We start from the raw sequence: 57,671 nt of genomic DNA on the forward strand, positions 1-57,671 counted from the left end.
ATCGGTCAGGCCGATGTCGCGATAGACCCGGCAGGCTTCGAGATCGAGACCCTCGCTGATCCAGGCGCCGGTGATGCGGACGCCCTTCTCGTGCGGCCTGCAGCCTTCCTCGCCGCCGAGCATCAGGAAGCGCAGGAAACGCGCCCGGACGATGCGCGCCGGATCGGCCGATTCCGGACGCGTCCCATCGCCGAGGCGGTCGAAATTGCCGCTGAGTAGTTGAGCAACGACTTCTTCTTCCGCGGGCAGGAGCGGCCGGAATTCTTCGAGACGCGCCGTTGCGGTCGGCCCCTGGCTACGCTCGGAGCCGGCGCCCCAGTCCATTCTCATGGGGTTGTCGCGGCTGCCGCCTCGTTGCTCGCGTGGGCCGCCAGCGCGTCGCGCAAGGCCGTTTCCTTGGTCTCGTCGAAGGAGGTGCTGATCAGCGTGCCGCCGACACCCTTGAGGTCGGCGAGAACCTTGTCCGTCGTCATCTTGCGGATCAGCAGGAAAAGTCCCGCGGTGTTGGGCTTCAAGGCGCTGGCAGCATCGGTCATGAACTTGTCGTTGATGCCGACGTCGCTGAGCTTGCCGCCGAGGGCGCCGGACGCGGCGCCAATCGCCGTGCCGACCAGCGGCGACAGAAAGATGAAGCCGATCAGCGTTCCCCAGAGCGCGCCGGAGGCCGCGCCCGCCGCGGTCAGGTTCATCAACTGGTTGAGTTTTACGTGGCCCTTCGCGTCCTTGACGACGACGACGGCGTCGCCGAGCTCGATCAGATATTCCCGCTGGAGGCTCAGAACCCGCTGACGAACCTCCTCTGCCTTCTCTTCGCTCGGGAAGCCGATGAAAACCAGATCACTCATGGGTATCTCCGTTGCTGGGCTAGGGTGGGAACCGGGTGGGTACGCCGGCATGGCGTTCGCCGAGCGTGAACATGATCTCCGGCTAGGACGGTGACGGGCGGCGTCCCGGCGGATCGGCGAAGGCCGCATTGGCCCCGGTGGCCGCAGCAGGCGGGAGCGGCCGGACGATCTGCCCGATATGCAAAGCCTGGATGCCGCCGGTGACGATGATCTCGCCCGGCTCCAGCCCCTGCGAGACGACGACTTCACCGGGGTCGAAGCGCAGTACGTCGACACTGCGCAGCGAGACGGCCGAACTTTGCGGATCGACCACCCAGACGGCCGGCGAGATCCCCTGCTGCGTCAGGGCGCTGGCCGGAATCTGGATGATCGAGCGGGAAGTCAGCTCGAGCGTCCCGACGACGGTCGCGCCGAGCCGCATGGCTTCCGGGGGACTTTCCAGGCCGATCTTCACCTCGAAGGTCCGGGTGACCGGGTCCGCCTGTGGTGCAACCTCGCGGACGCGGCCGAAGGCTACGACTGCGGGATCGTCGGCCAGCGCGACACGGATCGGCGTGTCGCCGACCTGCGTCTCCAGCAGATTGGCCGGCACGTTGAAGACCGCGTCGTGGCTCTCGTCGCGGGCGATCTGGACGACGACCTGACCCGGCTGAACCACTTCGCCGGGCTCGACGCTCCGGGCGGTCACGATGCCGGCGACACCTGCGTTGAGTTCCGTGAAGCCGAGCCGGTCCTGCGCCATCTCGACCTGCGCCTCGGCATTCTCCAGCTGCGCCTGAGCAGCCTCCTGTGCCTGCAGCGCCTGGTCGAAAATCGGCCTTGTGGTGAAGCCCTGATCCATCAGCCGCTCCTGGCGGGCAAAGGCGCTGCGCGTCGTGTCGACCTCGCCGCGGGCAGCTGCCAGCGCGGCCTCGGCGGCGGCCAGCGCATTCTGTTCCAGCGTCGGGGAAAGCCGGGCGACGACCTGCCCTGCCTCGACCCGATCGCCGACATTGACCAGCCGCTCGGCCACGCGGCCGCCGATCCGGAAGGCGAGCCCGACCGTCTGTTCGGCCTGGATCTCCCCGCTCAGCTCGATCGTCTCGGCGAGCTGGCCGGCTTCGACGGTCACCACGCTGACGGGCCGCCCCTCTGCCATGACGGGATCTTCGTCCTGGCAGGCAGTGAGCGTGAGGAGCAGTGCCGCAACACCAACCCACCGGACAAGCGCGATGCCGGAGTCGAGGGATTGCGTCGTCCTGACGTATCGCATCACGCCGAAACTCCCTCTGGGCTCGTGGCAGGTACTGCCGCCGGCCTGGGCTCGGACGAGCTGCGGCCGAGCACCGTGACGTAGAGAACCGGCAACAGCACCAGCGTCAGGATCGTCGCGGCGAGCAGTCCGCCCATGATGGCGAACGCCATCGGTCCCCAGAACACGGTCGGCGCGATCGGGATCATGCCGAGCACCGTCGAGACGGCGGTGAGGACGATCGGCCGGAAGCGCGTGCCGGCGGCGTCGAGCGCCGCCTCGACGACGCCCTTGCCCATGGCCCGCTCGGCCTCGATCTGGCCGACCAGGATCACGGCGTTCTTGGTGATGATGCCGATCAGCGCCAGGATGCCGAGAAGCGCGACGAAGCCGAGCGGCTTGCCCGAGACGAGCAGCGCGCCGACGACGCCGATCAGGCCGAGCGGCGCGATGGTGAGGACGATGGCCAGCAGTCTAAAGCTGCGCAGCTCGGCCATCAGGACGGTCAACATGATCAGCAGCATCACCGGCACGACGGCGATAACCGAAGCCTGCGACTTGGCACTCTCCTCGACCGTGCCGCCGGTCGCGATGGCATAGTCCGGCGGCAGCGTCGCATTCAGCGCATCGATCTCCGGCTGCAGCGCCGTGACGACCGTCTCCGGTAGCGTGCCGGAGGTGACGTCGGCGGCGACGGTCAGGGTCGGCACCCGGTCGCGCCGCCAGATCAGCGGCGGGTCGAGCCCGTAGCTGAAGGTGGCGAACTGCGATAGCGGAACGGAGCGGCCGCCGGGCAGGGCGACCTGCATCGTGCGCAGCGTTTCGAGCGATACCCGGTCGGCATCCTGCGCCCGCACCACGACGTCGACGAGATAGATGTCGTCGCGCAGCTGGGTGACCACCGTACCGGAGACGACCGTGTTGAGGATCGACGCCAGCGCCTGCGAGCTGAGGCCGAGGCGGCGCGCCTCGTCCTGGTTGACACGCAGCCGCAGTTCGCGCGCCGGCTCGATCCAATCGAAATTGACCTGCTCGGCGCGCGGGTTCGCGGCAACGATCTGGGCGAGCTTCATCGCGATCGTGCGGACTTCGGCAAGGTCCGGCCCGGAAACGCGATACTGAACCGGCCAGCCAACAGGCGGTCCGAGTTCGAGCGGGTAGACGCGCGCGACGACATTGGGGAACTGGGTGGCCAACAGCGCTTCCAGCTTGACCTTCAACCGCTCGCGCGCGTCGACGTCCGTCGCGACGATCACCGCCTGGCTGAAGAAGTCGTTGGGCAGCTGCGCGTTCAGCGGCAGATAGAAGCGGATGGCGCCGCGGCCGATATAGAGGCTCCATCGCTCGACGTCGGGATCGCCCTCGAGCGCGGCGTCGAAACGGTTGCCGAGCTCCTGGCTGGCGTAGATCGAGGCGTTCTGCGGCAGCGTCAGGTCGACGAGCAGTTCCGGCCGGTCGGAGGCCGGGAAGAACTGCCGCGGTACAAGAGGCAGCGCCATGATGGAGGCGACGAACAGCGCCAGCGTCACCGCGATCGTCAGCCAGCGTGCCCTGATGGCGCCGGATAGCAGGCTGCGGAAGCCGCGCTCGACGCGTCCGGGTCCGGCATTGGCCGCGGCTGTCTTGGGGGCCTTCAGCATCGCGACGCCGAGCACCGGCGCGAAGATCAGGGCCACGAACCACGAGACGACCAGCGCGATGCTGACCACGGCAAAGAGCGTGAACGTGTATTCGCCCGCGCTGCTGGCGGCGAAACCGATCGGAACGAAGCCGGCGATGGTCACCAGGGTTCCGGCCAGCATCGCCCTCGCGTAGTTCTTGTAGGCGAAGGTCGCAGCGACGGTCTTTTCGTCGCCGGCGGCAAGGCGCGTCACCATCGCGTCGGTGGTGGTCATCGCATCGTCGACGAGGAGGGCGAGCGCGATGATCAGGGCGCCCAGCGAGATACGCTGCATGTCGATGCTGCCGACCAGCATGCCGGCGAAGACGATGGCGAGCGTCAGCGGGATCGACAGGGCGACGACGAGTCCGGGGCGCACGCCGAGGCTGATGAAGCTGACGACGAGAATGATCGCCACCGCCTGCCAGAGCGATGTCATGAAGTCTGCGATGGCATCATCCACCGTCACCGCCTGGTCGGCGACGAGCTGGGGCTCGATGCCGAGCGGCAGGTCGGCGGTGATCTCCGCCATGGCCGCGGTGATGTTCTCGCCGAGCGCCAGTATGTCGCCGCCTTCGCGCATTGCGATGCCGAGGCCGATCGCATCCTGGCCGTTGACGCGGAACATCGGCTGCGGCGGGTCGGCCATGGCGCGGCGGACCGTGGCGATGTCGGCGAGACGGACCACACGGTCGCCGACGGGGAAATTGACCTCGAGCAGGTCGGCTTCAGACTGGAACGCGCCGGAGATTCGCAGCGAGAGCTTCTCGGCGGATGTCTGGATGATCCCGGCCGGGCGCACGACGTTCTGGCTCTGCAGGGCCGAGAGCAGCGCGCCGCGGTCGATGCCGAGATTGGCCAGCTCCCGGACCGAGAATTCGACGAAGATCCGCTCATCCTGCGCCCCGATGATCTCGATCTTCGAGACGTCGGGGACGAGCAGCAGGCGCGAGCGTGCCGCCTCGACATGGTCGCGCAGCTCGCGGCTGGTGAAGCCGTCGGCGGTAAAGCCGTAGATGATGCCGAACGTGTCGCCGAACCGATCGTTGAAGAACGGGCCGAGCGTTCCCGCCGGCAACGTGTGGCGCATGTCGGCGACGAGGTTGCGGACCCGGTACCAGGTGTCCTGCACGTCGCGTGCCGGAATCGACTCCTGCAGATTGACGAAGATCGTGGTCAGTCCCGGCGTCGTATAGCTGCGGACGGTGTCGAGGCCGGGCGTCTCCTCGAGCTGGCGTTCGAGCCGCTCGGTGACCTGGGTGAGCGTGTCTTCCATGGTCGCGCCCGGCCAGGCCGCGGAGACCACCATCGACTTGATGACGAAGGACGGGTCCTCGTTGCGACCCAGTCGGAGAAAGGCGAAGACGCCGGCCAGGACGGCGATGAGCATCAGGTAGAAAACGACCGAGCGGTTCTTGAGCGCCCACTCCGAGAGGTTGAAACTCATTGCGGCTCCATCCCCGCGAGCCGCACGACCTGGCCTTCACTCAGAAGGCTCGCACCCGCGACGACCACGATGTCGCCAAGCGCCAGGCCCTCCTGGATACGGGCCTCGGCGGGATCGGCGCCGAGCAGTGTCAGCTTGCGCATCGATACGGTGAGGGTTTCGGGATCGACGACCCAGACGCCGGTGTCCGGCCCGCGCCGGGTCACGGCGGACGACGGGACGACGACGCCGGCGGTCTCGCTGCCGCGGATCGTGCCCGAGACCGCCGTGCCGAGGCGGAAGGACGGCGGTGGATCGGACAGGCCGACCCGGACCTGGAACGTCCGCGTCACCGGGTCTGCCTGCGGCGCGACCTCGCGCACCCGGCCCGTGGCGATCACCGTCGCATTGGTGGACAGCGCCACATAGACGCGGGCGTCGGCCGGCAGCGTGCGCATCGCGTCGGCGGGCACCTCGAAGACCGCGTCGCGCCCGTCGCGCCGCGCCAGCTGCACGACCATCTGCCCGGCCGCGACGACCTCGCCCGGCTCGGCGCCGATCCGGGTGACGACCCCCGGCGCATCGGCGTGCAGTGTCGTGAAGCCAACGACATCCTCCGCCGACCGGACACGCGCGGCGGCCGCGTCGACCTGCGCCTGGGCCTCGGTGCGACCTTGCTCCGCGGCTTCGAGATCGGCCCGTGTGCTGACATTGCGCCCGAACAGGTTGGTCTGGCGCTGAAGCCGGTTGTCGGCCGTCCGCAAGGCGCCTTCGGCGGTAACGAGCGCGGCCTGCGCCGAGCGCAGCGCGTTGAGCTCGTTCTCGGGATCGAGCGTCGCGACGATGTCGCCCTCGCGCACCGACGCGCCGACGCCGACCCTGCGTTCCGCCAGCCGCCCGGCGATGCGGAAGGACAGCGACGCCTGATCCTGCGCCTCGATATGGCCTGTGAAGGCGATGTCGGCGGCAGCTCGCGGCGGTTCGACCGTGATGGTCCGCACGATGCGGACGGGTGCGGGCACCTCGACCTCGTCGCGGTCGCAGCCCGCCGCGAGGAAGAATGCGGTGAGCAGCGCGAAAACACTTGATCGCGAGAACCTAGCCGCACCCGATAAGCGAGCCCCCGCCGGCCGGGGGAGTGTTGGCTTTATCGGTCGTGCCGGCCCTTTGCTGCCGCGTGTCCCGCGGCTGCGAAATGGTCTCTCTCGCAAGCCTGGCGGGTTCATCATGCTTTCCTCAGGCAACCGTCAGGCGCGCGCCGTGTAGCCGCAGGGGAAGGCGAGATACGCCGCGCCAGACCCCATGGATGGGCCAGTCGACGCTAGCAACGGCGTCGGAGGCGGGGATCAGCTCAGAATCCCAATCCTGCGCCGGTCATCCCAATTTCAGCGCCGCGATCCCGGTCGACCGCAGTGGCGCATGGGGCCGATCAGACATTCGCGGCGGCCGGCGACGGAGACAGCCTCGGAAGGCTCAGCCCTGGCGACTAGCGGGTATGGCTGCGAAAAGCTGGGAGCCGCCAAGGCCATCGCCGCTGCCTGGTGCTGCCGCCGAACTGAAGGTCGTATTCGGCTGGGCGTCGTGCGGGGCCGGCCCGATCCGGTTTGCGGAAAGCCTTGCAATGCCCCGATCCCGGGCCTCGGTGGGGGTGTAGCCAAACTCCCGTCGGAAGGCCCGGCTAAAGGTCGAATGGTCGGTATAGCCGACCTCGCTGGCGATGATATGGATCGAGTGGCTGTGCGGAGACTCGGTGAGGCTTCGATGGGCCTCGCGCAGTCTTTCGCGATTGATGAAATGGGCAACGCCGCCCGCATTCTCGAAAAGCCGGTACAATTTGGACCGGGACATCGCCATCGACCGTGCCAGCTGGCATGGTCCGAACTCCGGGCAAGCCATGTTCCGCCGAACCACCAGCCGCGCCTGGTCGATCAACAGGGAGGCGAAGGGAACCGCAGCCGTTTCGAGCCGCTCCGGGCGCGGCACGATGCACGCCGCGACCAGCGAGCGTGTCGCTGCGGCCAGTCCGTGAAAATGGTCCGGCGAAATATGCGGGAGCTGGCGCGCCAGGTTTTCCATGAACCCCGCGAGCAGGCTTTCCAGTTCGGGATCGATGTCAGGGGCGGATCCGGGAAACTCAAACGCGTCGCGGCAAAAATCCTTCGGCAGCAATAGCGTCAGCAACTCCCCCGGATGTGGTAGACCCTCGCAAGGCGAGTCCGGCGCATGGAAAGTCAGCCTGCCTTGTTGCGCATCCTCCGGGGGAAGCGAGGTCGGAAGAGCGGACGGCGAACGCGCGAGAACGACGCGCCACCGGTCGCGCCGGTCGTGCCGAGCGGTTGCCCCATCGCCCGCCGGTGAGATCGACCGGGTGAACACGACGTCTCCGAACGTCCAGCAGGACGGACCCGCGGACGGTATCGCCGCGCCGAGATCTATGGGTGCGGCGAGCAAGGAATGCCGGTCACCACTCGGTGCGACGGAGCCCATGCGGTCGGTCGGGAAGCCTGTAAATGAATCATCTTCGACCAACAGCCCGGGACTGTTGACAATAAAAGCCTTCACGACGCTGTCCTCCCGGCAACGCGGTCATAAATACTGATTAACCCACGAATATAATGTCTTCTTATTATTTTCTTATTCAGTCTGTAACTATTGCCACGGTTTGGCAAGGACGCGTCCCGGGAAGCAAATTGTCGCATCTAGAATGAAATATGCAGTGAGTGATTAGATGTTATTCATCAGTCGGACTGGGTATTCCGTGTAATGCTCTTTTTGGATTTGTTGACTGTGTCGCCTGCAAACTAAGGGCTCAGGCGTTCTCGGTGTGTCGGTCGGCCTTTCCCGCCGCAAAGCAAACGCTCGCGCCTCGACTGGCATCAGCTTTGGGACAATTGGCGCAGGATTTGGGATTCTGTGCTGATGTCCAGCTTTCGCGGCGATTTAGTATCACGGTGAGGACGCGGGCGCTGTCCGGAGTTCGTGCTGGAAGCGTCAACTCTCCCATCGCGTTGCAGAACCTTCGGCACGAGGGCTGGTCATGACACTCGCGAGCGCTGCGCCGAAGTCGACGATGCAGAGGTTTCTCGATGGCGTCGAGAAGGTCGGGAACATGGTTCCCCACCCGGTCATCATCTTCCTCATCCTGATCGGCATCGTCATCGCATTATCGGCTGTGCTCAGCCTGTTCGGAACGGCGGTCACGTTCGAGCGGATCAACCCCGAAACGCACGAGATCGAGATCGCGAGTACCGCGATCCGCAGCCTCCTGAACGTCGAGGGCATCCGGTTCATGTATGCCTCGCTGATCCCGAATTTCATGGGTTTCACCGCGGTCGGACTGATGATCGTCGCGATGATCGGCGCGGGCGTTGCCGAGGAGTCCGGGCTGGTGACGGCGCTGATCCGCAAGCTCGTCATCGTCTCGCCGGGCTGGGCGCTGACCTACATCCTCGCCTTCGTCGGCATCCTCGCCAGCATCGCGGCCGACGCGGGCTATCTCGTCCTGATCCCGCTCGCCGGCATCGCCTATCTCGCGGTCGGGCGCCATCCACTGGCCGGCCTGGCGCTGGGCTTTGCGGCCGTCGCCGGCGCCTTCACCGTCAACATGCTGATCAAGCCGCTCGACGCGGTGCTGGTCGAGTTCACCAACGATGCGGCGCATCTGGTCGATCCGAACCGCTCGATCGGCCTTGCCTCCAACGTCTGGTTTTCCTTCGCTTCGGTGCTTTTCCTGACGGTCATCATCGCCTTCATCACCGACCGGATCGTTTCGCCGCGCCTCGGTCCATACAATCCGGCCCTTGCCGCAGAAGGCACGACGACGGAGCAGGGGGCCGTGCTGTCGTCGGAGGAATCCCGTGGCCTGCGCTATGCTGGGCTCGGGCTCTTGGCGCTGATCGCCGTGTTCAGCCTGCTGACGGTTCCGTCCTGGGCGCCGCTGCGCGACCCGACCACCGGCGACCTCATCGGCAACTCGCCGTTCATGAACGGCCTGATCGCGCTGATCATGCTGATGTTCCTGGTGACGGGCTGGGCCTACGGCATCGGCGCCGGCACGATGCGGACGCTGACCGAGGTGATCGCGGCGATCGAAAAGTCGATCAAGAACCTCGGGGGCACGATCTTCCTGTTCTTCGTGCTGAGCCAGTTCGTCGCTTATTTCACCTACACGAATATGGGCACGGTGATGGCGCTCAGCCTGTCGGGCGTGCTGCAATCGGCCAATATCGGGGCCCTGCCGCTGCTGCTCGGCTTCATCGTAGTCGTGGCGATCATCGATCTGCTGCTGACCGGCGCCATCGCCAAATGGGCGATCTTCGCCCCGGTCTTCGTGCCGCTCCTGATGAAGCTCGGTGTCGAGCCGGAAGCCGTGCTGGCGGCCTACCGCGTCGGCGACTCGCCGATGAACGCCATCACCCCGCTCAACGCCTATTTCGCGCTCGTCGTCGGCTTCGCGCAGAAATACGACAAGTCGGCGGGGGTCGGCACGGTCGTCTCGCTGATGCTCCCATACGTCTTGTGGATGTTCGTGCTGTGGACGGCGCTTTTCGCCATCTGGAAAATGCTCGGCCTGCCCTGGGGGGTCTGAGGGAACGACGTCGCGGCACGCCGCCCAGGCATACTCAACTGATCGGATGGAGACCATCTGCATGGACACCGTGAACAATGCTTCCGTTCCCCTCGACGTCGATGGCGCGATCGATCACCTGATGAACTTCCTCTCGGTCGAGGGCGTGACAGGTCACGAGGCGAAGATCGGCGCGGCGGTCGCCGACGCGCTGAAGGCAGTCGGCGTGCCGGCTTCGGCGATCCGCTACGACGACGCCAACACGCGTATTCCGCTACCGACCGAGACCGGCAATCTGATCGTCGATCTGCCCGGGACCCGGCCGGGACCGCGGCTGCTGTTTTCGACCCATCTCGACACCGTGCCGCTTTGCGCCGGCGCCAAGCCGCGCCGCGAAGGTGATCGCATTGTCTCGGACGGTACGACGGCGCTCGGAGGCGATGCCCGCACCGGCGTCGCCATGCTGGTGGTGATCGCGGAAACGCTGATCAAGCATGATTTGCCGCACCCGCCGATCACCCTGCTGTTCACCGTCCGCGAGGAGAGCGGCCTGCACGGGGCGCGGGAGCTCAATCCGGCCGATCTCGGCGGCGCGGTCATGTGCATCAATGTCGACGGCCAGCTCGCCTCGCAGCTGCTGATCGGCGCGGTCGGGCAGGAGAACTGGGAGGTCGAGATCAAGGGCAAGGCGTCGCATGCCGGCGTCGCGCCGGAAAAGGGCATCTCCGCGACACTGGTCGGCGCCATTGCTCTCGCCGAGGCCCGGCGCGCGGGCTGGTTCGGCAAGGTCGTCAAATCCGACGGCGACGGCACCAGCAATGTCGGTATCTTCGGCGGCAAGGACGGCACGGTCGCGGCCGGCGACGCGACCAACGTTGTCACCGATTACGCCTATATCAAGGGCGAGGCGCGTAGCCGCGAGGCTGCCTTCGCGACCAGGATCGCGGACGGCTACCGGCAAGCCTTCTCAATGGCCAGGGACGAAGTAAGGGATGACGAGGGCGCGACCGCGGAAGTCGCCTTCCACCAGAAGCCGTCCTATCCGCCGTTCGAACTCGCCGAGGATGCCCCGGTCGTCCAACGCGCCAGGAAGGCGCTCAAGCTGCTCGGCATTGAGCCGACCCTGCTGTTCTCCAATGGCGGGCTCGATGCAAACTGGCTCGACAAGCACGGCGTCCCGACCATCACCATCGGTGCCGGCCAGGCCGAGATCCATACCATCAAGGAATATGTGAACCTGACCGAATACGAGAAGGGCTGCCGGCTCGGCGTGCTCATGGCGACGCTCGACGACTAGCGACGGCTTGGAACCCGCAGCCGCAGCTATGTCGATGAGGGGGAGCGAAGCGTTTGAGCCCGATAGCCTATACCGGCGTCATCATCGCCGTGGCGGTCGTCCTGTTCATTTCCAACAGGGTGCCGGTTGTCGTCGTCGCCATGCTGACAGCCCTGTCTCTATGGGCGACGGGCGTGCTGACACTGCCGCAGGCCCTTGCCGGGCTCGGCGATCCCGCGGTCATCTTCATCGCCTCGCTCTTCATCGTCAGCTCCGGGCTCGAGGTCACGGGCGTCACGGCCTGGGCCGGCCAACTGCTGATCAAGGGTGCGGGCGAGGAGAGCCGGACGCGTCTCCTGCTCCTGACGATGATCCTGGTCTCGCTGCTGACCGCGCTGATCAGCCTCAACGGTGCCGTCGCCGCGCTGCTTCCGGTGGTCGTCGTCATCGCGGTCCGGCTGAAGCGCAATTCCTCGCAATTGCTGATGCCGCTGGTCTTCGCCGCCCATGCCGGGTCGCTCCTGGCCCTCACGGGATCGCCGGTCAACGTCCTCGTCTCGGAAGCCGGGCAGGATGCGGGATACGGGAGCTTCGGTTTCTTCGAGTTCACGCTGGTCGGGGTGCCGCTCTTGGCCGGCACGATGGCGATCATTATCCTGTTCGGCCAGCGGCTCCTGCCGGAGCGTAACGGCCTGACCATGCCGACGGACTTCAGCCGCCATGCCAAGACGCTGGTCGAGCAGTACGGGCTGGCGAGCGGCATCTACCAGATGCGCGTGCGGGCGAGTTCGCCCTATGTCGGCGCCGCGTCGACCGCGATCGACCTCACCGAGTTCCCCGGCTTGCGCCTCGTCGCCATCCAGGAGGCGGATACCGCGCGTCCGCTGCGGCGGCCGCTCATCGCCGAAGGCGACCATCTGCTGGTGCGGGGGGACGGCGAGAGCGCCGCCATGCTCGCGGCACGTCGACACCTTGCCTTCCGCGAAGAGACGGGCTCGGGAGAAGGCGCCGAAACGCTGTTCAACCAGCGCTCGGGTCTCGCCGAAGTGGTGATCCCGCCGCGTTCCGGCCTGATCGGCGAACGCGTCTTTCCCGGCATGGTCACAGACAGCGGCGATCTGATCGTCCTCGCGGTCCAGCGCGGCGGGGTGGAGATCGTCGGGGAGAACGCCGGCCGGGACGCCGGTGGCATCGGGCTCCAAGCTGGCGACACGATGCTCCTGCAAGGCACCTGGAAAGCCCTCGACATCCATCTCGACGATCCGGACGTGCTGGTGGTGAGTTCGCCGGAAATGGTGCGTCGCCAGGCCGTCCCGATGGGCCCTGGCGCCGTGCAGGCGGTCGTCATCCTGGCCGGAATGGTGCTGCTGCTGGCGACCGGTATCGTGCCGCCCGCGGTGGCCGGGCTGCTTGCCGCCGGTGCGATCATCATGTCCGGGATCATGAGCGTCGAGCAGGCGTACCGGGCGATCAGCTGGACCACGGTCATCCTCGTCGGTGCGATGATGCCGCTCTCGACGGCCATGATCGAGACCGGTGCGGCGACGCTGATGGCCGAGCGCCTCGTCGACATGATCGGTGATGCAGGGCCCCTGGCGCTTCTGGCGGGACTGTTCGTGCTGACGGCGATCATGGGCCAGCTGATCAGCAACACGGCGACGGCGCTCATCGTCATCCCGATCGCGGTTGCGGCAGCCACGAGCATGGGGATCTCGCCGCGCCCGGTGCTGATGAGCACCGCGGTGGCCGCAGCCGGCGCGTTTCTCACGCCGATCGCGACGCCGACCAACCTGATGGTGATGGGCCCCGGCGGCTACGTCTTCAGCGACTATTGGAAGCTTGGCTTGCCGTTGCTCGCCTGGTTCTTCGTCGTGGCAGTTTTCGTCGTGCCGCTGATCTGGCGGTTCTGAATCAGTTCGGCACGCTTGATAGCCTTGCAGGCTGCCATTGGCCACGAGCCGACGGCAGCCTCGACCAAAATACGCCGATCACGGCGATTTGGGAGAACGAGGATTGAGCGCCCGTATCCACCGTGGGTGCAGGCAAATGCGCGCTTGGTTGCGGCATTGACCCGCGAGGACTGTTCCCGTCTCGATCCGTTGGTCCGGAGCCCGGGATGACGAGAACGACCGGGGTCACGATGTCCGAAGCTCTCGTCCAGGTTCCCCTCAAGTCTCCTTGAGGACCGGAAGCCACGATCTCTTCCGAGGGAAAGCCGGTGGCGAGCGTTGATACGGACGCAACAGAAGCACTACTTCGCCTGGAACTGGAGATTGGCGGGCAATCTCACTCGGGACGCGAGATCGCGCTTGGCGCAGCCCTTTCAGGGCTCGGATCCTGCCGTTTATCAAGGCCGAACCACGAGCGGCAGGAAGCCCGGCGCGTGCACTCGAACTGAGCCGGGCTTCTTTCTCGATGAGGAGCAGCGGCCAAAGCGTAGCTTAGTCTCGCAACTTTACGGTCAGACCAGTCCAATGGGCGGCGAACGCCCATTTGTCGGCCATCTCGTCGATCATTCTCTCGATGGACTTACCCGTTCCGTGCCCGGCACTCGTTTCGACGCGCAGGATATGCGGCCTTTCGCCGATGTCGGCAGCTTGAAGAGTGGCGACGTACTTGAACGAGTGGCTCGGCACGACGCGATCGTCGGTATCTGCCGTCGTCGCGAGAATGGCGGGGTAGGGTTCGTTGCCGCTGATGTTGTGCAGGGGCGAGTACGCCATGATGTTCCGGAAGTCCGCCTCGACGGTCGGGCTACCGAACTCCTGCGCCCAAAGCGGCCCCCCGGTGAAGTGCTCGAACCGCAGCATATCCATGACGCCGACACCGGGGAGTGCCGCCGCGAAGAGATCGGGCCGTTGGTTGACGACGGCGCCGACGAGGAGACCACCATTGGATTCGCCGTGGATCGCCAAGCCGTCGGGTGCCGTGATCCCTTCGCCTTTCAGGAACTCGGCTGCCGCAATGAAGTCGTCATAGCTGTTCTGCTTGTGACGTCCCCGTCCGCCCTCATGCCATGCCTTGCCGTACTCGCCGCCGCCGCGGATGTTGGCGACCGCGTAGACCCCGCCTTGTTCGACCCAAGCCATGGCGTCGGGCGAGTAGAAGGGCACCATGGGAATGCCGAAGCCGCCATAGGCCGTCAGCATCGTTGGTGCGGGGCCTGTGAGGTCAGCCCGGCGGACGACGAAGATGGGCACCCGGGTGCCGTCCTTGGACGCGTAGAAGTGCTGGTCGACCCGGATGTTGGCGAGCTCGACCTTCGCGTCGGGCTCGGCCCAGATCGATCGAGTATTGGTCGCCACATCGTAGCGATAGATGCTCGTCGGCGCATCGTGGCTGGTGAAGACGAAGAAGGCCTCGTCATCGCCCGGTCGACCGTGGAAGGCCCCGGCGCTCCCGATCCCGGGAAGTTCGACAGCGCCGTCGGGTGTTCCGTCCAGGCGAAACCGTTCGACTTCGGTCCGGGCATCGATCGTGTAGGCGGCGACAAGCCGGTCGCCGACAAGCGTCGCGACACGAAGGACCGCGTCTTCCCGCTCGGCGATGACCTCGACGGACGCCGGTTCGGGGTCGGCGAGATCCACCGTCACGAGTCTGCCGCGCTGGGCGCCGTCCTGCGTGACCAGGTAAAGCTTCGAACCGATGTTGCCGGCAAGGGTCCACAGGCTTTCGAACGTTCCGACGACGGATCGAACGGTCCACTCCGGTGAGCCAAGATCCACGACGCTCAGCGCGTTGCCGCCCTGAAGGGCCGATGAATAGATGACCGCGTAACGGCCGTCCGGCGTGGTCTCGACGGTCTGGATCGCGGGGATCCCGGTCTGCGGGGCATGGACGACCCGATCCTCGGATTGCGGGGTTCCGAGCGTGTGGAAATAGACCGCATGGTCGGTGACGGGCGTCTCGAAGCTGGCATCCTCGGCCGGTTGGGGATTGCGCGAGTAGAAGAACCCCGAACCGTCCTTGACCCAGGCGATGTTGGTGAAGCGGGCCCAACGTATTTCGTCCTCGAGGATCGTTCCGCTCGCGACGTCGAGAACGCGGATCGTGCGCCAGTCCGCGCCGTCCTCCTGAATGGCGAAGGCGAGATGGGTTCCGTCCTCAGACGGCGACCATTCGGCCAGCGCCGTGGTGCCATCCTCCGACCATTCGTTCGGGTCGATGACGACCCGGTCCGCGCCGTTCGTTCCCTCGCGAACGGTGAGAATGGATTGGGGATCGAGACCGGAATTGCGGACGAAGAAGTAGCGCTCGCCGCGCTTTTCCGGCGTCGACAGCCGTTCGTGATCGTAGAGAGCCGTCAGCCGCTCACGGAAGACGGCGCGGCCCGGCAGATTCGCCAGATACGGCGCCGACAGGCTGTTCTGCGCGTCGACCCAGAGGGCGACTTCGGGCTCGCGCCGGATGTCCTTCTCCAGCCAGCGGTAGGGGTCCGGGATCGAGACGCCAAAGTGCTCGTCGACGATCTGGCCGCGTGTGGTTTCGGGATAATTCATGGAAACGTCCTCGTTTGCGAAGGCGGGTTCGCCGAGAAGGAGGAGGCCGACGCTAAGAACGACCGCAGTGCTCGCTCTCGTGGACGTGTGGGACCGGCCTTTACGATGCGGTATATTAATACCGTGCGGGCAGCCGGAAGCGTATCCAGAACGCTGGACCAAAATCGTGGTCATCGAAAGTCTCCGTTGTCTTTGCGGATCGCCGAACGCTTCTCGGCTGAGCTGCGGGCGACATTGCCGCCTGGTTCGGGCGTGTCCGGGTGCGTTCCCTCTTCGGGATCTTCCGCAGCCTGCGGGAACCATTCTAGGCAGGGCGATTACGGGAAGATTACGCGCCGACGAGAGGCGACAGCTAGGTCGGGGGCAAGAACGCGAGCCCTGCTCCCGCATCCGCGAGTGCGCTCCTCAGCTGCATCGGATGTGAGTCAATTGCACGCCGGATGACTATCGCGCCCACCCCGTCGAACGCGTTTGAGTGGGTGTCCGAACGAAGGGCGAGCCGTCCAAATCCAGGCGCCTTTAAAGGACACTCGGCCATCCTAGGGATCGGAATTACACGGAGCTTACGGGTTCGATCGAACGCGCGAGAAGCGCTCGATCGACTGAGCCTATGAGGCTCGGAGGGATCGCAAGCTGGGCAATGCCCCGGCTCTCCATCTCACGGCGAAGGTGATCCCTCCGGCGTCAGGCACGAGGAGTTCGATGTAACCTTTGTGGCTCTCGATGATCTCGCCCACCATGCTGAGGCCCAGCCCGGCTCCTGCGCCTTGCGGATTGACCCGGTAGAAGGGCTCGAAGATGCGGTGACGCTTTTCGGCAGGAATGCCGGGCCCCTGGTCCGTGACGAGAACCGACCCGTCCACGGCCACGCGAACCGAGATTTCGCCAGCCCCTCCGCCGTGCTGGATCGCATTGCGGATGAGATTACCGAAGGCACGTTCAAGCGCCTCCTCGTCCGCCTGCATCCAGAGCGCATGCGGATCGGCATCGAACGAGATTTCGTACCCTTCTACGATGGCCAGGGGCGCCAGATCGGCGACCACCTTGGGCACCACCCGACAGAGGTCGACGCTCACCCTCTCCCGTGGCTTCTGCCGGTAATTCTCAAGGTCGAGAAGCTGGTGGGCGATCGCCGCGAGCCGCTTGACGCTCCTCTGGAGCTGGAGCTTCTCCTCACCGGGAGGCAGTGTGTCCACGCGGATCTGAAGGACAGCGACCGGCGTTCTGAGTTCGTGCGCTGCGTTGACGAAGAAGCGCTCCGTGGTCTCGAAACCTTCGTCCAGGCGGCGCAACGCCATGTTGATGCCGTTCACGACGGGAAGGATTTCGTCCGGCAGGCTCGCGCGTTCCAGGACGCTGCCGCGCGCCGCGTAGTCCACTTGTCCGAGGCGGTCCGTCAGGACGTTCAGCGATCGGAGCGACCATCGCGTCACCCACGGCACGCCCAGAAGCGTGACGAAGGCTAGGATCAGGGCAGGCACGGCGATGCCGACATTGCCGATCCAGAACGTGATCCCGTGCTCGCTCATCGAGCTGCCGCCGGCGAAGACAGCGACTTCGCCGAACTCCGTCTCGACACGCTCGTATCGCCCCAGCCGCTCGGGGCTGTCGACATAGCCGCGCATCTCGACGCTGCGAAAGCTTCGCAGAAAGGGAGCTTGCTCGAGGATGTCGGCGGGAATCTCGCCATGCCGAATGGTCGAGCCATCGGGTAAATCTATCATGAACCAGAGCGTGGGCCACGTCGCGATAGTCTTCGCGAGCGCAGGCGAGGGGGAGAACTCCACCTCGCCGCTATCCGCGACCTGCAACGAGTCCATAAGATCCTTTCTCAGCCAGACCGAGGGGAGGCCGTCGTTCTGCGAAAGGCTCGAGATCGCGTAGAGAACGAGGCCAAACGAGACGGCAATGGCGAAGAGCTGAAGGGCGAGGAAACCGAGCGTAAAGCGCCAGCGGAGCGAATGGGCTTTCATCTCATGTGGGCTCGTGAAGAAAGTAGCCAATGCCGCGCAGGTTCTTCACGACGAGTCCGCATCCGGCCTCGGCCAGCTTTCGGCGAAGACGGGAGACGTTCGCTTCGAGCGAGTTCGACTGGATCTCGTCGTCGTAGGAGTAGACAGTTTCCTCTAGCGTTCCGCGCATGACCGTCCTCCCCCGGTTTCGAAGGAGCGCTTCTAGGATCAGAAGTTCCCGGCGCGCGAGCGGCAGCTTCTCCCCTTCGACATGGACGTCGCGTGAAATCGGATCGTAGGTCAGGTTGCCGGCGACAAGAAGCTTCTCCGGGATAAACACCGACGTGCGACGACGTACGGCCTTCAGCCTCGCGACGAGTTCGTCGACCTCGAACGGCTTGGCCAGGTAATCATCCGCTCCTTCGTTCAGCCCGGTGATCCGGTCCTTGGCCGTCCCCATGGCCGAGACGATGATGGTGCGGGGTGAAGGTTCAAGCGCTTGCACTTCGACCAAGAGCGCCTTTCCGTCGCCATCCGGCAATTGGCGATCGATCAGAAGGAAGTCGTAACTGTTGCTGGCGATCGCTTCGCGAGCGACCGCCAGGTCAGAAGCAACATCCAGGACGATATCCCGACGCGCCAGCGCGGTGCGCAAGGCGTCCGCCATCTCTGGATCGTCCTCGACGAGAAGAACCTTCATACGCTTTCCATAGTGTGGAGTAACTGAGCGGTGGCCGGTCAGTCCCGCCGCCTGTCCCTCATCTCCTGAGCGGTGCGTGCCATTTCCTGGTTCAGGTAGGCCTGTTGGGTGAACCGGAGCATCTCGTCGTCTCTCCGTTGCTGCTGCTGGAGCATGCACCGCGTGTGCGTGGGAGACCCGTAGGTGGCGCCCATGTTGGCGCAGGTGCCCTGGTCCTGAGCGAGCTGTTCCTGAGGCGAAACGCACCCTGCGAGCGTGCCAGAAACACCGAAAAAGAGAAGGGCTGCGGACACCCGCATGGTCGAACGGTTCATGAAGATGGCTCTTTGTTTGTCGCTGCGTAGCGGTTTGCAAAGCGCGACATTGCCTTCACTGCCGCGCATGGACACCATCCTGCCGTCCAGAGTTACGCCAACATTACGACGTTCACGAGTGCGATCGGAGCACTTGTCGCTCTGCGTGAATGTCTGAGTGTACTTCTCCAGCCGTCGAACAACCTGGTCGGATTGACAGTCTGAACGGCAGCTATCGGCTTCCGCCCGGGCCGAAACCGGACAGGCCGCTTACGGCCCAGGCCGGTCGAACGGCAAACGCCAGCTTCGGCGGAAATGCCCGTCGCCCAGCCCCTCGACCAGCCAGCCAAAGGAATACTCGAAATCCGCTGTCGCCTCGAGCGTCGCCGGTAGGTCGCCGGTCTCCCTCAGTCGTTCGAAATGCTCAGTGTTACCGCCGTTTCATTGCCCTGCCTCCAAATCACGCCACCGCTTACGAAATCCGAGAGCACGCGAGCTTGTTGCGGAACTTCAGCTGGTTGCGGGTACGCAGCAGTGACACCGCGACAGATGAAAGCGACGCCGTCGGCACACTCAACGCGATTGGCTCTGCCTCAGCCAAACCTGTCGCGGTCTACTGTGTCATTAGCCTGCGGGGCCCGGCTTTTTGACACATTCGGGATTGCGGACGAGGCGACCTTCAAACGTCATATTGGGGTTTAGTTCACGCAATCGATCATGAAATGATTGAGCTTCGGCAGCCCGCTCCCAGCGATGGCCTTCCGTCCAGCCCCGCTCAGCGGAGGCGATTACGAAATCAATAAATTGAAGCCCTGAGAGTTGGCAGTGTAGGCCAACAAGAGAGCCATCCGATGCTGCGCTTCGGGCTCCTTCGTTTTCGTCAATTGAGTGGACCCATTCCGCGAAAATCTCGTGCGTTATCATACTGTCGACGAAGCGACGCTCCTCAAGAACGAAGCGTGTGCGGCCGACGTCGAAGCGTCGTGCCGTGAACCAAATCCGGATAAAATGAATTGCGAGATAAATTGCAGCGCTTGCGAAAGCCGCGCGGTAAATGATCAGCAAAACAGCCAGTGCCCAGTGCTTTCGAGTATCGAGTTCGGCGGACCCTGGTAGATTAATATTGTAGACTTCCATGAGATCGAGCAAGACACCCTTGATCGCTTGGTCAATAAGAAAAATTAGGATGCCGATGAAGTCGCCGTTTGATTCGAATACGGCGGCGGGATCCCAGCTTCTCCCGGCTGCATAGATCGCAAGAGCAGCGGATGGTAGGATCAAGGCGACCAATGCAGGCCCAAGGACGCCAATTTGAAAAATGGCACGTAATTGTTCGCGCCAGTCGGACATGGGGCCGAACTTCGCCCCATCACGATTCAGTATGATCAGTGCGAGCAGTAATAATGCAGTAAATATAGCGAAGGTTAAAGAGATTGCGCCCCAGAGCATGGCCATTGCAATGGATTCCTTCTCATTAAGACGCTATGCAGAGCGAAGCGGTTCCTGTGCCAACTCGGGATCAGCCGCTGCGAGCTCCCGGTGGGGAACTCTGGCGCGCAGCGCTGCGGGCTCATGAGAAGCGGATCTGGATGCCATTGCCAAGCTCTTTGAAAGAGCTTGCGGAACGGCTGGAAATCCGAGGGATTAGTGGCGCCATCTCGCCTGCCGGGTGCCCTGTCCTTGAAGCCGCCTCCGACCTATTGGCTCGATCAAGGCTGCCACGTCGGCCGATGCGCTGGATCGAGGCTCCGGTCGACGAAATAGGCGGCGCTGATGAACGCGAGATGGGTGAGTGCCTGCGGCAGGTTGCCGAGCTGCAGCCCGCGGGCGTCGACTTCCTCCGAGAAGAGCCCCAGACGATTGGCGTAGGACAGGCCCTTCGCCAGCATCAACTGTGCCTCGTCCAGGCGCCCCGCGCGAGCAAGGCATTCCGCGTACCAGAAGGTGCAGGTCGTGAACGCGCCTTCGCCGCCCTCGAGGCCGTCGGCGTTGCGGTAGCGGTAAACGAGGCCGTCGTCGCAGAGTTGGTCGCCGATGGCGTCGAGCGTCTTCAGCCAGACGGGATCGGTGGACGAGACGAAGCGCACGAGTGGCATCATCAGAAGCGCCGCGTCGAGCTCGGTGCCACCACGCTCCTGGACGAAATACCCGTGATCAGGATGGCGGAAGTTGCTCCAGATGTCGTCCACGATGGCATCGCGGCACTGCGCCCACACCGTCAGGGGAGCGGGCAGGGAGCGCTTTCGCGCAAGACGGATGGCCCGGTCGAGCGCGACCCAGCACATCATCCGGGAGTGCAGGAAATGTCGCGGCTCCGAGCGCATCTCCCAGATACCGGCATCCGCCTCCTGCCAGTGGCGCATCACGTAGTCGACAATGCCGATCACGTGTTGCCACCCTTCATGGCTGATCGCAGAGCCGTATTTGTTGGACAGGTAGACGCTGTCCATCAGCTCTCCGAAGACGTCGAGCTGGACCTGGCTCCGTGCGTCGTTGCCGATCCGCACGGGCCGGCTGGAGGCATAGCCGGAGAGGTGCTCAAGCTCCATCTCCTCCCGCGCCTCCGACCCGTCGAGAGCGTACATGACGCGGACGGGACTGCCGTCTCCCGCAGCGACGACGTGGCGGCCCATCCAGCGCCGGAAATGCTCGGCATCCTCCACAAAGCCCAGCCGCATCAAGGCATAGACCGTGAAGGATGCATCCCGAATCCACGTCGCTCGGTAGTCCCAGTTCCGGCCAGCGCCCGCGGCCTCCGGCAGCCCGAACGTCGCCGCGGCGGCGATCGAACCCTCCTTGGCCGAAATCAGCAGCTTGAGCGCCAGCGCCGAGCGCAGCACCTGCTCACGCCAGCGCCCCTTGTAGTTCGCCCGGCTGAGCCACCTGCGCCAGGCCGAGACGGTCGACGCGATCTCGGCCTCGATCATCTCGTCGTTCGGCTCGACCAGACTGTCCTCCCCGAGGACGAACCAGGCGCTCTCTCCCGCCTTCAGGGTGAAGGTCGCGGTCGCCTTGCCCGGCCCTGCGGAGAGCGGCACGGAGGAGAACAGCTTCAGGGCAAGGTCGCGGCCGGAAAAGCGGACGCCGTTGTCCGCCACGGCCACGTCCGGAATCTCCCGCGCATAGTCGAAGCGCGGCTCGCAGATGGCCGTGAAGGTGACCCCTCCCTTCGTTGCCGATACCCGTCTGATAAGGCATCGGGCGTTCCGGTCGGGGTGCACCCGAGCCGCCGGGTGCGGCATGAGGTCAAGCACCTCCGCGCTGCCATCCTCCGCCATCCAGCGGGTGATCAGCACGTTGGTGTCCGGAACGTAGAGATGTTGGTGGCGAGCCCGATCGAGCGTCGGTTGGATCGAGAAAGCACCTCCCCGGCCATGGTCGAGGAGGTCCGCAAAGATCGTCGGACTGTCGAGAACCGGCCAACAGAGATAGTCGATCGTCCCGTCCCGGGCGACGAGCGCGGCGGTCTCGAGATCGCCGACGATGCCGTGGTCGCCGATGGAGCGGGCCGGCAGCACGCCATCCGCCTGAAGTGATTCAGCCATTCTCGCAGAACTCGGGTTAGAGGAACATGCCGCCGCCGTCGCACAGCGTCGTTCCGGTCGGCGGGAAGACACTGCCTAAGAAGGGCAGGGCATCGACGTCGCCGACTTCGGGAGCGACATGGTTCACCCGGACAAGGCGTTGCTTGGACGTCGTCATGCCGTGCTCCTCAAGCTGTCGCGGCCGATAGCACGCCAGCGGCAATGGACAGAGCTAGCGACAAGGTTGTCCGCATGAAGGCAGCTCAGTCGACTTTGGCGAGAGGCAGGAAGGTCTGGGCATGGTTTCCCGGCATGGCTTCATAGCGGCCGTTCAGTTCAGGCACGACCTGCGATGGCGAAGACCGCCATGCTCACGCCTCCGCCCCATCGTGGAAAGGCCGGGTATTGGAGAAATGCGCCGCTCATGGATCGGCCACGATTCGACTACATGAAGGTTTCGGGCTTAGCGGACACGTCCTGCCATGGGCAGGCTGTGGGATCGCCCAATTTCACCTCGTATAGGACCGGGCACCATGTCGACGACTGACTATCCTGACCTCGAAATCAACATCGACGACATCCTTGAAGAGAATCCCGAGGATAAGAAGGAAACGCCGCTCCGGCCTGGGGCCAGTACCGCTCCCGTCAGCGGCGGGTCGCGGACTGCAGCGCCGACCGAGCAGCCGTGGCGCATTGACGGCGGTCTGCACGGCATCGGCGACGATCTGGAAAATCGCGTCCGGAGTTGGAGAAACCTGGTCCGGCTTCTCAAGCAGCACCGTCCACAGCTCGAAACGGCCGCGGCAGAGCGCGAAAAGCTGATCGAGGCGCTCGGCCGCATCGTGCCTGAAGTGGTGGCGAGCGGCGCAACGCTGAAGACGGCACTGGACAAGACGCAGTCCGGCGACCTCTCCGACAATCTGGCCGGCCACTTCAGCAAGAACCTCAAGGCTCTTGAGGAGTTGGAAGAGGTTGCGGAGGCGCTCACCGGCAACCTCGTCTGGATGCGATCGGTGTGGGAGCAGTATGCGCGCACCATCGTCCAGGCGCAGACCATGCGAGAGGAAATGGAGAAGAGCGGGAACCGAAGCTAGGGCCAGCCCAGCCTAAGATGCTCGGCGTCCCGCGGCACCCGCTGCGCCGGGAAGGGCAGGCGGGTCGCGGCGATGGCGATCAGCGCGTCGCCGGTCTTGGCAAGCCGATAGCGGCTACTGCGTCGCTGCCTCGTAAATGAAGATCGTCGACTGGTCGTCGTCTGGCATGAAGTAGCCTCGCAGACCGGTCGGCGTTGCCTCCAGGAAGGTCGGGTTCTGCGTCATCGGCAGGCCGGAAGGTGCCCAAAGTTCGATCGGCACCTGCCAGATCGGACGGTTGTCTTTCAGGTCGACGACCTCGAGCCCGCCGAGCCGGAAGGGCGTGGCGTCAGGGGCAACGCGGTAGGCGTTCAACCCGGAGCAGGCCATCCGGCCGGCGCTCACGTACTTGCAGTCCTGATAGTCGATGTATTGCGCCGGATTGGCCACCCGTAGGCTGGCCGGATCAGCAGCGGCATTCGCTACCGTGCCGTCATCTTTGAGTGGCCAAGCATAGAAGCGCCGTGATCCCCAACTCACGCCGTGCAGGGTGTCGGCATCGGTATCATATACCAGACCGCCGACATGGTCGCCGAAGCGGAGCACCTCTTCTGCCTTCATGCTCTTCGGATCGACGCGATAGATGATAGAGCGACCGTCGGGCCGGTACTCCGCGACAGGCACCCAGATATGACGACCGTCGAAATCGATGCCGCCCGGATGGTAGATGGAGCCCTCGCCGAGCCTCAGGGATCCAAGGAGCCGGCCGTCGGCGTCGATGCGGAAAAGGTGGCCTCGCCCTTCGCCCTCGTCACGGTCGTAGCCACCGCGCGGGGTCTCGTAGCGCGTCGTCGGCTTGATGATCTCGACGGACGAGACGAAGAACTCGTCGCCGATCCGCACCATGCCCTGAGGATGGAAGGTGGGGAAGGGCAGCTTGATCTCATCCGTCTTCTGCCACTTTGTCCCACGGGTGAGTTGAAGGATCCGGTCACCAACCGTTCCGTCCGCCGCAAGCGACGGCGTGAGCGAGAGGGCACATACCGTGGCCACCAGAGCGGCGCGAGTTAAGATGCGTTGCATGACCAGTCCTCTCCCCCTGCCTGTCGGGTGGAGCGGATCTCAAGCAGACAATCATGACATGCGTTGAACGGACAAAGCGTCGGCAGCGGTGGGGCGGATCGCTTCTGCCAGGCTACCAGCCGGACGAGGGGAGGGCGGCAGCTTCGGCGGGCCCCTTTCCCGGATGCGGACCAATGGATTTCCATCCAACCCCGCCCATCGTGGGCCAGCCGAAGGAAGCACGGAATTGAGCGGAGTGTTTCGACCAAGATCGACCTTCCATAGGACCTGCCTCGCTTAGAAAATAGGCATGCCTTGGTGCAAGGCAGGGACACTTGACTCATCCTTGGCCCCTGCTAGGCTGACCTCACATACCGGCCCTGATCGCCGGACGGCATTCGAGCCTCGCCCGCCCGTCGATCCATCTCGACGAGCGGCGGGGCTTTTTTCATGGGATCGACGTGAAGCGACGCATCGAGATCGGCATCCTCTACTCGCGTTCCGGCAACTATCAGCTGTTGTCCGACGCCTGCCGCGCCGGCGCGATGAGCGCCATCGCGGCGGTCAATCGCGATCCGGCGGTAAGCGTCGAGTTCGTGCCGGTCGAGCGTGATCCGCAAGGGCGGGTCGAGCGCTATGCGCCGCTCTGCGAGGAGATCCTGCGGGGCAGCGAGGCGCGCCACGTCATCGGCTGCATCACCTCTTGGAGCCGCAAGGAAGTCATCCCGGTGCTCGAGAAGACCGGCGGGACGCTCTGGTATGCCTGCCCCTACGAGGGGTTCGAATCGAACGACCACGTCGTCTACATGCATGCCTGCCCGAACCAGCATCTGGTGCCGCTGCTCGGCCATGTCGTGCCGCGCTTCGGCGCCGACGCCTTCCTCGTCGGCTCGAACTACATCTGGGGCTGGGAGACCAACCGCGTCGCCCGCGACCTGATCGGCGATGCCGGTGGCCGCGTGCTCGGCGAGCGCTATCTGCCGCTCGGCGACACCGACGTCTCCCGGCTGATCGACGAGATCCGCGCGACGCGGCCGAACTTCGTCCTCAACCATTTGATCGGCCCGTCCTCCTACGCCTTCTTCGCCGCCTATGAGGAACTGGCGCGCGAGGACCCGTATTTCGCCGCCGCGTCCTGCCCGATCCTCTCCTGCAACCTGACGGAGATCGAACTGCCCGCGATCGGCGCGGCGGCCGAGGGCCACATCGCCGTCGGCCCGTATTTCCACGACCGCGCGAAGCCCTGGCCGGACCCGGCGACGGCACCGGAATTTTCCTCGCGCCCGTCCTCCTTCTTCGCCGCCGCCCACAGCGCCGTGCTGGTTCTGGCCGACCGCCTTGCCGCCGAGCCGGCGGGCGGAACGGCGGGCCGCATCCCGGACTTCGCCGGCCGGCGCTTCGCGACTCCCTTCGGCGAGATCGGCATTGATCCGCAGACCCAGCATGCAAGCCTGCCGGTGCGGATCGGCCGGGTGCGGGACGGCGGTTTCGACGTGGTCGAGGAGAGCGCCCGCCTCGTCGACCCCGATCCCTACCTGTCGCGCTACGACCCGGCGAAGGTGTTCCCGCGCCCCAGCCTGAGGGCCGTCTCGTGACGCGCCGCAGCCGCATCCCCAATCTCGGCGGGGCAAAGGCCTTCGTGCTGCATCCGCCGCATGCGACCACCGCGGCGCTGTTGCGCCAGCTGGCGGCGATCGGCCTCGACCCGGTCGAGTGCTGGCCGGACCTGCCGGCCGAGGCGCTGGTCGCCGACTTCGTCTTCTTCGACGCCGATCTCGGCTACGACGCGCAGTTTCCCTGGGCGCCGGGCGAGGCGCCGATGCCGATGATCGCGCTGATCGGCTCCGAAGCGCCGGGCCGCATCGAATGGGCGCTGTCGCACGGCGCCCATTCCCATCTCGTCAAGCCGGTGGCCAATTCCGGCATCTATTCCGCGCTCCTCATCGCCCGCCAGGGCTTCGAGGCTCGCCAAAGCCTCGCCGACGAGGTGCGCGGGCTGAAATCGCGCGTCGCCGAGCGCCAGACCATCGTGCGCGCCGTCGTCGCGCTCGGCGCCGGCGGGGTCGGCGAGGAGCGCGCCTATGCCCAGCTGCGGGCGCTGTCGATGAGCTGGCAGACGACGATCGAGGAGGCGGCGCGCCGCGTCCTGGCACTCGAGGAGGGAGGGCGCGATGAGCGGGCAAATCGTCTCTGAGCCGCTGCCCACCGTGGCGGCTCCCCTGCCGAAGCCGGCGAGCGTGCTGGTGCAGCTCTTGCGCCGGCCGCTGGCGGTGATCGGCCTCGTGATGATCCTTATCACCGTCGGCGGCGCCATCGCCGCGCCGTGGCTGACCGCCTACGGCCCCAACGACCAGCTCTTCGACGGGCTGACGCTGGAGGGCGCGCCGATGCCGCCCGGCGGCGCCTACATCCTCGGCACCGACCTGCTCGGCCGCGACCTGCTGACGCGCATCCTCTACGGCGCCCGCACCTCGCTGATCATCGGCATCGTCGCCAACGGTGTCGCGCTGATCATCGGCACGCTGGTGGGCGTCACCGCCGGCTTCTTCCGCGGCTGGATCGGCGCGATCCTGATGCGCTTCACCGATTTGATGATGGCCTTCCCGGCGCTGCTTCTGGCGATCTGCCTCGCCGCGGTGCTGTCGCCGAGCCTGTGGATCGTCGCAATGGTCATCGCGCTGGTCAACTGGGTGCAGACCGCGCGCATCGTCTTCGCCGAGACGAGCTCGCTCGCCGAGCGCGAGTTCATCGACGCCGAGCGCGCCATCGGCGCCTCGACGCCGCGCATCCTGTTCCGCCACATCCTGCCGCATCTCCTGCCGACGATCATCGTCTGGGGCACGCTCGGCATCTCGACGACGGTGCTGCTCGAGGCGACGCTGTCCTATCTCGGCGTCGGCGTGCAGCCGCCGACTGCCTCCTGGGGCAACATCATCTTCGAGAACCAGACCTATTTCCAGGCGGCGCCCTGGCTGGTGTTCTTCCCCGGCGCGGCGATCCTTTCGCTGGCGCTCGCCTTCAACCTCGTCGGCGACGCGATGCGCGACATCCTCGATCCCACCCAGCGGGGGCGTCTGTCATGATCGCCTATCTCGCCCGCCGATTGGTCCAGTCTGCGCTGATCCTCCTCGGCGTCTCGCTGATCACCTTCGCGCTGCTCTATCTGCTGCCGGCCGACCCGGTACGCCAGATCGCCGGCCGCAGCGCGACGGCCCAGACCGTCGAGAACATCCGCCGCGAACTCGGCCTCGACCAGCCCTTCCTCGTCCAGTACGGGCGCTATCTTTACGGCCTGCTGCAGCTGGATCTCGGCCGCTCCTATTTGCAGCGCTCGGAAGTCTCGGAGCTGATCGCAGCAAGGCTGCCGGCGACGCTGCTCCTGATGCTCGGTGCCATCGTCTGCGAGCTCGTCCTCGGCCTGACCATGGGGCTGGTGGCGGCGCTCCGGCGCGGCACCGCCACCGACCAGGCGCTGATGGTCGGCTCCTTCGTCGGCGTCTCGGCGCCGCAATTCGTCGTCGGCCTGCTGCTTCTCTACGTCTTCGCGGTGCGCCTCGGCTGGTTCCCGATCGGCGGCTACGGCACCTTCGCCCACCTTGTCCTGCCATCCCTCACGCTCGGCATCCTCGGCGCCGGCTGGTACTCGCGGATGATGCGATCCTCGATGATCGACGTCCTGCGCCAGGACTATATCCGCACGGCACGCGCCAAGGGCCTCGCCCGCTATACCGTGCTGTTCCGCCACGCGCTGCCCAACGCCATCCTGCCGGTGATAGCGATGATCGGCATCGACATCGGCCTGTTCATGAGCGGCATCGTCGTCGTGGAAAGCGTCTTCGGCTGGCCCGGCATTGGCCAGCTTGCATGGCAGGCGATCCAGCGGGTCGACATCCCGATCATCATGGGCGTCACCCTGGTCTCGGCCTGCGCCATCGTCATCGGCAATCTCCTGGCCGATCTCGTCTCGCCGTTCATCGATCCCCGGATCAAGCTCCAGTAACCCCTCACGAAAGGAAGACCCGCATGAAAGCCTGGCTCACCTCGACCGTCGCCGCGTCGGCAATCGGCCTGATGCTCAGCGCAGCGCCGGCGATGGCGCAGGACGCCGCCCCGGCACCCGCCGCCGATGCCTACACGGCGGATCCGGACGCGAAGGAAGGCGGCGCGATCGTCATAACCTACAAGGACGACGTCGCGACGCTCGATCCGGCGATCGGCTACGACTGGCAGAACTGGTCGATGATCAAGAGCCTGTTCGACGGGCTGATGGACTACGTGCCGGGCACCACCGAGCTGCGGCCGGGCCTTGCCGAGAGCTACGAGATTTCCGAGGACGGACAGACCTTCACCTTCAAGCTACGCCCGGGCGTCAAGTTCCACAACGGCCGCGAGATGACCGCCGAGGACGTCAAGTACTCGCTCGACCGGGTCACCAACCCCGAGACCCAGAGCCCCGGCGCCGGCTTCTTCGGCATGATCGAGGGCTATGACGCGGTGGAATCGGGCGAGGCCGACAGCCTCTCGGGCGTCACCGTCATCGACCCGACGACGGTCGAGATCAAGCTGTCGCGGCCGGACGCCACCTTCCTGCACGTGATGGCGCTGAACTTCGCCTCTGTCGTTCCGCAGGAGGCCGTCGCCGAACACGGCGCCGATTTCGGCCAGAACCCGGTCGGCACCGGCGCCTTCAAGCTCGGCGAGTGGACGCTCGGCCAGCGCGTGGTGTTCACCAAGAATGAGGACTACTGGCGCGACGGCCTGCCCTATCTCGACCAGATCACCTTCGAGATCGGCCAGGAGCCGATCGTCGCGCTGCTCCGCCTGCAGAGCGGCGAGGTTGACATCCCGGGCGACGGCATCCCGCCGGCAAAGTTCCAGGAAGTCATGGCCGATCCCGAGCAGAAGGCCCGCGTCGTCGAGGGCGGCCAGCTGCAGACCGGCTACATCACCATGAACGTCACGATGGCGCCCTTCGACCAGAAGGAAGTCCGCGAGGCGGTCAACATGGCGATCAACAAGGACCGCATCGTCCAGATGATCAACAACCGGGCGCTGCCGGCCAACCAGCCGCTGCCGCCCTCGATGCCCGGCTACGACGAGAGCTACGAGGGCTATGCCTACGACGTCGAGGCGGCGAAGGCGAAGCTCGCCGAGGCGGGCTTCGCCGACGGCTTCGAAACCGAGCTGTTCGTCATGAACACCGACCCCAACCCGCGCATCGCCCAGGCGATCCAGCAGGACCTGTCGCAGATCGGCATCCGTGCCGAGATCCAGTCGCTCGCCCAGGCCAACGTCATCGCCGCCGGCGGCGAGAAGGACGGCGCGCCGATGATCTGGTCCGGCGGCATGGCCTGGATCGCCGACTTCCCCGATCCGTCCAATTTCTACGGCCCGATCCTCGGCTGCGCCGGGGCGATCCCGGGCGGCTGGAACTGGTCGTGGTACTGCAACGAGGAGATGGACAAGCGGGCGGCCGAGGCCGACTCGATCGTCGATCCCGCGCGCCAGGAGGAGCGGGCCGGGATGTGGTCGAAGATCTACACCGACATCATGGCCGACGCGCCCTGGGTGCCGGTCTTCAACGAGCAGCGCTTCACCATGAAGTCGCCGCGCATGGGCGGTGCCGACAACCTCTATGTCGACCCGGTCCATATCCCGATCAACTACGACTACGTGTATGTGAACGATGTGCAGTAACTGCGACTACACGATCCACAGCCGCCACCATCATTTCGGCTGGGACAACACGTTCCCGCCGGCGCAGGTGGTGGCGCCGGGCGCGACGATCGAATTCGAATGCCTCGATTCCTCCGGCGGTCAGCTGACCGCCGGATCGACCGTGGCCGACGTCGAGGCGCTGGATTTCGGCAAGATCAACCCGGTGACGGGCCCGATCTTCGTCGAGGGCGCCGAGCCGGGCGATGCGCTGAAGATCACCATCGAATCCTTCAAGCCATCCGGCTTCGGCTGGACCGCCAACATCCCGGGCTTCGGCCTCCTGGCGGACGACTTCAAGGATCCGGCGCTGACGATCTGGAAATACGATCCGACGACCCTCGAGCCGGCATTGTTCGGCAAGGAGGGGCGGGTACCGCTCAAGCCCTTCGCCGGGACGATCGGCTGCGCGCCGGCCGAGGCGGGCCACCATTCGGTGGTGCCGCCGCGGCGCATGGGCGGCAATCTCGACATCCGCGATCTCTCCGCCGGCACGGTGCTGTATTTGCCGGTCGAGGTGGCGGGGGCGCTGTTCTCCGTCGGCGACACCCATGCGGCGCAGGGCGACGGCGAAGTCTGCGGCACGGCGATCGAAAGCCCGATGAACACGGTGCTGACGCTCGACCTGGTCAAGGACGCCCGGCTGAAGATGCCGCGCTTCACCACCGCCGGGCCGGTGACGCGGCATCTCGACGCCAAGGGCTACGAGGTGACGACCGGCATCGGGCCTGACCTGATGGCGGGGGCGAAGATGGCTGTCGCCGAGATGGTCGAGCTGCTCTCGGCGCGCTACCGGATGGACCCGGTCGACGCCTACATGCTGGTCTCGACCTGCGGCGACCTGCGCATCTCGGAGATCGTCGACATGCCCAACTGGGTCGTCTCCTTCTACTTCCCGCGTTGCGTCTTCGAATGAGGGCAGCTTCGATCCTCGTTGGGCGGCAGGGCGCCTTACCCCCCTCTGCTCTGCCGGGCTGTCGGGACGAGCCACGCGTCTCGTCCCGTCCTTCGGACCCCACCACAAGGGGGGAAATCAGCCACGCGGCAGAGGCGTTGACCAGGCTCAGACGCTCCTGGAAGTCCGCAGCGATCATGCCAGCGATCTCCCCCCTTGTGGGGGAGATGGGCGGCAGCCCAGAGGGGGGTGCTTGGCACCTCAGCCACCCATGGTCATGACCACCCATCCAAACTCGCGTCAGACACTGCGGGCCGACCCGGTCCTCCGCGTTGAGGGCCTCACCGTCGAGGTCGGCGGCGAGGCGGGGCCGCGGCCGGTGGTGGCGGATTTCTCGTTCGCGCTCGCGCGCGGCGAGACGCTCTGCATCGCCGGCGAGTCCGGCTCCGGCAAGTCGATGACGTCGCTGGCGATCATGGGGCTCCTGCCGAAGCCGGGCGCACGGATCGCGGGCGGCCGGATCCTCCTCGGCGACACCGACCTGGCAAGGCTCTCCGAAGGCGAGATGCGCAAGGTCCGCGGCAAGCGCGTCGCGATGATCTTCCAGGAGCCGATGACCTCGCTCAATCCGGTGCTGACCATCGGCCGGCAGCTGACCGAGGCGATCGAGGCGCACGAGAATGTCGGCCGCACCGAGGCGCGCCGCCGGGCGATCGCCGCGCTCGATGCCGTGCGCATCCCCGAGGCCGCCAGCCGCCTGACCCAGCATCCGCACGAACTCTCCGGCGGCATGCGCCAGCGCGTGATGATCGCCATGGCGCTAGCCTTGCGCCCCGACGTGCTGATCGCCGACGAGCCGACGACGGCGCTCGACGTCACCGTGCAGGGCGAAGTGCTGGAACTGCTGCGCGACCTGCAGCGCAATCTCGGCACGGCGATCATCCTGATCACCCACGACATGGGAGTCGTCGCCGAGATGGCCGACCGCGTCGTCGTGATGCGCCATGGCCGCATGGTCGAGACCGGCACCGCCGCGGCGATCTTCGCCAATCCGCAGGCGGCCTACACGCGCGAATTGCTGGCCGCGGTGCCGCGCATGGGCGAGGGACGCGGCCGCGCGGCGGCCCGTGTCGCGCCGCCCGTCGAGGCGACACATCCGGCCCCTGTCGTCGCGGTCAGCGATCTGACCGTGCGCTTCGACATCCATGGCGGGTTCTTCGGCCGGGTCGACCGGCGGGTGCATGCGGTGGAGGGGATCAGCTTTTCGGTGGCCGAACGCGAGACGCTGTCGCTGGTCGGCGAATCCGGCTGCGGCAAGTCGACGACCGCCAGGGCGCTGGCCGGGCTGGTGCCCTACACGGGCGACATCGTCGTCGCCGGACGCAACATGGCGGGCCTGCCGCGCCGCGAGACCAAGGCGCTGCGCCGCGACGTCCAGATGATCTTCCAGGATCCCTTCGCTTCGCTCGATCCGCGCATGACGGTTGGCGAACTCGTTGCCGAGCCGATGCTCATCCACGGCATCGCCGAGGGGCCGGAGCGGCACGAGCGGACGGCCGGCCTGTTCGAGCGGGTGGGGCTGTCGGCAGCGGACATGCGGCGCTATCCGCACGAATTCTCCGGCGGCCAGCGCCAGCGCGTCTGCATCGCCCGCGCCTTGGCGCTGCGGCCGAAGCTGATCGTTGCCGACGAGAGCGTTTCGGCGCTCGACGTCTCGGTGCAGGCGCGGGTGCTGGAACTCCTGCGCGAGCTGCAGGACGAATTCGGCATCGCCTATCTGTTCATCTCCCACGACATGGCCGTGGTGGAGAACATCTCGGACCGGGTTGCGGTGATGTATCTCGGCCAGATCGTCGAGATCGGCACGCGCGACCAGGTCTTCGGCAACCCGCAGCACGCCTATACGCAGCGGCTGATCGAGGCGGTGCCGGTGCCCGATCCCGCCATGCGGCGCCGGGCGTTTCCGCGGCTCGACCGGGACATTCCGAGCCCGGTGCGCCGTGTCGGCGAAGAGCCGGGGCGGCTGGTGCTGCAGGATCGCGGCGATGGGCATCTCGTCGCGGCCTGAGCCGCGGCGAAGCCTGTCGAGGCGAGACCGTTGACTACGAAGGGTCGAAGTCGATCGCTGCGAAGGCGGATCTCCAGCTCGCGTCGATCCTTGCAGCAGCCCGGCCTGGCTCAAATTGCGGCGGATTTTTCCGAGGCTGCTCGCCGGCCTCAAGAGGGCAGGCACCTCCTCGGTTCGCCGCGCCTGGCGCAGCCTCCCGACGTCATGCGTACAGTTCGGCAAGTCCCAGAAGCCCGACATCATCCATCGGCCGGCCGATCAACTGCAAGCCCATCGACCGCATGGACCGGTCGAAACCGGCAGGCACGCTGATGACCGGGCAACCCGACAGCGTCCCCGGCGCGACGACTTCCATCCAGCGGTGATAGCTGTCCATGGTCCGGCCGGCGATCTCGCGCGGCCAGTGCCAGTCGGCATCGAAGGCGAACAGCTGCGCCGAGGGCAGCGTCAGCGCATCGAAATGCTCGAACAGGCGCAGGCATTCCAGATACCATTCGGATCGGGTCCGCGCCGCCACATAGATCGCCTCGGCACCGAGGCGGCGCCCGTTCTCGATCTCCCAGCGCATCTCGGGCTTCAGCAGGTCCCGCGTCGCGGGGTCATCGTGAAGCGGGCCGTATTTGCCGGCGATGGAGAATTGCCTGAGCACCACGAAGGCGGACCAGAGGCGCTCCCAGTCGAACTTTGGCAGCACCGGCTCGATGGTGCAGCCGGCATCGGCCAGCCGCGACAACGCCAGTTCGCAGACATCGAGCACACCCGCCTCCATCGGCAGGTGACCGCCGAGATCGCCGAGCCAGGCGATCCGTCCGGGGCGGGCATGAACGCCGGGCTCCCACCGGAGGCCATCCTGCAGCGAGAGCGGCGCCCGCGGATCGGGGCCGGCCTCGATCGCCAGAAGCCCGGCGAGGTCCGCGACGCTGCGCGCCACCGCGCCGTCGGTCGACAGCTGGGAGTAGAACAGGTCTTCCGATCCGGCATTCGGCACGCGTCCCTGCGAGGGGCGCATGCCGTAGACATTGTCGTAGCCGGCGGGGTTGCGGAGCGAGCCGCCCATGTCGCTGCCATCGGCGACGGGCAGCATGCGCAGCGCCAGGGCGACGGCCGCGCCGCCGCTGGAGCCGCCGGCGCTGCGGCTCGGGTCGAAGGCGTTGCGGGTCGTTCCGAAGACGGGATTGTAGGTGTGGGAGCCGAGCCCGAATTCCGGCGTGTTGGTCTTGCCGATGACGATGGCGCCGGCGGCGCGGATGCGCGCGACGGTCAGGCTGTCGGCATCCGGCACGAAGTCGGCATGGATCGGCGAGCCGAAGGTGGTGCGGAGCCCCTTCGTGGCGGCGAGGTCCTTGATGGCGATCGGCAGGCCGTGCAGCAGCCCGTCCGGCCCTTGCGCGCGGAGCCGCTCGTCCGCCGCGTCGGCCTCGGCGAGGATGGCTTTCCGATCCCGCAGCGAGACGATGGCGTTGTGGGCCGGATTGACCCGGTCGATGTGATCGAGGAAGGCCGTGACGATTTCGCGTGACGACACCTTGCCGTCGACGACCAGGGCAGCCAGTTGCGAGGCGCCGAACCGGCAGAGCTCCGGGATCGCCAGTCCGGGCGGCGCGAGCAGATCCCCATTCGCGTCGAAGGGGGAGGTGACGGGCGCCGTCAGGATCCCATCTCCTCGCCGGTGATCTCGACCAGCAGCCCTGCCATCAGCCGGGCGCGCTGGTCGAGGCTCTCGACGGTGATGTACTCGCCGAGCGTGTGATAGCCGCCGCCGACGAGGCCGAGCCCGTCTAGCGTCGGCAGGCCAATGGCCCCGGTGAAGTTGCCGTCCGACCCGCCGCCGGAGCTGCCGTGCGAGATGGTGGCGCCGAGCGTCGCGGAGACTTCCTCGGCGAGCGCGTAGAGCCGCATCGTGCCGGGGCCTGGCTCCCAGACCGGCCGGACGACGCCGAGCGTGACCGCAAAGCCGGTGCCGTCTTCCCGGGTTTCGTTGAGCGCGAGCATCCGGTCGGTTCCGCGGTCGAGGTCCTCCTGGCGCTTGGCCATCGACAGCGCCTCGGCTTGGCAGGTGGTGGAGACGCAGTTCACCCATTGGCCGCCATGCACGACGCCGACGCTGAAGGTGCAGTCGTCGTCGGTCATGTCCTCGATCGCAAGGATCCGGCCGGCCATCTCGCGGATCGCCGAGCGGCCCTCCTTGAGCGACGCGCCGGCGTGGCTGGGGCGGCCCGTGGCGGCCAGGTTGAAGCGGGCGATGGCGTAGCGGCCGGTCACGACGCCGTTGCCGTTGATCGCCGGCTCCGGGACGAGGATCACCTTGTGCTTGGCGGCCTCGGCCTCGATCAGCTTGCGGGTGCCGGGGCTGCCGATCTCCTCGTCGCAGGTGAGCAGCACCGACACCGGCAGCTTCGTTTCGACGCCCGCCTCGATCAGCGCCCGCACCGCCTGCAAGGCGGCGAAGGTGCCGCCCTTCATGTCGAGGATGCCGGGGCCGTAGCAGCGATCGCCGTCGCGCCGGAACGGCAGCTTTTCCAGCGTCCCGACCGGATGCACCGTGTCCAGATGCGCCATGATCAGGATGCCCGGCTCGCCCTTTCGCGGATGCGGGAAGGCGGCGCGCAGGCAGTCGCCGAGGCCGGCCGGACCGTCGATGCGCTCGACCGTGGCACCCATGGCGGCCAGATCCTCGGCCGCCAGCGACATCATCCGGTTGACCGCGGCGACATCGAAGGTCGGGCTCTCGCACTCGACCCAGCGGCGCAGCCCCTCCAGCATGCGGTCGGCGTCGAGATCGAGTTCGGGCAATGGCGTCATGTCGTTTCCCCCTGTTTCCTGTCCGAGGCGCGCCGGCTCAGGCCGCGCCGAGCCGCCGCTCGACGATCCGCGCCAAGAGGCTCGCGCCGATCGGCAGGATGCCGTCGTCGAGGACGAAGCTCGGATTGTGCAGCGGCACGGTGCCGGCATGGCCGACCCAGCAATAGGCGCCGGGCACCGCCTGCAGCATGTCGGCGAAGTCTTCGCTGCCCATCGTCGGGCGCGGCTCGGTGAGGACGTTCCCGGCGCCGACGATGTCGGTCGCGGCCTCGGTGAAATAGCCGGTCTCGGCCGGGTGGTTGTCGAGCACCGAGAAGATGTCGCGGATGTCGACATCGATCTCGACCTCGAAGGACAGCGCCGCGCCGGCCGCGATCTTGCGCAGGCGGGTGCGGACCATCTCGCCGACCGCGTCGTCGAAGAAGCGGATCGTGCCGGCGAGGGCGGCCTCCTCCGGCACGACGTTGTAGGCCGAGCCCGAATGGATCTGGGTGATCGACAGCACCGCCGACTTCGTCGGGTCGGTGTTGCGGCTGACGATGCTCTGCAGCGCTGCGGCGAGATGCGTCGCGACGACGATCGGATCCCGCGATCTGTGCGGCATGGCGCCGTGGCTGCCGGCGCCGGTGATCTTGATGTCGAAGAAGCTGGCGCCGGCCATCCCCTTGCCCGGGAAGATCGAGATCTGGCCGGGCTCGAGGTCGGGCGAGTTGTGCAGGCCGTAGATCTCGTCGCAGGGGAAGCGCTCGAAGAGCTTGTCCGCCAGCATGGCGCGGGCGCCGCCGAGCCCTTCCTCCGCCGGCTGGAAGATCAGCACGGCCGTCCCGGCGAAGTCGCGGGTCTCGGCAAGGTAGCGGGCTGCGCCGAGCAGCATCGTGGTGTGGCCGTCATGGCCGCAGCCGTGGAAGCGGCCGGGGATGGTCGAGCGGTAGGGAAGGTTCGAGAGCTCGTCCATCGGGAGCGCGTCCATGTCGGCGCGCAGGCCGATACGGCGGCCGGGCCGCTTGCCCTCGATGATGCCGACGACGCCGGTGCCGCCGATGCCGCGATGCACGGTGACGCCCCATTCTTCCAGCTTGGCGGCGACGACGCCCGAGGTGCGCTTCTCCTCGAAGCCGATCTCGGGATGGGCGTGCAGGTCATGGCGGATGGCGACGAGGTCGCCCTTGAAGGCGTCGATCAGCGGCAGGACGGTCATGGCAAGCTTCCTTGGCAAGAATGGAAAAGGGCGGCGTCTCAGCCGAAGGCCGGGCCGCCGGGGGAAAGGCGCATGCCGGATCGCAGGCGCGTGAAGGGGAGCGAGGCCGGGTCGACCGGCATCGGTCCCGGCGCGGCGCAGACGAGAATCGTCTCGGCGATCGGCTCGAAATCGGCGCGGAAATGCACCGAGCTCTTGTTGACGAGGATCGCCTGCTCGGTCGGCTCGATACCGACGAAGCGGTACATCTCCTGGTCGGCCATCTGCGCCTTGCGCGAGCCGACGACGATCCGGACGTCGCCGATGCGCAGGCAGGCCGACGGGCCGAGCTGCATGCGCGCGCCGCCATAGAACGGTCCGGCCGCGATCAGCTGCCCGTCGGAGACGGATTCGACGAGGAACTCGGCCTCGAAGGGCGCATCGCCGGCGATGCCGGACTTGCCGCCGAGCCCGAGGGTGATCGTGGCGCCGACGCCGGCCCGGTGCGCTTCGGCCGCTGCCTGCGGATCGACGATGATGCCGATCGCCGCGCGCTGCGCGTCGGCGGCGACCAGTGCGCGGAGCATGCCGGTCGTGTCGGAGTCGCCGCCGGCACCGGGATTGTCCTGCGTGTCGGCGATGACGATCGGGCGTCGGGCGTTGGCGCCAAGCGCGATGGCCTCGGCGACGCCGGCATCCGGCGAAAAGACCTTGCCGGCGAAGTCGGTCTCGCGCCGGCTGATGGCGCCCGCGAGCGCATCGGCGGCGCGATCGGCCGCGTCCTGGGTCGGCGCGTAGGCGACGATGCTCGGGCCGCAATCGGCGAAGTCGGCGGCCGGGAAGCCGGTGTGCAGCGAGATCGAGCCGACACCGTCCGTCTCGAAGCCAGGCAGGGAGGCATAGAGGCTGCGGCAGGGCTCCATGCCGGTGCACTGCCAGGCGATCGGGATCAGGAACGGCAGCTGGCGGAAGGCTTTCGCATCGCGCTGGCCACCCAGCAGGCGCCCGAGATAGGCGGCCGTGCGCCGACCGGTCTCGGCCATGTCGACATGCGGATAGGTGCGATAGGCGATCAGCGCGTCGGCGGCCTCGACCATCGTCCGCGTGACGTTGCCGTGCAGGTCGAGGCTGGCGACGACGGGCACGTTTGGGCCGACGACGGCGCGAACCCGGGCGAGCAGCGCGCCTTCGCCGTCGTCGATGTGTTCGGCGACCATGGCGCCGTGGAGGTCGAGATAGACGCCGTCGAGCTTGCCGGCGGCCTCGATGCCGGCGACGATCCGCCCGGCAATGTCTTCGAACGCCGCTTCCGTGACGTGGGCCGAGGGGCTGGCGGCGCACCACAGGGTCGGCACGAGGTCCCAGCCTTCGGCCTCGGCGACCTCCACGAAGCCGCATATCCCCATGTTGACGTTGCGCGTCGCCGGGATCAGCGCCGCGCCCTCGCTCAGCGGCGGCCAGCCACCGCCCTCGATGAAGGCGTCGACGCCGGCCTTGCTGGGGCCGAACGTGTTGGTCTCATGCATGAAGCCGCCGACGGCGATGCGCGGTGTGGTCATCTTCGGGTCCTAGATGCGGGGTTCGGCTGCGAGCGTCGCGGCGAGCGGGCGGAAATTCGGGAAGTCCCAGTCCCGGCCAGGTGCGGCCTCGATCAGCTCGCGCGTATAGTCCTGGCGCGGATGACGGAGGACGGCTTCGGCCGGGCCGTATTCCACGACCCGCCCCTTCTGCATGACCGCGACGTCGTCGCAGATCTGCGCGGCAACGCGCAGGTCGTGGGTGATGAAGAGGATGGCGACGCCGAGCCGGGCCTGGATGTCGTCGAGGAGGTCCAGCACCTGCGCCTGCACGGAGACGTCGAGGGCCGACACAGCCTCGTCGGCCACGAGCACGTCCGGGTCCATGGCGAGCGCCCGCGCGATGGCGATGCGCTGGCGCTGGCCGCCGGAGAACTGGTGCGGGTGCCGGTCGAGCACGTCGGCGGGCATGCCGACGAGTTCCAGCAGCTCGGCCGCCCGCTTGCGGGCCGTGGCCCGCTTGGCGCCGTAGTTGATCGGCCCCTCGGTGATGCTGTCGCCGACCGTGATGCGCGGGTTGAGCGAGCGGTTGGGGTCCTGGAAGATCATCTGGATGCGCTTGCGGTGCGGCCGCAAGGCGTTGCGCGACAGGCTGGAAATGTCCTTGCCGCCGACCCGCACGCTGCCCGCCGTCGGGTCGATCAGGCGCATCACGCAGCGCGCCACGGTGGATTTGCCGGATCCGCTCTCGCCGACGATGCCGAGCGTGCGGCCCCGGCGCAGCACCAGGTTGACGTCGGCGGCGGCCACCGTGCTCGGCAGGGCGCGCAGGAAGGATTTCCGCTGGTAGGTCTTGCCGAGCTCGACGGTCTCGAGCACCGTCTCGTAGCTCTTGTCGGCGCGCGGCGAGCGCGGCAGCAGCGCCGGCACGGCGGCGAGAAGCGCGCGGGTATAGGCCTGTCTCGGCTCGCTGAGGATCGTCTTCGTCGCGGCCGTCTCGACGATGTCGCCGTGATGCATGACGCAGACCCGGTCGGCGATGTCGGCGACGACGCCCATGTCGTGGGTGATGAACAGCACGGAGGTGCCGAGCTCTTCCTGCAGTTCGCGGACCAGCTTGAGGATCTGCTTCTGGGTTGTCACGTCGAGCGCCGTCGTCGGCTCGTCGGCGATCAGGAGCTTGGGCCGCAGGATCAGCGCCATGGCGATCATGATGCGCTGGCGCTGGCCGCCCGACAGCTGGTGCGGATACGAGCCGTAGATCCGCTCGACATCGGGCAGGTGCACCTGTTCCAGCATCTCCAGCACCCGTCGGCGCTGCTCGCCGGCGCTCAGGCTGGCATGGGCCTTCAGCACTTCCTCGATCTGCCGGCCGACGGTCAGCACCGGGTTGAGGGCCGTCATCGGCTCCTGGAAGATCATCGACATGCGGGTGGCGCGCAGCTGCTTCAGCCGGCCTGGGCTGACGGCGAGCACGTCCTCGCCCTCCAGCCAGATATGCCCGCTCCGGGCGACGAGGGCGCCCTTCGGCAACAGGCCCATGGTGGCGAGCGACGTCACAGACTTGCCGGAACCGCTCTCGCCGACGAGGCACACGGTCTCGCCGCTGCCGATCTCCAGCGAGATGCCGTTGAGGATCGGCATGGGGTAGTACCCGCCAGTCTCGACCACGAGGTTCTCGATGCGCAGGATGGGGGTGCTCATCGTGCGGCTCCACGCTGCTTCATGCGGGGGTCGAGCAGGTCCCGGGCGGTGTCGCCCAGGAGATTGATCGACAGGATGCAGATCGACAGGAACAGGCCCGGCCAGAAGATCAGCGACGGCTTCAGCTGGAAGTAGACGCGGCCCTCGGACATGATGTTGCCCCAGGAGGGCGTCTCGGTGCCGATGCCGGCGCCCAGGAAGGAGAGGATCGCCTCGGTGAGGATCGCCGAGGCGCAGATATAGGTGCCCTGGACGATCAGCGGCGCCAGCGTGTTGGGCATCAGATGCCGCCACATGATCTTCGGCAGGCTGGAGCCGACGGCGATCGCCGCCTCGACATAGGGCTCCTCGCGGGCGGTCAGCACGACGGAGCGGACCAGCCGAACGACGCGCGGAATCTCCGGAATCGTGATCGCGACGAGCACGGTCCACAGGCTGGCGCCGGCCAGCGACACGACGGCGATGGCAAGCAGGATGCTGGGGATCGCCATCAGCCCGTCCATGATCCGCATCAGGATCGCGTCGAGCGGGCGAAAGAAGCCGGACAGGAGGCCGAGCGGCAGGCCGATGGCGACGCTGACGACGGCGGCGCCGATGCCGACGATCAGCGAGATGCGGGCGCCGTAGACGATCCGCGAGAACAAGTCGCGGCCATAGGCGTCGGTGCCGAGCAGGAACATCTCGCTGGCCGGCTGCAGCCGCTTCGAGGGATCCATCTGGATCGGGTCGTAGGGGGCGATCAGCGGCGCGAAGATCGCCATCAGAACGATCAGCAACAGCGCCGCCGCTGCCAGCATCGCGGCGATGCCGAAGCCGCCGCCGCTCATCAGGGAGGGGAAACGCCGGCGCACCAGCGGCTCCGCCCGAGCCTCGACTTGGGTCATCAATAGCGGATCCTCGGGTCCAGGAATGCGTAGGAGAGGTCGATCGCCAGGTTCACCAGCACGTAGATGCCGCTGGTCAGGAGGATCAGGCCCTGGATCACCGGATAGTCGCGGGCGAGGATCGCATCGACGGTGAGGCGGCCGAGGCCGGGAATGTTGAAGACGCTCTCGGTGACGACGACGCCGGAGATCATCAGCGCGAAGCCGGTGCCGATGACGGTCAGGATCGGCACAGCGGCATTGCGCAGCGCATGGCTGAACAGCACGGCGTTCTCGTCCAGCCCCTTGGCGCGGGCGGTGCGCACATAGTCCTCGCCGAGCACGTCGAGCATCGCGGCGCGGGTCATCCGCGTGATCAGGGCGATGTAGATGGAGGCGAGCGTCAGGGCCGGCAGGATCGCCCGTTCGAGGAACGGCCCGACGCCTTCGGAGATGCTGCGGAAGCCCTGGACCGGCAGGAGCTTCAGCTCCAGCGCGAAAATCTGGATCAGGATGTAGCCAATGACGAAGACCGGGATGGAGAAGCCGACGACCGAGGCGGTGGTGACCAGGTTGTCGATCCAGCTGCCGTGCTTCCAGGCCGCCAGCACGCCGAGCGGCACGGAGATGAGGATCGTCAGGGTGATGGTCAGGAGCGCGAGGCTCACCGTCGGCTCCAGGCGCTGGCCGATCAGCGTCGTCACCGGGGTGCGCGAGATCAGCGAGGTGCCGAAGTCGCCGGTGAGGAGCTGCGTGCTCCAGGTGACGAACTGCGTGTAGAGCGGCTCGTTGAGGCCGAGCGCTTCCCGTATGTCCGCCAACTGCTGCGGCGTCGCCATGTCGCCGGCGATGATCGCGGCGGGATCGCCCGGCGTCAGGCGCAGCAGCAGGAAGACGAACAGGGCAACGACGATCATCACCGGGATAGCGGCGAACACGCGGCGCACGAAATAGGCGAGCATGGCGTCAGGGCTCCACGGCAGGAGGGATGTGGGGCCGGGCAGGCGGGCGGTCGTGCGCCCGCCTGCCCGGAGGCGGCCTATTCGGCCTTGGTGATGTCCCAGAACAATGGCACCGGAGACTTCCTGACGCCGGACAGCTCGTTGCGCCAAGCCGAGGGGCTCAGATACTGGCCGAGCGGGATGTAGTTCACGACCTCGTAGGCGTGCTGGTGGAGCCGCGTCGCGATCTCCTGGCGGTCATCGTCGTTCGTCGCCTGCACGAACTCCTTGCGCATCGCCTCCAGCTCCGGATCGTCCGGCCAGCCGAACCACGCCTTCTCGGTGCCGCCGCCGTTGAGCATCGGATTGATGATCGGGTTCCACACTTCCGGGATGACCCAGTTGGTGAAGAACATGTTCCAGCCGCCGTCGGCGGGCGCCGCCTGGCTGGCGCGGCGGGTGACCAGCGTCTGCCAGTCCATCGGCTGCAGGTCGACGGTGAAGCCCGCCTGACGCAGCAGCTGTGCGGCGACCACCGGCTGCGGGCTGACCGACGAGACGTCGGTCGGCTGCATCAGGACGATCGGCGTGCCGTCATAGCCGGCTTCCTCGAGCAGCGCCTTGGCGCCCTCGACATCCGAGCCTTCGACCATGGTTTCGCCGCCGGCGTCGGTCGCGAGCGGCGTATCGCAGCCATACATCGAGGCGCAGACGCTGTAATATTCCGGGTTGCCGATCAGCGCCCCGAGCACGTCCGTCTGGTTCAGCGCCAGCATCGCCGCCCGACGCACGCGCACGTCGTCGAAAGGCGCGTGCAGCCAGTTGAGCCGGCCCATCGTCTGGTAGCCGAGCGTGTTGAGGACATCGACGGTGATCTCCTCGTTGCCCTCCAGCAGCGGCAGGAGATCGATCGGCGGCTGCTCGATATAGTCGATCTCGCCGGAGGTGAGGGCGTTGAGCGCAGTCTGGGCGTCCGGCATGCTGACCCAGACGACGCGGTCGACCTTCACCTCCTTGCCGCCGGCGGTCCAGCTCGCCGGTTCCGAGCGCGGGACGTAGTCCGCGAACTTCTCGTAGACGACGCGCACGCCGGGCTCGTACTCGGCCTCGACGAAGCGGAACGGGCCCGAGCCGATGTGCTCGGCGACGGCCTCCGTGCCGGGGGTCGAGGCGATCCGCTCCGGCATGATGAAGGCCGGCACCGCGGACGGCTTGGCAATCAGCTCGATGACGTAGGAGAACGGCTCCGACAGGGTGAGCACGGCGGTCTTGTCGCCGGTTGCCTCGATGCTCTTGGTATAGCCCATCAGCATCTGGCCGCCGCCGTCGCGCTCGGCCCAGCGCTTCAGCGAAGCCACCACGTCGGCCGCCGTCACGTCGGCGCCGTCGTGGAACTTGAGCCCGTCACGCAGCGTGAACGTGTAGGCCATGCCGTCGTCGGAGACGGTCCAGTCGGCCATCTGCGGCTGCGGCGCCTGGTTCTCGTCCACGGCCAGCAGCGTGTCGTAGATCATGTAGCCGTGGTTGCGGGTGATGTGCGCCGTGGTGATGATCGGGTCGAGCACGCGGAGGCCCGAATGCATCACCGCGCGGATCTCCTGCGCCAGGACGGAGGAGGCCGGCATCGCGGTGACGCTTGCGAGCGCGATCGCCGAGGCCAGCAGATGCCGGCGCAGGCTTCCTTGCGGGAAGATCGTTCCGAGGGATCGAAGATGCTTCATGTGCGCTGCTCCTTGTTGCGGTGTGGGTGGACTTCGAAGGCTGCCGGCGGCTCATGACGGGTCACCGGCGCCCGAAGGCTCGGCGACCGCATCCCCCCAGGGCGACATGATCTCGCTGGCGCCGAAATTCTCGACGCCGCGACGCATCACGCCGGCGGGGCAGGCAAAGGAATTGGGGTAGACGGTGCGCGGTGCCGTCACGACCCGGCGTGTCTCGGCGAGCGCGGCAAGGATCGCGGGCGACAGCGCCTCGTCGGCGATCACCGCCGGGCCGCCGCTGGCATCGATGCGCGGGTGATGGAACGCCGCATCGAGGTCCATGCCGAAATCGATCAGGAAGGACGACAGCTGCGCCACCGCCGGCATGATCTTGCGCCCGCCCGACGCGCCGATGGCGAAGCGCGCGTCGGCGGTCTCGCCGATGACCGGGCAGACATTCATCAGGCAGCGCTTGCCGGGGGCGAGCGAGTTGGGCCTGCCCGGCTCCGGGTCGAACCACATGATGCCGTTGTTGAGCAGCAGCCCTGTGGACGGCGACACGACGCGCGAGCCGAATACAGACAGCAGCGTCTGAGTCATCGCCACCATGTTGCCGTCACGGTCGACGACCGAGAAATGCGTCGTGCAGGCCGGGCTGTGCGGCGCTTCGTTGTCGCCCATGCCGGCGAGGCGGTCGCGGTAGGCGCCCGCGAACGCGTCGGCGTAGGCGCCGAAGCTTTGCCCGTCCGGCTGATGCGCGCCCGTCATCTCGCCGGCGCCCAGCCGTGAAAGGACATCGGCGAAGGTCGGGCCGGCGGTGAGGTCTCCCGGCAGGTAGAAGCCGCCGCCGCGATAGGGCGTGCGGGCGATCTCGGTTATCGTGGCGCGATAGGCAGAGAGGTCCTCGGCGGAAAGCGAGCCGCCCTTGGCCTGGACGTCGGCGGCGAGCCTGCGGCCGATCTCGCCTTCGTAGAATTCGCGGTGGCCATGCGTCGCGAGCGCCTGAAGGGTTTCGGCCATCGCCGGGTTGGGGATGCGCCCGGTCGACCAAAGCGGTCCAGCCCGGCACCGGCGGCCACATGCCGTCCTCGAGGAAGAGCGCTGCCGCGTCGGCGTCGCGGGCGAGCGACCGTGTGTTCGACGCCAGGATCAGCGCCGCGTACCAGTCGATCTGAAGCCCTTCCCGGGCAAGCGCGATCGCGGGCACCAGCAGATCCTGCCAGGGCTGCTTGCCGAAGCGCTGATGCGCCACACCAATGCCGTCGACGAGGCCCGGTACCGCGACGGCCGTGGCGCCTTCGACATTGCGGTCGCCCACGACCGCTTTCCACGGAAACAGGTCCGAAGCGACGCCTTCGCCGGAGAGCGGATAGTCGGCGGGGTCGAGCGCTGCCGGCGAACGCATGCCGTAGTGGACGCAGTAGGCTTTCTGCTCGGCTTCCCGCCAGATCATCATGGCACCGCCACCGGCCGGCCCGCTCATCCACGGCTCGATCACGCCCAAGGCAAAGGAGGTGGCTACGGCGGCATCCAGCGCGTCACCGCCGTTGGCAAGCACGGCGGCGCCAGCCTCCGCGGCGAGCCGGCTCTGCGACGCGACGATGCCGCCGGTGGATCGAACCGCCGGCTTGCGGATCGTCTGCGAGCGGGAAAACGCGTTCATCGCGACGGTCGTCCGCCAACGGACCGCCGCGCCGGGCGACGATGCCTGTCTGATGGTTTCAGCTGTAACCGATCCGTCGCAAGTATCATAATGTGATATCCGTCACTGTAATATGCTAAGCTACGCATCAGGTCACGAAGTAGTCAACACCGCAGCGTGCGCATAATTTGTGCAGTGCGTCATCACGGAACGGCAGATGGATTCGATCGCTCTCAAGCAGGACACGCTCTTCGTCTCGTCGATCGAGAAGGGGATGCGCATCCTCGCGGCATTCGACGAGGCCCGCACCGAAATGGGGCTGCGCGACCTCGCGCTCGCCACCGGCCTCGACAAGAGCGCGACGCAGCGCTTCGCCAACACGTTCCATCGGCTCGGCTATCTGGAGAAGGATCCGCAGACGCGGCGCTACCGCCCGGCGATCAAGTTCCTCGAGCTCGCCAACGCCTTCCTGTTCGCGGACGAGACGGTTCGCGCGGCGATGCCGCGGCTGATCGATCTTCGGCAGGCACTGGGCGAGACGGTGAATCTCGCGCTGCTCGACGGCGACAGCATCGTCTACGCGGCCCGCATGCCGAATGCGCGCACCAGCTACGCCGCGACGATCGTCGGGCGGCGCGCGCCGGCGCTCAACACCTCCAGCGGCCGGGCCATGCTATCGCTGCGGCCGCCGGAGGAGCGCCGTCGCTGCGCCGAGGAATGGCCGATGAAGCGCTACACGCAGAACACCGTGATGGACCGGATGGCCGTGCTCCGCCTCATCGACGAGGCGGCCGAGACCGGCTACGCGATCGGCTATGACGAGCTCTTGATGAACGAAGTGGGGATCGCCGCCCCGGTGCGCGGCAAGCGCAGGACGGCGGCGATCCAGTGTTCGGTCTCGGGCCTGAAATGGGATCGCGCCCGGATCGAAGCCGGGATCGTCCCCCATCTGGTGGACGCCGCCAACTCCCTTTGACAGGGCCCAGACCGGGGAGGCCTCGCCGCCGCCCCGCAATCGCGCTTACGGTCCCGGCGCTCGGCCGCGTCCGCGCAGGAACCGACGAGCGGTGACATGGGTCCGCGCGGCGGAAGCACCAGGTTCGGCGGAACCTGCCGCCCGGGCGGCGATGATGACGGCGGTGCCGACGGGCGGCGCAGCCGGTTACAAACGTCGGCGATAGCTCGGTGTATTCCTCGCAAGGCTTGACGTGTATTAGACGTGAATTTAGGCCAAGCTTGCTTGAGCAAGTCGGCGCCCGTCAAATCTTGGAGTTTCCTCAGTTCATGAGCGAGTTCGACCGACACGCCAGCATCACGCCCATCATCATGGCGGGCGGATCGGGCACCCGGCTCTGGCCGGTGTCCCGCGAGACGATGCCGAAGCAGTTTATCACCCTCATGGAAGATGGACGCTCGACGTTTCAGGAGACGCTTCGCCGCGTGACCGGTCCGGGCTTCGCCCGTCCGATCGTCGTGACCGGGAACGATTTCCGCTTCGTGGTAGCCGAGCAGATGAAGGCCGCGGGCGTCGACGGCGAGATCGTGCTCGAGCCCCAGCGGCGCGATTCGGCGGCCGCCGTCGCGATCGGCGCGCTGATGGGATGCGAGCGCGATCCGGAATCGGTCTGCCTCATTCTCGCCGCCGATCATGTCGTGACGGGCACCGATCAGTTCGTGGCCAACTGCACCGCGGCAGCAAAGGCCGCGCGCGAGGGCCGCATCATGACGCTCGGCATCGTGCCGACGCAGCCTTCCACGGCCTATGGTTACATCGAGTGCGGGGCGCCGCTCGGCGTCGAGGGTGCGTTCGATATCGACCGCTTCGTAGAGAAACCGGACGCGGAGCGCGCGCAGGACTACGTTTCGCGGGGCTTCCTCTGGAACGGCGGCAACTTCCTGTTTCGTGCCGACATGATGCTGGAGGAACTCGAGGCCTACGCGCCGGAGGTGCTGGCCGCGGCGCGGGCCGCACTCGCTGGTGGTACGCGTGACCTCGACTTCCTGCGCCTCGACGCCGCCGCCTTCGCGCTCGCGCCGAAGATCTCCATCGACTATGCGGTGATGGAGAAGACCCGCCGCGCCGGCGTGATGCGCGCGACCTTCGGCTGGTCCGACATCGGCTCGTGGGATTCGATCTACGACATCAAGACGGCCGATGCCGACGGCAATGTGCTGGAAGGGCCGGTCTCGGTCCTCGGCACCAACGGCAGCTTGGTGCGCTCCGAGGGGCCGCTGACGACCGTGATCGGGCTGAAGGACGTGGTCGTCGTCGCACTCACCGACGCGGTGCTCGTCGCCGCAAAGTCCGAGGCGCCGCGCGTGAAGGAACTCGTCGCGCAGCTCCAGGCCCAGGGCTACGGCGAAGCGACCGATCATCTGCGCATCCATCGCCCCTGGGGATGGTACCAGCGCATCGATATCGGCGATCGCTTCCAGGTGAAGCACATCTGCGTCCATCCGGGCGGAACGCTCTCGCTCCAGCGCCATCATCATCGGGCCGAGCATTGGGTCGTCGTGCACGGCACGGCCCAGGTCACGATCGACGGCGTCGTGAAGCACTATCACGAGAACGAGGCGGCCTATCTGCCGATCGGCTGCACGCATCGGATGCACAATCCCGGCAAGATCGACCTCAAGATCATCGAGGTGCAGGTCGGCTCCTACACGGGCGAGGACGATATCGTCCGCATCGAGGACATCTACGCACGGAGCTGACGGGTAGGCCGCCTGACATCTGGTCGAGCGGATCAGGCGGAGACGGACCTCGTCGTTGCGCCGGGCCCGACCCTCGCGGCCTTGCTTGATCGTCCCACGAAAGGCTGACGCCCGGCCTGCGCAGTGTGCCTCCGCAGGTCGCGAACAGGATCGGTCGCGTTTGAAACTTTCCGGGAATGCCGGCCGGCCCTTGGTGGTCCATGATTACTTCGCCATCAGGGGAGGCGGGGAGCGACTGGTCCTCACGCTGGCGGACGCCGTCGGCGCGGATCTCCTGTTCGGCTATCGCAGCCCGGAGAGCTACGACGAGACGATGTTCCCGCCGGGGAACCGCGACCTGAACCTGCCGATGGCGCTACGACGCCCGGGCTTGCGGGCCGCCGCGCTGGCCGCCCGCTTCGCGATGGAGCGCCGGCGGGCGGCGCGCCACGGGGTACGCGTCTTCTCCGGCGTGGCGGCGCCTTTCGCGGCGCCCGAGGCTGGCAGCGCCGGCCGGAACATCTTCTACTGCCACACCCCGCCGCGGTTTCTCTACGACCAGCGGGAGCACTTCTCGTCGATGCTCGGCGGTCCGACCGGCATGCTGAAAAAGGCTGGGCTCGCGCAGTTCCGCCGCGGCTTCGAGGCGGCGGTTGGCCGGATGGACACGATCGTCGCCAATTCCGAAACCGTGCGGGAGCGCATTCGCTCCTTCCTCGGCCGCGACAGCACCGTCGTCTACCCGCCCTGCGACACGAAGAGCTTCGTCTGGGGCGGCCAGCAGGGTTATTACCTCTCCACCGCGCGGCTGGCCGGGCTGAAGCGGGTCGACCGCATCGTCGATGCCTTCCGCACGATGCCCGACCGGCAACTCGTGGTGGCCTCCGGCGGCGACGAGCTGGAGAACCTGCGCCGGCGCGCCAAGGATGCGCCCAACATCACCTTCCTCGGCTGGGTCGAGGAGGACCGGCTGCGCCGGCTGATCGGCGAGGCCATCGCCACGATCTACGTGCCGGTGGAGGAGGATTTCGGCATGTCGCCGGTGGAATCGATGGCCGCCGGCAAGCCGGTGATCGGCGTCGCGGAAGGCGGCCTGCGCGAGACGATCGTCGACGGCGAGACCGGCATCCTGCTGCCGCCCGGTTTTCGTCCGGCCGATATCGCCGATGCCGTCGGCCGACTGTCGGCGCCCCGGGCGGCTGCCATGCGCGGGGCCTGCGAGGCGCGGGCGGAAATGTTTTCCGAGCAGCGCTTCATCGCCGGCATGCGCGCCGTCGTCCTCGGTGCCGGCGTATGACCGGTGGGGCCTTCAGTCCGTCGGGCCAGCTGTTGCCGCGCGTTGACAAGGCATCGACGTGCTGCGAAACCACGCGACTGTGCGTGACCGAAGCCGGGCGTCCGAATGCGCGGGCAAAATGCAGCGTCCCGTGCAGGAGACGAGATGAGCGTGCCGGAAACTAGCTCGATCACCGCCGGGGCCAGTCGCGATCCGTCGCAGATGGACAATCTCAGGCGCGAGATCGCTCTGGCATGGTATTTCGCCTGGAGCGATACGCGCGCCCGCTACAAGCGCAGCGTGCTCGGACCTTTCTGGCTGGTGCTCAGCACCATTCTCGGTGTCGGCGGCCTCGGCCTCGTCTGGAGCGTCATCCTGGACGTCGACCGCGAGACGTTCCTGCCGATGCTCACCGTCGGACTGGTGCTCTGGCAGCTCGTGGCTGGCTGCGTCGTATCGGCGGCCAACGTGTTCCATTCCAAGGCGTCGATCATCAAGAACATGCGCACCCCCACATGGCGCATTTCCCTCCAGCAGCTGTTCACGCAGATCGTCAATTTCGTCCATAATCTGGTGATCGTGGCGATCGTCCTGGCGCTCTACCCCGCGACGCTTTCGCCGCTGGCCTTCCTGTCGATCTTCGGCCTTCTGCTCGTGCTCGCCAATTTGTTCTGGGTCATCCAGCTCGTCGGGTTCCTGGGCGCGCGTTACCGGGATCTCGATCCGCTGATCAATTCGATCATGCCGGTCCTGTTCTTTCTGTCGCCGGTGCTGTTCCGCTCGCGGGACTTCGAGGGGCTGGACGTCTTCATGACCATCAACCCGATCGCCTACTGGATCGAAGTCGTCCGCGACCCGGTCCAGGGCATCGTGCCGAGCCTGTCGGTATATGCCGTCACCATCGGCATGGCGGTGGTGGGATGGATCCTCGCTCTGGCGATGACGCGCGCCAAGGCCGCCCGTCTGCCGTTCTGGGTGTAGCCGCCATGGCCAGGATCAGCCTCGAGGACGTCGCGATCGAATATCCGATCTACAACGCGGGATCGATGAGCCTGCGCCACCAGCTGCTGGCGGTGAGCACCGGCGGGCGGATCTCCCGCGAGGACCGGCGCATCGTCACCGTCAAGGCGCTCGACGGCATCAATCTCGAACTGCGCAAGGGCGACCGGATCGGCCTCGTGGGCCACAACGGTTCGGGCAAATCCACCTTGCTGCGCACGCTTGCCGGCATCTTCACGCCGACGCGCGGCCGCATCACCATCGAGGGCCGGGTTTCCACCGTCTTCGGCCTTGGCGCCGGCATGGAGCCCGAGCTGACGGGCTACGAGAACATCATGCGCATGGGGATGATGCTGGGGGCCTCCCGTGCCGAGTCGAAGAGCCGTATCCCCGACATCGAGGAATTCTCCGAGCTCGGCGAATTCCTCTCGATGCCGGTGCGAACCTATTCCGACGGCATGAAGACCCGGCTCTCCTTCGGCGTGGCCACCGCCGCCCAGCCGGAAATCCTGCTGATCGACGAGGTGCTGGGCGCCGGTGACGCCGAGTTCCAGCAGCGGGCGCAGATCCGCATGGGCCAGTTCATCGAGAAATCGAGCATCTTCGTGCTCGCCTCGCATTCGACGGCGCTTCTGAAGAAATACTGCACACAGATCATCCAGCTCGAGCATGGCCAGGTGGTGAGCCGCGAAGACGTCGGGGACGCGCAGGTGCTGGAGGACCAGCTTCCCTGAATCCGCCAGCGGCCTCCGGTCGTTGAAGGGCCGCAGCCGCGCCCGCGATCCCGCGCGAGACGGCAGGCACAGCGAACGCCGCCGCGCGTGACTTATCCCCGGTGCTTGGACCGGCCCTAGGATGGGCCCGGTCCAAGCGCAGGAGGATGCCCACCCATGGAGACGACCCCGAGGCTCAGCCTTCCCTTCATCTTGCCCCAGCAGGCGCAGAAGCATGTCACCCACAACGAGGCGCTGCGCCTGCTCGACGCGCTGGTGCAGCCCTCCGTCATCAGCCGGACCCTTGCCACGCCGCCGGCCGGACCCGCCGAGGGGGCGGCCTATATCGTGCCGGCGAACGCGACCGGCGCCTGGGCCGGGCAGGAGGGACGCATCGCGCTCTTTGCTTTCGGCGCCTGGAGCTTCATTGCGGCGGCGGACGGCTGGATGGCCTATGTCGCCGACGCGGCGGCCTTCGTCGTGCGGCGCGACGGGGCGTGGAGCGAGTTCGCGACCAATGGCGGCGCCAGCATCGCCCGCTTCGGCGTCAATGCAGCCTCCGACCAGACGAACCGTCTGGCCGTTGCCTCTGCCGCCAGCCTCTTCACCCATGAAGGCGCCGGCCACCAGCTTAAGATCAACAAGGCCGCGGCCGGTCAGACGGCGAGCGTGCTCTTCCAGGACGGCTTCTCCGGCCGTGCGGAGATCGGTCTGGCGGGCGACGACGACCTGCACGTGAAGGTTTCGGCCGATGGCGGCGCCTGGACGGAGGCGCTGACCGTCGCCGGCAGCGGCCTTGTCTCGCTGCCGGCGGGCCAGCTGCGCTTTCCGCCCATGCCGAACCCGTCGAGCGACCCGAACACGCTGGACGACTACGCCGAAGGCAGCTTCACGCCCGGCCTCAGCTTCGGCGGCGCCAGCACCGGCATCGTCTATGTCGCCCAGAGCGGCAGCTACACCAAGATCGGCCGGATCGGCTTCTTCTCGCTGCTGGTCCAGATCTCCTCCAAGGGAACCGCCACCGGCGCCGCCGCGATCACCGGCTTCCCCTTCAACATGAACGCCGCCAATCCGGGCCTCGTCACCACACCGTTTTATGGGGGCATGGCGGGGCTGACGGGTTACTTGGTCGGCACGACGAACGGAACCAGGGTCGATCTCCGGCAGGCGACGGCCATGGGTACCGGGCCAATCAGCGAAGCAAATTTTGGGAGTAACGCAATACTGCGTGTGGCGGGCGCCTTTCAGATTTAGTCCGTGGCGAGACATCTCGTCTCCGCACATCTGATCGAAGAGGCAGAGCGGGCTCAAGCATTCCTGCTTGACCGACGACCTCCCTAAAGGCATGGGTTGATGGCTTGGAGGAATGCTATGCGCTCAATCAGACCAATTTCGGCAGATGAAAAGGTTGTATATCTACATATACCTAAGACTGCAGGCACTAGTATAAATTTCTATCTTCGTAGTATCGTGGGTAGCGACAAAGTAGGGTGGCTGGGCAAGGAGATAAGCTTAGAGGATTTGAGCAACCAAGAAAAAATAGAACCCTTTAAAGTAATTGGAGGGCATTTCAATATAGAGCAGGCAAGGGAAATACAATTTCCCGTTGTGTATGTGTCGACCCTTCGCGAGCCTATTTCTCGCGCTTTAAGTTACTACAGATATATTATGAAAATCCCCTCCGAAGTAGAGCGGCTTGGTCTTTGTGGTAATTTTGACGAGGATGTGATGCATCGCTTCGGAGAAATCGTACGAGATCAGCAATGCGCATTCTTCGGTATTCAGATGGCTGAAGATCCGCTAAGGGCCCTTTTAGAAATAGAGAATACGTATGTCGCTCCTGTCGAAAGAGCGCAGAACCTTGTGGATCAATTGTCGGCGGCACTAGGTGTGACGGCGGCGCCTCTCGGCCGACAGAATAGAGGAGAAGGCCCTACCCCGGATTTAAGCTCAGAGATATATGAGGTTCTTAGAACCGTCCTGGTTCGCGATCGTGCCTTGTACGACGGTCTAGTGCATGGCAAGTATTTCGGATAATCCAAGTTTCTGAAAGGTAGTAATCTTGGTCGATTCTAAGCAGATTTGGATCGGAGGAAGGCAATTCCTGATTCATGTACTGGGTGGTGGTGATGCGTACTCCTCAAGCCTCGGTTCTCGTTTCGGAGACGATCTCCTCCAAACTGTCTCATCGCGGCTGAGCGAAGATAGTATCGCTTTGGATATTGGCGCTAATATCGGCCTCACGGCTTGCGCTTTGAGCCAAGTGGCGCGTCACGTCTATGCTTTTGAGCCAAATCCACCAGTATTCGACCTTCTGAGAACTAATGTCGAAGCGAACGGATTGCAGAATGTCGTCATTCGGCAGATGGCGGTCGGCGCGAACGCCGGCGAGGCATATTTTGCGGGTGACTCCGCATTTGGACATGTGACGCAGAAGGAGACATCTGTAGTCGTCCCTATGGGAACAGTCGACGGCATCGTCGACGCGTTAGGCTTGGACCGGGTGGATTTCATCAAGGTCGATGTGGAGGGGTTTGAGCCGCAGGTCCTGAAGGGGGCGCTTCAAACGATCGAGCGCTTCAATCCGATCATTTACCTGGAGTTCAATTCCTGGTGCCTGATGGCGTTTGGAGAAACCAATCCGATGCTTTTTGCCCGCTGGATCTGTCATCATTTTCAGCAGAGGCAAATGGTCGGAAAAGGAAATGATGCCAGTGAGACGATCGCGACCGCGGAAGCGATCGTCTACTCAAATGTCGTCCTGAATAATTCCGTGAATGATCTGATCCTGAGAAGGAGGCCCGCTTCCCCGGTCGCCTAGCTGATGCAGTGCTTCTCACTGCTGCCGTTTGGCCCGAAAGATCCCCCTGTTCGGATGTTGCGGGTTCGGCGTGAACTCGACATGCGGAAATCCGACATCGCGGAGCATCGCTTCCACGCAGGCCCGATTGGGTCCCCACCAGTTCGTCGGGTCGTTGGCCAGTTCGGTGGTCGGGTAGAAGATCATCGCCGGTTGTGGAACGTTCGCGGCGTCCATGTGCGTCTCGATGATCAGCCATTCCTTGGAAAGCCGAGCGATGTTCTCCAAGACGAGGAACGGGTGGCGCAGGTGATAGAAGACGCCGGCAAACAGGACGACGTCGAACCGGCCCACGGTGTCGGGAGTCATGTCCGGCAGATCGATGTCGATCGCCTCGACCTCGGGCGCGAGATGCTTGCGGGCGAGTTCGAAGGAGGCGCGATCTCCCCAGCATTGATCCGACCACGCGAAATGGTCTGCGGCCAGGACGCGCGACGCACCCCGCCGCCGGGCCTCGAAGCTGTTGAACCCGTCCCAGCAACCGATATCGAGGAAGCTCTTGCCTGTTATGATGTCGCGGAAATAGATCTCGGCCTGTTCGCGGAAAAGGCTGATCGGCGCCTTCCCGGGCGAGAGTATCCCGTTGCCGAAATCAATCTGGTGGTGCCAGGGCAAGGCGTTCACCTGTGCAGCAAGCTGCTGCACGGCTGGGTTGGCACTATTGGCATCGTGTGTCTGCCCGATACTGCTCATGATCGATCCTGACCTCTGGATGGTGCCGGCGAGCATGGAATGCCGGGCGTGCTGCGTCAAATATGATGGTGGCAGAAACGGTGATGGGATCCGGCGTCTTCATTCAAACAGTTTCCGGTCGAGCCCCGGTGCCAGTTCCAATCCGTAGGGTTCACGAGGTGCCCGTCAGGCGGACAGTCTCCATGGCTGTAGCGACGCCGTGATCGCGGTCCGCCGATACGGTTTCGAGCCAAAGAGCGGTCTGGCTTCCGAGGTCCGCCCATCCCGACAACTCGAGTTGTCGCAGGTCTTTCCATAGCCGGCTTGCCGCCTTGTCCGTCAGCATCGTTTCCACCGCCTCGGCAATGGCTGCTGCGGTCACATCCTCCAGCCGGATCTGGCCGACCGTTGGCAGGCCCTCGAGGCTCGGCATGGCGGCTGTCGTGATCACCGGAATACCCACCGCCAGGCTTTCGACCGGCGGCAGGCCGTAGCCCTCTGCCTCGGAAACGTAGATGGTGCACCGGGCGGCCGCGAGTTCGCGGCGGATGTTCTCGTCCGAGGCCTCGTCGAGCCATTGGAACTGTTCGTAGTTCCGGGCCTCGTCCAGCCAGGCGATATCGGCGGCGGCAAATGCTCGCCCGATAAGGGTCAACCGGGCATCGTGGCCGTCGCGCCAGAGCATGCGGAACGCCTCGAAGATCATCTGCTGGTTCTTGCGCTGGTCGATCGAGCCCAGCGCGACGAAGTTCCTGCGGTCGGGGTGCCAGGTCTGGCGCTCCATGTTCAGCCCATCGGCGCCGAGTGGCAGCACCGGGCCCTTGCGCGGCGAGCCCGCGTGCAGGATGCGGCCCTCGTAGTCGCGCCGAGTGGCCTCACTGATATGCGCCACGTGCTGCGCTTTGGCGATCAGGCGCAGATACTCGATCTGGCCGAGACAAGTCCGCAGGTTGAACAGATGCGGCTTGAGATAGACGATGAAATCGTAGCCGAGCATCGCCAGGGTCTTCCCGTGAGCTTTCATCAGACACTCGTAGTAGCGGCAGCGCAGCGTGTCGTAGAAGACCTCGGGGATGAAATAGACCGCGTCCTCAGGGAGCGGCTCGGGAGGCGGTGCATCGACCGCAGCGAGGCGCAACGCGATCTCGTCGCGCGACAGACAATCGGTGCCGGCCTCCTGATCGGCGAGCACGCGTACGGCTTGTTCTGAAAGCCGGACAAGTGCCCGGTCGACGTCGTACCGCACGACATGCAGACGCGGCCCGTCGTCGGGCCAGTTCCGCAGCATCTCGCGGACGACCCGCTGAATCCCGGTCCTAATGGGGTTCTGATACAATTCCGTACAGTCGAAGATGACGTCGCTCATCCTGTGCGATGCTCCGGCACGCGCCACTGCGCAGCTTCGACGCCGAGGCCGAGCACGCGGCAGAGCCGCTGGGAATAGCGGGCGAGGCTGCGTTCCTCCGAAAAGGCACGCCGCTCTTCTTCCGGCCGCTGGCGCCCGAGCCCCGCCTCGTGCAGCTCGGCCAGTGCTTCGGCGATCAGCAGCGGGCTCAGCGCATCGTTCACGCCGCGATTATAGCTTGCCGGAACACCCACGGCGTCGGCGAGCGACCGGTTGGCGACGGTCGGCAGGCCCACCGCCGCGCAGTCGAGCAGCGCGCCGGACAGGCCGCCCAGCGTATAGGTGCGCAGCTGCAGGGCGAGGTCGGCGCCGACGAGATAGTCGCGATAGGTCTGCTCCGGCACGAAGTCGTCCTGGAAGCGGACGTGATTCCTCAGTCCGAGGCGCTCCACGACGGCACGCAGATGGGCGCCGCCGTCGTGCATGTCGCGGAGGTTCCCGACGAAGTGCAGGCTGGCCGGGATGCCCCATTGCCGCAGGAAGTCGAGCGCCCAGACGCACTCTTCCGGCGCCTTGCTGGGTGACACGCCGCCGAAGCTGGCGATCGCGACCTCGTCGTCGGCAAGCCCGAGACGCTGGCGCGCGGCTGCGCGGGCGAGGGGCGTCAGCGCCTGCGGATCCCACGGGCGATAGATGCTGAAGGGCACGTAGGCGGGCGGTGTGCCGTGCCGCTCGGCGAGGAGGCGCACGGTCACCGGCGAATGCACGATCATCGGCGAGGCCGCCTCGAGGATCTCGCCCAGGAACAGCGCCTTGGCCGAGCCCTCGTCCGCCAGCCAGCCGTTCAGTTCGGCAACCTCCACCTTCCGCCCGAGCTCGCGGCTGGCCACGTCGAGGGCGCGCTGCTCGCCGAGCAGGATCCGGTAGAAACCGAGCATGCGCGCATCGTGGGCGATGGCGGCCCCTCCGTAGCGGCGCAGCATCTCGAATATGGGGGTGTGGAAGTGCGAGTTGCCGATGACGCTGATCACCCGGTCGAAGCACGGCGCGACATGGGCGAAGCTGTCGAGCGGTCGAACGCTGGCGGCACCCGGCGTCGGCGCGGGATCGGCGGTCTGGGTGAACACGTCGAGATCGACCAGCTGCCCGAGTTCGGCGATCGTCGCGGCGGTATAGTCCGCCACCCCGGACCGGTCGGGCGGCAGCGGGGTGAGCAGGGCCACCCGCGGCCGGCGGCCGCGCACCAGCATCGGATGCGGCAGGCGGACATAGGACGCGAAGCGGCGCGATATGGCGTTCCAGAAACGGCTGCCGACCTCGTGGTCGAGATAGCGGCGCCAGACCCCGGCCTGCCGGGCGACGGTTTCGGCGCGCAGCTCCGGGCCGAAGGCTAGGCGCTCCATCAGGGCCGAAAGCCCCACCACGTCGTCCGGCGAGAACCGGTCCCTGTCGTCCGGCAGCAACTCGCGATGCGCCGGTATGTCACTGCCGACGGAGGGCAGCCCGGCAGCCATGCCCTCCACGACCGGCAGCGAGAAACCCTCGTCGCGCGACGGCGCAAACAGCGCGATGGCGCGGGCATAGACATCGACCAGCGCGTCGTCGTCGAGATGGCCCGGAACCTCGAGCAGCTCGGGCCGGCCGCCGGCATTGGCGGTCACCCCGGCGAAATGCCGAATGTAGTCGGGGCCGTAATTGCCGGCGATGACCAGCGGGATACCTTGGCTCTGCAGCGTCTGCGAGCGTGCGTGGGCGAGGATGGCGATCTCCGGGTTCTTGCGCGGATCTGGCCCCGCCACGACAAGCAGGTGCCGCGGCTCCTGCCGGCCCGCCTCGTGCTCTGCCGCCCGGGCGAACACCGGATCGACCGGCGCGCCGGTGGTGCGGATGCGATGGGCGGCGATCCCCAGTAGATCGGCGAGGTCGTCCCCGGCGCTGCGCGAAATCGGGCAGAACAGGTCGAAGCTCGCCAGCCAGCGC

General features: G+C 66.3%; 45 protein-coding genes and 1 pseudogene (2 of these 46 cut by a window edge). 19 read left to right on the forward strand and 27 right to left on the reverse strand.

Annotated features, from left to right (window positions below; all coding sequences use genetic code 11):
- The 6 genes from GGR03_RS10320 to GGR03_RS24740 form a co-directional block, all read right to left on the reverse strand.
- Positions 1-330, reverse strand: the start of a protein-coding gene (locus GGR03_RS10320) for a hypothetical protein (protein WP_183207651.1). The gene continues 1,401 nt to the left of window position 1, outside the view; the window shows 330 of its 1,731 coding nt (coding positions 1-330); the start codon lies at positions 328-330; its stop codon lies beyond the left edge, outside the window.
- Positions 327-845, reverse strand: a complete 519-nt coding sequence (locus GGR03_RS10325) for a DUF1269 domain-containing protein (protein ID WP_183207653.1) — start codon at positions 843-845, stop codon at positions 327-329. The genes GGR03_RS10320 and GGR03_RS10325 overlap by 4 nt, the downstream gene beginning before the upstream one ends.
- Positions 846-927: 82 nt before the next feature.
- Positions 928-2,097 (reverse strand): efflux RND transporter periplasmic adaptor subunit, encoded by a 1,170-nt coding sequence (locus tag GGR03_RS10330; protein WP_183207656.1) that lies wholly within the window; start codon positions 2,095-2,097, stop codon positions 928-930.
- Positions 2,097-5,183 carry an efflux RND transporter permease subunit gene (locus GGR03_RS10335; RefSeq protein WP_183207657.1) on the reverse strand — a complete coding sequence of 1,029 codons (3,087 nt, stop codon included), beginning with the start codon at positions 5,181-5,183 and terminating at the stop codon, positions 2,097-2,099. The genes GGR03_RS10330 and GGR03_RS10335 overlap by 1 nt, the downstream gene beginning before the upstream one ends.
- Positions 5,180-6,184, reverse strand: coding sequence for an efflux RND transporter periplasmic adaptor subunit (locus GGR03_RS10340; RefSeq protein ID WP_252920187.1), 1,005 nt, complete (start codon positions 6,182-6,184; stop codon positions 5,180-5,182). Before GGR03_RS10340 ends, GGR03_RS10335 begins: the two co-directional genes overlap by 4 nt.
- A gap of 451 nt (positions 6,185-6,635) precedes the next feature.
- Positions 6,636-7,724, reverse strand: coding sequence for a helix-turn-helix domain-containing protein (locus GGR03_RS24740; protein ID WP_183207660.1), 1,089 nt, complete (start codon positions 7,722-7,724; stop codon positions 6,636-6,638).
- 475 nt (positions 7,725-8,199) lie between these two features.
- Here GGR03_RS24740 and GGR03_RS10350 point away from each other — a divergent pair, with 475 nt between their 5' ends.
- The 3 genes from GGR03_RS10350 to GGR03_RS10360 all read left to right on the forward strand — a co-directional run bounded on the left by GGR03_RS10350 (position 8,200) and on the right by GGR03_RS10360 (position 12,915).
- A complete protein-coding gene (locus GGR03_RS10350) occupies positions 8,200-9,750 on the forward strand; it encodes an AbgT family transporter (RefSeq protein WP_183207662.1) in 1,551 nt (516 codons plus the stop codon).
- A gap of 61 nt (positions 9,751-9,811) precedes the next feature.
- The gene (locus GGR03_RS10355; RefSeq protein WP_183207665.1) at positions 9,812-11,026 is read left to right on the forward strand and encodes a M20/M25/M40 family metallo-hydrolase; all 1,215 of its coding nucleotides are present in this window, start codon (positions 9,812-9,814) and stop codon (positions 11,024-11,026) included.
- Between the two features lie 53 nt (positions 11,027-11,079).
- Positions 11,080-12,915 (forward strand): SLC13 family permease, encoded by a 1,836-nt coding sequence (locus GGR03_RS10360; RefSeq protein WP_183207667.1) that lies wholly within the window; start codon positions 11,080-11,082, stop codon positions 12,913-12,915.
- Positions 12,916-13,446: 531 nt separating this feature from the next.
- Here GGR03_RS10360 and GGR03_RS10365 read toward each other — a convergent pair.
- From GGR03_RS10365 to GGR03_RS10395, 7 genes are all read right to left on the reverse strand, one after another.
- Complete coding sequence (locus tag GGR03_RS10365; protein ID WP_246367795.1) at positions 13,447-15,894, reverse strand: prolyl oligopeptidase family serine peptidase; 2,448 nt, start codon at positions 15,892-15,894, stop codon at positions 13,447-13,449.
- A gap of 218 nt (positions 15,895-16,112) precedes the next feature.
- Positions 16,113-17,477: a sensor histidine kinase gene (locus tag GGR03_RS10370; RefSeq protein WP_183207669.1), complete on the reverse strand. Its 1,365-nt coding sequence runs from the start codon at positions 17,475-17,477 to the stop codon at positions 16,113-16,115.
- Between the two features lies 1 nt (position 17,478).
- Positions 17,479-18,156: a response regulator transcription factor gene (locus GGR03_RS10375; protein WP_183207671.1), complete on the reverse strand. Its 678-nt coding sequence runs from the start codon at positions 18,154-18,156 to the stop codon at positions 17,479-17,481.
- A 38-nt stretch (positions 18,157-18,194) separates the two neighbouring features.
- Positions 18,195-18,539 (reverse strand): hypothetical protein, encoded by a 345-nt coding sequence (locus GGR03_RS10380; protein ID WP_246367797.1) that lies wholly within the window; start codon positions 18,537-18,539, stop codon positions 18,195-18,197.
- A gap of 534 nt (positions 18,540-19,073) precedes the next feature.
- Positions 19,074-19,904, reverse strand: coding sequence for a hypothetical protein (locus GGR03_RS10385; RefSeq protein ID WP_183207674.1), 831 nt, complete (start codon positions 19,902-19,904; stop codon positions 19,074-19,076).
- A 254-nt stretch (positions 19,905-20,158) separates the two neighbouring features.
- Positions 20,159-21,994, reverse strand: a complete 1,836-nt coding sequence (locus tag GGR03_RS10390) for a glycoside hydrolase family 15 protein (RefSeq protein ID WP_183207676.1) — start codon at positions 21,992-21,994, stop codon at positions 20,159-20,161.
- A 16-nt stretch (positions 21,995-22,010) separates the two neighbouring features.
- Positions 22,011-22,151 carry a hypothetical protein gene (locus GGR03_RS10395; protein ID WP_183207678.1) on the reverse strand — a complete coding sequence of 47 codons (141 nt, stop codon included), beginning with the start codon at positions 22,149-22,151 and terminating at the stop codon, positions 22,011-22,013.
- Between the two features lie 355 nt (positions 22,152-22,506).
- Here GGR03_RS10395 and GGR03_RS10400 point away from each other — a divergent pair, with 355 nt between their 5' ends.
- Complete coding sequence (locus tag GGR03_RS10400) at positions 22,507-23,067, forward strand: hypothetical protein (RefSeq protein WP_183207680.1); 561 nt, start codon at positions 22,507-22,509, stop codon at positions 23,065-23,067.
- A 114-nt stretch (positions 23,068-23,181) separates the two neighbouring features.
- Here the strand turns inward: GGR03_RS10400 and GGR03_RS10405 are convergent, their stop codons facing one another.
- Positions 23,182-24,129, reverse strand: coding sequence for a DUF6454 family protein (locus GGR03_RS10405; RefSeq protein ID WP_210292077.1), 948 nt, complete (start codon positions 24,127-24,129; stop codon positions 23,182-23,184).
- 440 nt (positions 24,130-24,569) lie between these two features.
- Here GGR03_RS10405 and GGR03_RS10410 point away from each other — a divergent pair, with 440 nt between their 5' ends.
- The 7 genes from GGR03_RS10410 (at position 24,570) to GGR03_RS10440 (ending at position 32,786) form a co-directional block, all read left to right on the forward strand.
- Positions 24,570-25,703 (forward strand): transporter substrate-binding protein, encoded by a 1,134-nt coding sequence (locus tag GGR03_RS10410; protein WP_183207682.1) that lies wholly within the window; start codon positions 24,570-24,572, stop codon positions 25,701-25,703.
- Positions 25,700-26,302, forward strand: coding sequence for an ANTAR domain-containing protein (locus GGR03_RS10415; protein ID WP_183207684.1), 603 nt, complete (start codon positions 25,700-25,702; stop codon positions 26,300-26,302). The genes GGR03_RS10410 and GGR03_RS10415 overlap by 4 nt, the downstream gene beginning before the upstream one ends.
- Positions 26,280-27,191, forward strand: coding sequence for an ABC transporter permease (locus tag GGR03_RS10420; RefSeq protein ID WP_183207686.1), 912 nt, complete (start codon positions 26,280-26,282; stop codon positions 27,189-27,191). Before GGR03_RS10415 ends, GGR03_RS10420 begins: the two co-directional genes overlap by 23 nt.
- Positions 27,188-28,108, forward strand: coding sequence for an ABC transporter permease (locus GGR03_RS10425; RefSeq protein WP_183207688.1), 921 nt, complete (start codon positions 27,188-27,190; stop codon positions 28,106-28,108). Before GGR03_RS10420 ends, GGR03_RS10425 begins: the two co-directional genes overlap by 4 nt.
- Before the next feature lie 23 nt (positions 28,109-28,131).
- On the forward strand, positions 28,132-29,805 hold the full coding sequence (locus GGR03_RS10430; RefSeq protein ID WP_183207690.1) for an ABC transporter substrate-binding protein: 1,674 nt from the start codon (positions 28,132-28,134) through the stop codon (positions 29,803-29,805).
- A complete protein-coding gene (locus GGR03_RS10435; RefSeq protein WP_183207692.1) occupies positions 29,795-30,739 on the forward strand; it encodes an acetamidase/formamidase family protein in 945 nt (314 codons plus the stop codon). Before GGR03_RS10430 ends, GGR03_RS10435 begins: the two co-directional genes overlap by 11 nt.
- Positions 30,740-30,995: 256 nt before the next feature.
- The gene (locus GGR03_RS10440) at positions 30,996-32,786 is read left to right on the forward strand and encodes an ABC transporter ATP-binding protein (protein ID WP_183207694.1); all 1,791 of its coding nucleotides are present in this window, start codon (positions 30,996-30,998) and stop codon (positions 32,784-32,786) included.
- 202 nt (positions 32,787-32,988) lie between these two features.
- Here GGR03_RS10440 and GGR03_RS10445 read toward each other — a convergent pair whose 3' ends face one another.
- From GGR03_RS10445 to GGR03_RS24885, 10 genes and pseudogenes are all read right to left on the reverse strand, one after another.
- Positions 32,989-34,395: an amidase gene (locus GGR03_RS10445; RefSeq protein ID WP_183208015.1), complete on the reverse strand. Its 1,407-nt coding sequence runs from the start codon at positions 34,393-34,395 to the stop codon at positions 32,989-32,991.
- 38 nt (positions 34,396-34,433) lie between these two features.
- Complete coding sequence (locus tag GGR03_RS10450) at positions 34,434-35,588, reverse strand: M20/M25/M40 family metallo-hydrolase (RefSeq protein WP_183207696.1); 1,155 nt, start codon at positions 35,586-35,588, stop codon at positions 34,434-34,436.
- Positions 35,589-35,625: 37 nt separating this feature from the next.
- Positions 35,626-36,786 carry a M20 aminoacylase family protein gene (locus GGR03_RS10455; protein ID WP_183207698.1) on the reverse strand — a complete coding sequence of 387 codons (1,161 nt, stop codon included), beginning with the start codon at positions 36,784-36,786 and terminating at the stop codon, positions 35,626-35,628.
- Positions 36,787-36,824: 38 nt separating this feature from the next.
- Positions 36,825-38,324: a M81 family metallopeptidase gene (locus GGR03_RS10460; RefSeq protein ID WP_183207700.1), complete on the reverse strand. Its 1,500-nt coding sequence runs from the start codon at positions 38,322-38,324 to the stop codon at positions 36,825-36,827.
- Positions 38,325-38,333: 9 nt separating this feature from the next.
- Positions 38,334-39,986 (reverse strand): ABC transporter ATP-binding protein, encoded by a 1,653-nt coding sequence (locus GGR03_RS10465; RefSeq protein ID WP_183207702.1) that lies wholly within the window; start codon positions 39,984-39,986, stop codon positions 38,334-38,336.
- Complete coding sequence (locus GGR03_RS10470; RefSeq protein ID WP_246367881.1) at positions 39,983-40,813, reverse strand: ABC transporter permease; 831 nt, start codon at positions 40,811-40,813, stop codon at positions 39,983-39,985. The genes GGR03_RS10465 and GGR03_RS10470 overlap by 4 nt, the downstream gene beginning before the upstream one ends.
- Before the next feature lie 56 nt (positions 40,814-40,869).
- On the reverse strand, positions 40,870-41,811 hold the full coding sequence (locus GGR03_RS10475; protein ID WP_183207705.1) for an ABC transporter permease: 942 nt from the start codon (positions 41,809-41,811) through the stop codon (positions 40,870-40,872).
- Positions 41,812-41,888: 77 nt separating this feature from the next.
- Positions 41,889-43,511, reverse strand: a complete 1,623-nt coding sequence (locus GGR03_RS10480; RefSeq protein ID WP_183207707.1) for an ABC transporter substrate-binding protein — start codon at positions 43,509-43,511, stop codon at positions 41,889-41,891.
- A gap of 51 nt (positions 43,512-43,562) precedes the next feature.
- Positions 43,563-44,510 (reverse strand): gamma-glutamyltransferase, encoded by a 948-nt coding sequence (locus GGR03_RS24880; RefSeq protein ID WP_425486704.1) that lies wholly within the window; start codon positions 44,508-44,510, stop codon positions 43,563-43,565.
- Between the two features lie 109 nt (positions 44,511-44,619).
- Positions 44,620-45,153 (reverse strand): annotated as a pseudogene (locus tag GGR03_RS24885) (gamma-glutamyltransferase); the annotation flags it as partial.
- Positions 45,154-45,349: 196 nt separating this feature from the next.
- On the opposite strand from GGR03_RS24885, the gene GGR03_RS10490 reads away from it, so the two are divergent.
- The 8 genes from GGR03_RS10490 (at position 45,350) to GGR03_RS10525 (ending at position 53,635) form a co-directional block, all read left to right on the forward strand.
- A complete protein-coding gene (locus tag GGR03_RS10490) occupies positions 45,350-46,108 on the forward strand; it encodes an IclR family transcriptional regulator (protein ID WP_183207709.1) in 759 nt (252 codons plus the stop codon).
- A 308-nt stretch (positions 46,109-46,416) separates the two neighbouring features.
- Positions 46,417-47,847, forward strand: a complete 1,431-nt coding sequence (locus tag GGR03_RS10495) for a mannose-1-phosphate guanylyltransferase/mannose-6-phosphate isomerase (protein ID WP_183207711.1) — start codon at positions 46,417-46,419, stop codon at positions 47,845-47,847.
- Positions 47,848-48,007: 160 nt separating this feature from the next.
- A complete protein-coding gene (locus GGR03_RS10500) occupies positions 48,008-49,123 on the forward strand; it encodes a glycosyltransferase (RefSeq protein ID WP_183207712.1) in 1,116 nt (371 codons plus the stop codon).
- 144 nt (positions 49,124-49,267) lie between these two features.
- Positions 49,268-50,083: an ABC transporter permease gene (locus GGR03_RS10505; RefSeq protein WP_183207713.1), complete on the forward strand. Its 816-nt coding sequence runs from the start codon at positions 49,268-49,270 to the stop codon at positions 50,081-50,083.
- Positions 50,084-50,148: 65 nt separating this feature from the next.
- On the forward strand, positions 50,149-50,835 hold the full coding sequence (locus GGR03_RS10510) for an ABC transporter ATP-binding protein (RefSeq protein ID WP_425486710.1): 687 nt from the start codon (positions 50,149-50,151) through the stop codon (positions 50,833-50,835).
- A 156-nt stretch (positions 50,836-50,991) separates the two neighbouring features.
- Positions 50,992-52,068, forward strand: coding sequence for a DUF2793 domain-containing protein (locus GGR03_RS10515; RefSeq protein ID WP_183207715.1), 1,077 nt, complete (start codon positions 50,992-50,994; stop codon positions 52,066-52,068).
- A 117-nt stretch (positions 52,069-52,185) separates the two neighbouring features.
- Positions 52,186-52,851: a sulfotransferase family 2 domain-containing protein gene (locus GGR03_RS10520; RefSeq protein ID WP_183207716.1), complete on the forward strand. Its 666-nt coding sequence runs from the start codon at positions 52,186-52,188 to the stop codon at positions 52,849-52,851.
- Positions 52,852-52,876: 25 nt separating this feature from the next.
- The gene (locus tag GGR03_RS10525; protein WP_183207717.1) at positions 52,877-53,635 is read left to right on the forward strand and encodes an FkbM family methyltransferase; all 759 of its coding nucleotides are present in this window, start codon (positions 52,877-52,879) and stop codon (positions 53,633-53,635) included.
- Positions 53,636-53,650: 15 nt separating this feature from the next.
- On the opposite strand, the gene GGR03_RS10530 is transcribed toward GGR03_RS10525, so the two are convergent.
- The 3 genes from GGR03_RS10530 to GGR03_RS10540 all read right to left on the reverse strand — a co-directional run.
- Positions 53,651-54,367, reverse strand: coding sequence for a DUF1698 domain-containing protein (locus GGR03_RS10530; RefSeq protein WP_183207718.1), 717 nt, complete (start codon positions 54,365-54,367; stop codon positions 53,651-53,653).
- Positions 54,368-54,518: 151 nt separating this feature from the next.
- On the reverse strand, positions 54,519-55,712 hold the full coding sequence (locus tag GGR03_RS10535; protein ID WP_183207719.1) for a glycosyltransferase: 1,194 nt from the start codon (positions 55,710-55,712) through the stop codon (positions 54,519-54,521).
- Positions 55,709-57,671 carry the 3' portion of a glycosyltransferase gene (locus GGR03_RS10540; protein ID WP_183207721.1) on the reverse strand. Its footprint extends 407 nt past the window's final position, so only the last 1,963 of its 2,370 coding nucleotides appear in the window; its start codon lies beyond the right edge, outside the window; its stop codon occupies positions 55,709-55,711. Before GGR03_RS10540 ends, GGR03_RS10535 begins: the two co-directional genes overlap by 4 nt.

It is taken from the genome of Aurantimonas endophytica, from assembly GCF_014196845.1.
In the GTDB taxonomy this organism is placed as follows: domain Bacteria; phylum Pseudomonadota; class Alphaproteobacteria; order Rhizobiales; family Rhizobiaceae; genus Aurantimonas; species Aurantimonas endophytica.

Bases quoted from the DNA above. Each gene is read 5' to 3' on its own strand.
- GGR03_RS10385 (WP_183207674.1), bottom strand. From the start codon at position 19,904: ATGGCCATGCTCTGGGGCGCAATCTCTTTAACCTTCGCTATATTTACT.
- GGR03_RS10355 (WP_183207665.1), top strand. From the start codon at position 9,812: ATGGACACCGTGAACAATGCTTCCGTTCCCCTCGACGTCGATGGCGCG.
- GGR03_RS10455 (WP_183207698.1), bottom strand. From the start codon at position 36,786: ATGACCGTCCTGCCGCTGATCGACGCCTTCAAGGGCGACCTCGTCGCC.
- GGR03_RS10505 (WP_183207713.1), top strand. From the start codon at position 49,268: ATGAGCGTGCCGGAAACTAGCTCGATCACCGCCGGGGCCAGTCGCGAT.
- GGR03_RS10490 (WP_183207709.1), top strand. From the start codon at position 45,350: ATGGATTCGATCGCTCTCAAGCAGGACACGCTCTTCGTCTCGTCGATC.
- GGR03_RS10475 (WP_183207705.1), bottom strand. From the start codon at position 41,811: ATGCTCGCCTATTTCGTGCGCCGCGTGTTCGCCGCTATCCCGGTGATG.
- GGR03_RS10325 (WP_183207653.1), bottom strand. From the start codon at position 845: ATGAGTGATCTGGTTTTCATCGGCTTCCCGAGCGAAGAGAAGGCAGAG.
- GGR03_RS10365 (WP_246367795.1), bottom strand. From the start codon at position 15,894: ATGCGGGAGCAGGGCTCGCGTTCTTGCCCCCGACCTAGCTGTCGCCTC.
- GGR03_RS10430 (WP_183207690.1), top strand. From the start codon at position 28,132: ATGAAAGCCTGGCTCACCTCGACCGTCGCCGCGTCGGCAATCGGCCTG.
- GGR03_RS10350 (WP_183207662.1), top strand. From the start codon at position 8,200: ATGACACTCGCGAGCGCTGCGCCGAAGTCGACGATGCAGAGGTTTCTC.
- GGR03_RS10495 (WP_183207711.1), top strand. From the start codon at position 46,417: ATGAGCGAGTTCGACCGACACGCCAGCATCACGCCCATCATCATGGCG.
- GGR03_RS10470 (WP_246367881.1), bottom strand. From the start codon at position 40,813: ATGAGCGGCGGCGGCTTCGGCATCGCCGCGATGCTGGCAGCGGCGGCG.
- GGR03_RS10395 (WP_183207678.1), bottom strand. From the start codon at position 22,151: ATGACGACGTCCAAGCAACGCCTTGTCCGGGTGAACCATGTCGCTCCC.
- GGR03_RS10460 (WP_183207700.1), bottom strand. From the start codon at position 38,324: ATGACCACACCGCGCATCGCCGTCGGCGGCTTCATGCATGAGACCAAC.
- GGR03_RS10400 (WP_183207680.1), top strand. From the start codon at position 22,507: ATGTCGACGACTGACTATCCTGACCTCGAAATCAACATCGACGACATC.
- GGR03_RS10380 (WP_246367797.1), bottom strand. From the start codon at position 18,539: ATGCGCGGCAGTGAAGGCAATGTCGCGCTTTGCAAACCGCTACGCAGC.
- GGR03_RS10520 (WP_183207716.1), top strand. From the start codon at position 52,186: ATGCGCTCAATCAGACCAATTTCGGCAGATGAAAAGGTTGTATATCTA.
- GGR03_RS10390 (WP_183207676.1), bottom strand. From the start codon at position 21,994: ATGGCTGAATCACTTCAGGCGGATGGCGTGCTGCCGGCCCGCTCCATC.
- GGR03_RS10405 (WP_210292077.1), bottom strand. From the start codon at position 24,129: ATGCAACGCATCTTAACTCGCGCCGCTCTGGTGGCCACGGTATGTGCC.
- GGR03_RS10535 (WP_183207719.1), bottom strand. From the start codon at position 55,712: ATGAGCGACGTCATCTTCGACTGTACGGAATTGTATCAGAACCCCATT.
- GGR03_RS10530 (WP_183207718.1), bottom strand. From the start codon at position 54,367: ATGAGCAGTATCGGGCAGACACACGATGCCAATAGTGCCAACCCAGCC.
- GGR03_RS10440 (WP_183207694.1), top strand. From the start codon at position 30,996: ATGACCACCCATCCAAACTCGCGTCAGACACTGCGGGCCGACCCGGTC.
- GGR03_RS24880 (WP_425486704.1), bottom strand. From the start codon at position 44,510: ATGGCCGAAACCCTTCAGGCGCTCGCGACGCATGGCCACCGCGAATTC.
- GGR03_RS10335 (WP_183207657.1), bottom strand. From the start codon at position 5,183: ATGAGTTTCAACCTCTCGGAGTGGGCGCTCAAGAACCGCTCGGTCGTT.
- GGR03_RS10515 (WP_183207715.1), top strand. From the start codon at position 50,992: ATGGAGACGACCCCGAGGCTCAGCCTTCCCTTCATCTTGCCCCAGCAG.
- GGR03_RS10435 (WP_183207692.1), top strand. From the start codon at position 29,795: ATGTGCAGTAACTGCGACTACACGATCCACAGCCGCCACCATCATTTC.
- GGR03_RS10480 (WP_183207707.1), bottom strand. From the start codon at position 43,511: ATGAAGCATCTTCGATCCCTCGGAACGATCTTCCCGCAAGGAAGCCTG.
- GGR03_RS10425 (WP_183207688.1), top strand. From the start codon at position 27,188: ATGATCGCCTATCTCGCCCGCCGATTGGTCCAGTCTGCGCTGATCCTC.
- GGR03_RS10420 (WP_183207686.1), top strand. From the start codon at position 26,280: ATGAGCGGGCAAATCGTCTCTGAGCCGCTGCCCACCGTGGCGGCTCCC.
- GGR03_RS10375 (WP_183207671.1), bottom strand. From the start codon at position 18,156: ATGAAGGTTCTTCTCGTCGAGGACGATCCAGAGATGGCGGACGCCTTG.
- GGR03_RS10450 (WP_183207696.1), bottom strand. From the start codon at position 35,588: ATGACGCCATTGCCCGAACTCGATCTCGACGCCGACCGCATGCTGGAG.
- GGR03_RS10510 (WP_425486710.1), top strand. From the start codon at position 50,149: ATGAGCCTGCGCCACCAGCTGCTGGCGGTGAGCACCGGCGGGCGGATC.
- GGR03_RS10370 (WP_183207669.1), bottom strand. From the start codon at position 17,477: ATGAAAGCCCATTCGCTCCGCTGGCGCTTTACGCTCGGTTTCCTCGCC.
- GGR03_RS10465 (WP_183207702.1), bottom strand. From the start codon at position 39,986: ATGAGCACCCCCATCCTGCGCATCGAGAACCTCGTGGTCGAGACTGGC.
- GGR03_RS10330 (WP_183207656.1), bottom strand. From the start codon at position 2,097: ATGCGATACGTCAGGACGACGCAATCCCTCGACTCCGGCATCGCGCTT.